The following is a 57,325-nucleotide window of genomic DNA, read 5'->3' as shown; positions in this document are numbered from 1 at the left end:
CGCGATCTCCGGATGGCGCCGGAAGTAATCCTCGACGACGAGCCGGTTCACGAGCTGGCCGACGAGCTTTTCGCGCATCATCGCCGCGCCGCGCGCGGACAGCGCCGCTTCGTCGATCAGCGACGCGCACATCACGTCGAGCGCGTCGCGATACGGCCCGTCGCCGAACGCGGTGAGCCCGCCCGTGCGCGACACGGCCTCGGCCATCAAGCCGTCGGGGGCGAGCAGCGTGCGAGCCTGGTCGAGCGGCGCGTTCATGCGGCCTCCTTCAGCGCGGCGAGCTTCACGACGCGCGTGCGCGGATGCACCGGTTGCGCGGCGCCCACCCAGCGCCAGCAGATCGTGCCGGTGCGATGCCCGGCGGTATCGAGCCAGTTCGCGCTGCCCGGCCGCGTGGCCGCGACGATCACCGTCACCCCGCCGTCCGCATTGGGCCGAGCGCTGTGCTTGTTCACGCAGATGTCGAAGTGCCGATAGTCGAGCGACTCCATCCAGTAGTTGTTGAGCTGCACGTTCCAGAAATCGCAGTCCGGCACGGTATCGACGTCGATCACGAGCGCCTCGTCGGCGGCGAGCGACCAGCACGAGTGGTAGTAGTAGATGTTCGGATCGCCGCCGACCGACTGGCACAGCGCCTGGTCGGCGGGCGGCAGCGCGTTCACGTGCGGCCGATAGCTCGCCGCCCAGTCCGCGAACAGCTTCGACGTCTGCTCGACGAACTGCGCGGCGCGCATCAGGCCGCCCTGCAGCGCGAGCGGATCGAGCGGCGCGGGGCGCGCCTGCGCATCGATGCGTTCGATCTTCAGTTGCGCGGGCGTCTCCGTGCGCCGGTCGAGGAAGGTCTGGCGCACCAGCAGCGCGTTGGTGTCCGGCTCCATCCGCACCCAGTTGCCCGCGCGCCGCGTCGCGCTCAACACGATCTCGACGCTGCCGTCCGGCGCGATCTCGAGCTGCTTCGCGTCGAGAAAGCCTGTCTGCAGCATCTTGCCGTCGGTCTCGTAGCCGCCCTTCTGCGTGCCGAAGCTCAGGTATGCGACCGTGCCGCGCCGTCCCGTCACGCGGTATTCGCAGCGGCCGTCGACGCGCGCGTACTGGTACAGGTTGTCGGGGTTGTCGGCGCCGATCTTCGCGGTCTCGTGGGACGGCGAGAAGAAGCCCGGCCACGCGCCGTCTGCGAACTCGACGTGCATTTCCAGCGCGATGCGCATCAGTCGGCTCAGGTAGCGGAAGCCTTCCGCACGCGTGAGCGGATCGTCCGGCGCGTCGGTGCGCAGGATCTGTTCTCCGCTGCGTTTCAGGGTGTCGCAGAAATCGGCCCAGGTCTGGCCCGAAAGCAATTGCGTGGCGCGTGTGTCATCCGTCATGTGTCGTCTCCGCCGATGGTCGAGCGCTCACCTTAAGCGGCGCCGCCGCGCGCCACTTCGTCCGGGTGGACTAAGGAAAGATCCGCTCCACGGCCGCGTGCCGGTTTAGTCCACCCGGACGAAGAGCGGCATGCCGCCCGCTCGATACCGTTGGCGTCATGCCCGCAACGCCGCACATGTCGCGCGGCGCCGGCATGAAACAAGGAGACGAACGATGTTGACCCACCTGGAGCGGCTGGAGGCCGAAAGCATCCACATCATGCGCGAGGTCGTGGCCGAGAGCGAGAACCCGGTGATGCTGTATTCGATCGGCAAGGACAGCTCGGTCATGCTGCATCTCGCGATGAAGGCGTTCTACCCGGCGAAGCCGCCCTTTCCGCTACTGCATGTCGATACGACGTGGAAATTCCGCGAGATGATCGCGTTTCGCGACGAGACGGCCGCGCGCCTCGGCCTCGACCTGCGCGTGCACGTCAACCCCGACGGCATCGCGAACGGCATCAATCCGTTCACGCACGGCTCGGCCGTGCACACCGACGTGTGGAAGACGCAAGGGCTCAAGCAGGCGCTCGATCACTACGGTTTCGACGCCGCGTTCGGCGGCGCACGCCGCGACGAGGAGAAATCGCGCGCGAAGGAGCGCATCGTGTCGCTGCGTTCGGACCAGCACCGCTGGGACCCGAAGCGCCAGCGCCCCGAGCTCTGGTCGCTGTACAACGCGCGCAAGCGCAAGGGCGAAAGCCTGCGCGTGTTCCCGATCTCGAACTGGACCGAGCTCGATATCTGGCAGTACATCCGGCTTCACGACATCCCGATCGTGCCGCTCTACTTCGCGAAGGAACGGCCCGTCGTCGAACGCGACGGCGCGCTGATCATGGTCGACGACGAACGCCTGCCGCTGCGTGACGGCGAAGTGCCGCGGATGCGCAACGTGCGCTTTCGCACGCTCGGCTGCTATCCGCTCACCGGCGCGATCGACAGCGACGCGACGACGCTCGACGACATCCTGCGGGAGATGCGCGACACGCGGACGTCCGAACGCCAGGGACGGCTGATCGACAGCGATTCGGCCGGTTCGATGGAAAAGAAGAAACAGGAGGGATATTTCTGATGGCACACGTACTCGCCGCGCCCGAGGCGCCCCCTATCCACGCCGACGAGACGCGAACGAAGGACCTGCTGCGTTTCATCACCTGCGGCAGCGTCGACGACGGCAAGAGCACGCTGATCGGCCGCCTGCTCTACGAATCGCACATGCTGTTCGACGACCAGCTCACGCAGCTCGAAGCCGATTCGAAGAAGGTCGGCACGCAGGGCGGCGAACTCGATTTCGCGCTGCTCGTCGACGGCCTGTCGGCCGAACGCGAGCAAGGCATCACGATCGACGTCGCGTACCGCTTCTTCGCGACCGCGCGGCGCAAGTTCATCGTCGCCGATACGCCCGGCCACGAACAGTACACGCGCAACATGATCACCGGCGCGTCGACCGCCGATCTCGCGGTGATCCTGATCGACGCGCGCAAGGGCGTGCTCACGCAGACGCGCCGTCACAGCCATCTCGTCGCGCTGATCGGCATCAAGCGCGTCGTGCTCGCGATCAACAAGATGGACCTGGTCGACTACGACCGGGCCGTGTTCGAGCGTATCGATGCGGACTACCGCGCGTTCGCGGCCGAGCTCGGGTTCGCCGAGATCGTCAGCATTCCGATGTCCGCGCTGCGCGGCGACAACGTGATCGCGCCGAGCGCACGGATGCCGTGGTACGCGGGCCCGCCGCTGATGCAGCATCTCGACCGCCTGCCGCTCGCCGCGCGCGTGACGCACGACGAACCGTTCCGGCTGCCGGTGCAATGGGTCAACCGTCCGCACCTGAATTTCCGCGGCTACGCGGGCAGCATCGCGTCGGGCGAGATTCGCGTCGGCGAACGCGTGCGCGTGCTGCCGTCCGGCAAGGAAAGCCGCGTCGCGTCGGTGATCACGCCGGCCGGCGAAGCCGGCATCGCCCGCGCCGGCGAAGCGGTGACGCTCACGCTCGCCGACGAAATCGACATCAGCCGCGGCGACCTGATCGCGCGTGCGGACGCGCCGCCGGAAGTCGCCGACCAGTTCGAGGCGACGCTCGTGTGGATGCACGACGAGCCGCTGCTGCCCGGCCGCCCGTATCTCGTGAAGCTCGGTACGCAGACGGTCGGCGCGACCTGCGCGACGCCGAAGTACAAGATCGACGTGAACACGCGCGAGCATCTCGCCGCGCGCACGCTCGCGCTGAACGAGATCGGCGTGTGCAACCTGAGCTTCGACCGGCCCGTCGCGTTCGATCCGTACGACCGGAACCGTCATACGGGCGGCTTCATCGTGATCGACCGCTTCAGCAACGACACGGTCGGCGCCGGGATGCTGCACTTCGCGCTGCGCCGCGCGCACAACGTGCACTGGCAGGCCGTCGACGTCGATCGCGACGCGCGCGCGCGGCAGAAGGCGCAGACGCCGCGCATCGTGTGGCTGACGGGGCTGTCGGGCGCCGGCAAGTCGACGATCGCGAACCTCGTCGAGCAACGGCTGCACGCGCTCGGCAAGCATACGTACCTGCTCGACGGCGACAACGTGCGGCACGGCCTCAACCGCGATCTCGGCTTCACCGAGGCCGACCGCGTGGAGAACATCCGGCGCGTCGCCGAAGTCGCGCGGCTGATGCTCGACGCGGGGCTCATCACGCTCGTGTCGTTCATCTCGCCGTTCCGCGCCGAGCGCGACATGGCGCGCGCGCTGGCGGGCCCGGACGAATTCGTCGAAGTGTTCGTCGACACGCCGCTCGCGGTCGCGGAGGAGCGCGATCCGAAGGGCTTGTACAAGAAGGCGCGGCGCGGCGAGCTGAAGCACTTCACCGGCATCGATTCGCCGTACGAGCCGCCCGTGCAGCCGGAGTTGCGTGTCGACACGGTGACCGAGTCGCCGGAGGTCGCGGCGGATCGCATCGTCACGTACCTGCTGCGCGAACGCGCGGCGTAAGCGGCGCCCGCCTGCCCGCGTCGCCTACTCCGTTCGGATGACGCGCGCGGCAGGCGGGCCGCTATGCTGGTTCGGAATCCTTCATCCGGACCAGGAGAACACGAGCATGCGGATCGCGCTGGCGCCCGGCGACACGGCCGCGCACGATGGTTTCGACGACGCGGCATGGAGCGCGCGCGAGCTCAGCGCATGGCTCGGGCTCGTCTATCAGGGTCCGTCTGAAACCACGCCGTGGGCCGGCTTTCTCGAAGCGGTTCGCGTGCGACTCGATGCGAGCTTCACGACGCTCGTGCTGCGCAATCCGGGCGGCGCGCGACACGGGCTGATCATCAACGCGTCCGCACACGGCCCGCTGCTGCCCGGCGAACCGTCGTACAGCGAGCAGTTCTATGCGCTGTGCCCGTTTCTCGACCACCCGCCCGGCCAGGTGTTCACGGCCGACCGCCTGTTCGGCGACGCCGCGTGGCGCGCGCACGATTTCTACCGGCAATACCTGCAGCCGCTCGACCTGCGCTACATCCTCGGCGCGAACCTGCGCGGCGAACGCGGCGTCGAGTGCGCGTTCTTCGTGAGCCGCCCGCACGGCGGCCGCGATTTCGACGCGACCGAGCGCGCGCAGGTCGCGACGCTGCTGCCGCACCTGCAACGCGCGGTCGAGCTGCACGCGGCGCTCGACGTCCTCGATGCCGAACGCGCGCTGTATGCGGGCACCGTCGACCGGCTCGACGTCGGCACCGCGATCGTCGACGAGGACGGCCGCGTGATCAAGCGCAACCGCATCGCCGAACGGCTGATCGACCAGCAGGACGGGCTGTGCGTGCGGCAGGAGCGGCTTCACGCGTCGTGCCCGCTCGACGAGCGCCGGCTGCAGAAGGCGCTGCAGGCCGCGCTCGAGCATTTCCGCGCCGGGGCGCTCACGCGCATCGAGGCCACCACGCTGTCGCGTCCCGGCGGCGCGATGCCGTTGAGCGTGCTGCTGCGCCCGCTCGCGCCCTATCGCGGCGCCGAGGACCGCCAGCATCGGCCGGCCGTCGCGGTGTTCGTCCGCGATCCGGCCGCGTCGCCGCAGACATCACGCGACATGCTGCACCGGCTGTTCCGGCTCACGCCGATGGAAACCGAAATCGCGCTGCTGCTGGTCGACGGGCTGACGCTCGACGAAGCGGCGGCCGCGACCGGCATCACGAAGAACACTGCCCGCGCGCACCTGCGCGGCATTTTCGCGAAAACGGGTGCGACGCGGCAGGCCGTGCTCGTGAAGACGCTGCTCAACAGCGTGGTGTCGATGGCGTAGCGCGCCGTGCCGGCACTCGGCACGATCTCATTTCACGTCATACGTCATCAGACGTTGTCGAATGACGCGTCGATCACCGGCATTCGCCAAATTTTAGGAAATTTCCGGGTAAACCCGCGACGTCATCGTCGATGCTCCGGCGTACCATGTCATACGACGACATACTACATCGACCGCCAACCAGACGCCGACGCGGGCTGCCGCCCCGTCCGCCGCCCGACCGGAGACACCCTTGAACCCGCCCTCGTCCGCCCTGCCCGGCCGCGACCCGCTCGCGTCGGCCGTCTCGAAAGTGAAGTGGCACGTGCTGCCGCTCGTGCTGATCATGTTCATCGCGAACTACATCGACCGCGTGAACGTCGGCTTCGTCGATCGCCATCTCGAAGCGTCGATCGGCATCGGCGCGGCCGCGTACGGGCTCGGCGCCGGGCTGTTCTTCGTCGGCTATGCGCTGTTCGAAGTGCCGTCGAACCTGCTGATGCAGCGCTACGGCGCGCGCGTCTGGCTGGCACGGATCATGGCGACGTGGGGCATCGTCGCGGCCGCGATGGCGTTCGTGTGGAACGACACGTCGTTCTACACGCTGCGCTTCCTGCTCGGCGCGGCCGAGGCCGGCTTCTTCCCCGGCGTCGTGCTGTACCTGTCGCAATGGCTGCCGCCGCAGGAACGCGGCAAGGCGATGGCGATCTTCCTCGGCGGCTCCGCGTTCGCGTCGGTGCTGTCCGGGCCCGTGACCGGCGCGCTGCTGTCGATCCGCGGCTTCGGCCTGCAGGGCTGGCAATGGATGTTCCTGATCGAAGGGCTGTTCTCGGTCGCGCTGTGCGGCGCGAGCTGGCTGCTGCTGAAATCGCATATCCGCGACGCGACGTGGCTCACGGCCGAGGAACGCACGGCGCTCCAGCACGCGCTCGACGCGGAACGTGCGACGCGCGACGTCCGCTCGAACGTGCCGGTGCGCGCCACGGCGCTGCTGCGCGATCCGCAGATCATGCTGTTCTGCTTCCTGTATTTCGCGATCCAGCTGACGATCTACGCGGCCACGTTCTGGCTGCCGACCATCATCCGCAGGATGGGCGGCCTCACCGATTTCCAGGTCGGCCTGTACAACACGATTCCGTGGATGATCGCGATCGGCGCGATGTACGGCTTCGCGGTGCTGTCGTCGAAGTGGAAGCATCCGCAGCGCTGGCTCGCGTTCTCGCTCGTGCTCGCCGCGTGCGGGCTGTTCGCGTCGACGTCGCCCAGTCCGGTGTGGTCGTTCGCGTCGATCTGCTTCGCCGCGCTCGGTTTCAAAGCCGCGGCGTCGCTGTTCTGGCCGATCCCGCAGGGCTATCTCGACACGCGCGTGGCCGCCGCCGTGATTGCGCTGATCAACTCGGTCGGCAACCTCGGCGGCTTCGTCGCGCCGACGGCCTTCGGCTATCTGAAGCAACATACGGGTTCGATCACGGGCGGGCTGTATGCGCTCGCGATCGCTTCGCTCGTCGCCGCGGTCGCCGCGCTGTTCGCGCGCACGCACCGGCGCAGCGAGCCGCCGCGCGGCCAGCCGGCCGACGAATCCTTCACGCACGCTCCGATGCTCCGCCATGCCGAACACTGACCGCCTGACCGTCGTCGTCTCGAATGCCGTCGACGGCGACCTCGCCACGTTCTCCCTCGCAGGCGACGGCACGCTCGCGCCGCTCGCCCGCTATCCCGCCGCCGACGTCGCGATGCCGATCGCCGTGCAGGCCGACCGCACGCGGCTCTACGTCGCGACCCGCGGCGAACAGCCGACGATCGTCGCGTTCCGCGTCGCGGCCACGGGCGCGCTCGCGCGCATCGGCACGACCGCGATCGACGCGAGTCATGCGTACCTGTCGCTCGACCGCGGCGGCCGCTGGCTGCTCGGTGCGTCGTACGGCGGCCATTCGCTGAGCCTTTACGACGCCGCGCGCGTGCGCGACGGCGACGGTACGCCGCTGCAGGTCGCGGGCGGCATCGCGAACGCGCACGCGGTGATCGTGTCGCCGGACAACCGCTTCGCGTACGTCAGCTCGCTCGGCTCGGACCGCGTGTTCGGCTTCGCGCTCGTCGAGGGCGCCGCCGGGTTGCGCGCGGTCGAACACGGCGAAACGCGCGTGCCGGCCGGCTTCGGTCCGCGTCACCTGCGATTCGCGGATGACGGCCGCACGCTCGTCGTCGTCAGCGAATTCCAGGCCACGCTCGCCACCTTCGCCCGCGACACCGCCACCGGCCGGCTCGGCAACGCACACGTGAGCGCGCGTCATCCGGCCGTCGCCGCGCTCGCGCAAGGCCATGCGCGCCCGCCCGCTCCTGTCGAGCCGTCCGTGTGGGCCGCGGACCTGCACCTGACGCCCGACGAGCGCTTCGCGTACGTCAGCGAACGCACGTCGAGCCGGTTGCTCGGCTATCGCCGCAACGACGACGGGTCGTTCGCCCCCGCGCACGCGACGGCCACCGAAGCGCAGCCGCGCGGGTTCGCGATCGATCCGTCGGGACACTGGCTGATCGCCTGCGGCGAGCAGTCCGAACACGTCGCGGTGTATGCGATCGCGCCGGACGACGGCACGCTGTCGCTGCACGCGCGCGTGCCGGGCGGCCGCGGCGCGAACTGGGTCGCGATCGTCTGAAGTCTGGCGGTCTGAAGAAGAAACGGCGCCCGTACGGGAACCTGCACGCCGATGCGGGTGCGGCGTTCAGCGCCGCTCGCTCGGCGCGACGCCCGTCCAGCGCTTGAATGCGCGCGTGAAATTGGCGCGATCGGTATAGCCGACGCGCGCCGCGATCTCGTCGACCGGCAGCCGCGTGCCTTCGAGCAGCCGCAGCGCGTCGCGCAGCCGGATCTCGTCGAGCAGCGCCGAATAGGTCGCGCCGTATTCGGCGAGCTTGCGCTTGAGCGTGCGCGCCGACACATGCAGCTCGCGCGCGACGTCGTCGACCGACGGATAGCCGCCTTCGCCGCAGATCAGCAGGTTGCGCACGCGCTCGACGATGCTCTCCGCATAGCCGAGCCGCGCGAGTTCAGCCTCGCACTGCTGGACGATCATCTGCGCGGTCTGCGCGTTCGCGGTGCCGATCGGCTCGTCGAGCAGCGCGGCGTCGCAGCGGATGCGGTTCGCGCTCGCATCGAAATGGCAGCGCGGCAGCCGCGCGCGATAACGCTCGAACCACGGCGGCTCGGGCCATTCGAAATGGAGTTCGGCACGCGACTGGAGCGTGCGGCCCGGCGTCGGATACAGCAGCGAATTGAACAGGATCGCGGTTTCGACCAGAAAGTTTTCCACCGCGAACTGGCGCAGCCGGCCGAGCGGAAACGCTTCGAGCACGTCGATGTCGACGATGCCGTCGAGCTGCGCGAGCCGCACCGAGAAAAACGGCACGCGCGTCGGCAGGTAGCGGATGCCGAGCGCGATCGCCTCGCCGAGCGTCGCGCAGCTCATCAGCCCGAAGCCGATCAGTCCCGCTTTCGTGAGGCTGCTGCGCAGGCCGATCTCGATCGCGATCGACGGATCGTCGGTCGCGTCGAGCAGGTTGAACACGATCGCCGCCTGCTGCAGCGGCGTGATGCGCGCATCGGGCTGCGCGAGCCGGTCGCGCTCGACGCCCGAGCCGGCGAGAATGCGACCGCCGTCGATGCCGCGCTCCTCGGCCAGCATCAGCATGAACAGCGCATACGCGGACGACACCGTCGCCTTGTTCAACTGGCGCGCGGCATCCGGAACGGACAGGGCCATGCGGCTAACTCCGGAGCGGTTTCGGCGGATTGTAGCGTCGCTGGCCCGCAATGACACCGCGGCCGCACTCTAGCCATGCGACGGCATCGGCCACCTGAGCGCCGGCCGACGTGGCCCGAAATGACACCACCATTGGCACCGACGGCCCTCGCATACGCGCCGGCACGCGCCTATGCTTGTCACATCGGCATTGCGCCCCACTCTTTCCGCACGGATTCCGGTCGATGAGCCAACCCGCACGAACCGCCTTTCGCCACGACGCCGACAAGGTCGCGTACGTCCGCCGCGAAGTGAACGCCGCGAGCGACGCGATCCGCGCACGCTTTCCGCTGCTCGACAACCAGAACCTCGTCGGTGCGACCGTGATGGCCGTGTCGGTGAGCGCGATGCTCGCGATCGCGTGGCTGTATGCGCGCGGCGCGATCGCGTGGTACGTCGCGCTGCCGCTCGCCGCGTTCGTCACGTCGCTGATCCACGAGCTCGAGCACGACCTGATCCACCTGATGTACTTCAAGAAGACGCCGTGGGCCTATCACCTGATGATGGCGCTGTGCTGGCTCACGCGGCCCGGCACGATCAACCCGTGGACGCGCCGGCGCATGCACCTGCATCACCACAAGGTGTCGGGCGGCGAATCGGATCTCGAGGAATTCGGCATCACCAACGGCGAGCGCTGGGGCGTGAAACGCCTGCTGATGATCGCGGACGGCATGCTCGCCGTCGTGCTGCGGCCGGCCGCGATGCGCCGCAAGGTGAAGCAGTACGTGGCCGCGCAGCCGGTGCAGGATCCGTCCGAGCGCCTGCAGTTGCGCATCGAGCAGGTGTCGTCGTACATGCCGGTCGGTCACCTGTACTACACGCTGTGGCACGCGTTCATCGTCTATCACGTCGGCCTGTTCGCGCTGCATGCGTTCGGTTACGCGGTGACGGTGCCGGCCGTCGTCGAACGCGCGATGAGCGTCGTCGATTTCCTGGCGGTGGTGTGGCTCGGGCCGAACTTCGTGCGCAGCTTCTGCATCAACTTCGTCAGCTCGAACATGCACTATTTCGGCGACATCGACTCGCGCAACGTGATCCAGCAGACGCAAGTGCTGAACCCGTGGTGGATGCTGCCGTTCCAGCTGTTCTGCTTCAATTTCGGCAGCACGCACGCGATCCATCACTTCGTGGTGCGCGATCCGTTCTACATCCGGCAACTGACCGCCCGCACCGCGCACGCGGCGCTGCGCGAAGTCGGCGTGCGCTTCAACGACGTCGGCACGTTCGCCCGTGCGAATCGCTGGGGCGGCTATCACCCGTCTCGCGGCACACACCACGCGCAGGCCGACGCGTAACGCCGGCGGCGCGCGGCATCAGCGCCTCGTCACTCGCCGATCGGCGGCATCGGCCCCTGCCCGCGGATCCACGACCAGTTCGCGAGTTCGGCCATTTCCTTGTCGCCACGGCTGTCGCCATACGCGAACAACTGCTTCGGCGGCCGGCTGCCCCACCATCCGCGCAGCCGCACGACCTTCTGCGGCCCCCAGCAGTTCTCGCCGTCGAGCCGGCCGGCGAAGACGCCGCGCTCGAACGCGAGCCGCGTCGCGAGCACGGCGTCGAAGCCGGCCGTCTTCGCCCACTTCTCCAGATACAGCGACGGCGACGCGCTGACCAGCACGACTTCATGCCCGCGCGCCCGATGCTCGCGGACACGCTCGAGCATTTCCGGACGCACGAGGTTCGGCAGATAGCTATCGACGAACCGGCGCGCCTGCGCGTCGAGCACGTCCTCGCGGATCGGCCCGAACGCGAACGACGCGAACTTCGCCTTCGCGTCGCCGCGCGACAGCAGCCCGGCCTTCATCGCGACGATCCACGGCAGCGCGCGCAGCCCGGCCCACGCGAAACGCGGCGTGCCGACCGCCTGGCGGACGAAATGGCGAAAGCTGTCGGTGGTCGTGATGGTGCCGTCGAAATCGAAGGCGGCGACGATGCGGTCGGTCATGGAGAATCGGCGGGAAAGCGATGAGATGCCCGGGAAGATAGCAGACTCGCGGCCGCCCGCGCGAAACCGTCGCGCCCGACACGCGACTGCGCGCGCCGCAGCGCGTGCGGTCGCATCGTTCGCTCAGCGCGACGGCCGCGCGGCCAGCGCCGCCGGCAGCACGACGTTCATCAGGTGATCGGCACGCGACAGCAGGTCGGTCACGCGCTCGTCGAGCCCGCGCAGTTGCGCCGGCTGCATCCGGATCTGCTGGACGGCCTGTCCGACGATGTTGCGGCGGTCGAACAGCGTGCGCTCGACGCCCGCATCGTCCGGCGCGCGCACGACGTCCGACACCGCGCTCAGCGCGGCGAGCACGACCACGAGGTTTTCCTCCGCATGGCGGACCTTGGCGGCGAGTTCCTCGGTACGGCGAGGGAAAAAGCCGAGCGACTGCTTGAGCGCACCGAGCGCCGCGCGATAGTTGACATGGCCGGACGCCGCCCCGAACCAGCGTTCGAACATGCCGGCCTTGCGCGTCGCTTGCGCGAGCATCCCGGCCATCATGTCGGCCGCGCCGAGTTCGTTGAATTCGCGCGTCGTCGCCGCGACGGCTTCGACGAGGTTGCCGGCCGTCTCCAGCGCGCCGTCGCCGATCGTCGCGACCGTCGCGAGCTTCAGCGGCACCAGTTGTCGGATATGCCGCTCGATGCGCGGCGCGTAGTCGGGATAGAGATTCGGAAAGCTGGCCTGCGCGGCGCGGAAGCACGCTTCGAGCTGCGGATGGTTCGATGCGCCGAACAGCGCACGGCCGATTGCGTCGGCGGGCGCCGCACGCACGGCGTGATCGGACGCGGGCGCCGGCCCGAACTCGAGCGCCTGCGGGGCGGGCCGCGCCGGCGCACGCGCGACCGGCGCAGCGGGCGCGGCCGGCGCGTCGAACGCAAGACGCCCGGGCGTGCGCTCGGGCGTCGTATCGAACTCGAGCCGCTTCGGCTCGTCGGACGGATTCGTCATCGCTGCTTCCTGCCCGGCGCCGCGGTGCTCCGCGCGCCGGGCTGCCGCCAGTCAGACCGCGCCGCCGTACGCGCGGACGAAATCGCCGAGGCCACGGTTGTAGCCCGCGCCGACCGCCTTGAACATGAAGTGGCCGTCGCGGCGATAGAAGCTGCCGACCTGCACCGACGTCTCCATCGAGAAGTCTTCCTCGAGCGCGTACTTCGCGATCACCGCGCCCGACACCTCGTCGGCGATCTGGATGTAGCTGTTGCGAACCTGCCCGAAATTCTGCCGGCGCGCTTCGGCCTGGTCGATCGTCACGACCACCGAGATTTCCTCGACGTCGGCCGCAAGCTTCGTCATGTCGATGAAGATCACTTCATCGTCGCCGTCGCCGCTGCCCGTGCGGTTGTCGCCGCTATGCACGACGCCCAGGCACTTCGACGAAGGCATCCCGCGCTTCGGGAAGTCGTCGCCGGGCTGGATGAAGGTTTCCTTGCGCTCCATCGTGCGCACTTCGCTGTTGTAGAACACGAAATGCTGATCCGAGATCAGCTTCGGATTGCTCTGCGCGTCGTACTTGCACAGGAACACCGACACGTCGAGATCGAAATCCGTGCCGGTGTCCGTCGCGTTCGCGTCCCAACCGAGACCGATGCGGAATTTCTGCGTGCCGGGCGCTTCCTTCGACAGGTTGACGCGACCGCCTTTCGACAAATTGATCATCTGAACCTCTTCTGCTGGAACCGCCGTAGCGCCGGCGGCGATGCCGGGCCGCACACGGCGGCCCCTTCGTTGATGGTGTTCGCGCCGCGTGACGCGCACTTACTTGCCCGCCACCGCCGCGCGGTCTTCCTTGCGCTGCACGACGATCGACGACCACACGGCCGCGGCGATCATCGCCGCGCCGATCAGGCCCGTGACGACCTCCGGCACCTCGAACTTCACGCCCAGGAACATGATCGTCGCGAGCGCGCCGATCGCCCAGAACGCGCCGTGCTCGAGAAAGCGGTACTGCGCGAGCGTGCCCTTCTTCAGCAGCACGAGCGTCATCTCCCGGATGTAGGCCGCGCCGACGCCGAGACCGAGCGCGATCAGGAAAATGTTGTTCGACAGCGCGAACGCGCCGATCACGCCGTCGAAGCTGAACGACGAATCGAGCACTTCCAGATACATGAACCCCGCGACGCCTTCGCGCACCACGCGCGTGCCCGTGTCCTCGCCGCCGACCAGGTCGCCCACGCCGTGCGCGATCACGAAGCCGATCACGCCGAACGCGCCCGCGAGCAGAAAGCTGACCTGCTCGGTCGCCGGCACGTAGAACGACGCGACGATCACGATCGCGAGCGTCAGCGCCACTTCCAGTGCGGTGATGCGGCCGAGATGGCGCATCGGGCCTTCGAGGAAGCCGATCCAGTGCTCGTCCTTCTCGGTGTCGAGCATGAACTTGAAGAACACCATCAGCAGGAACGCGCCGCCGAACGCCGATACCTCATGATGCGCGGACGTCAGCACCGCCGCGTACTTGTCCGGCGATTCGATCGCGAGCGTCAGCGCGTCCCACAGACCGATATGGCCGATCACCGCGACGATCAGCAGCGGAAACACGAGTCGCATGCCGAACACCGCGACCGGCAGGCCGAACACCATGAAGCGGTTGCGCCACTTCTCCGACCAGTTCTTCAGCACCGACGCGTTGACGACCGCGTTGTCGAGCGACAGCGAAATTTCGAGCACGCACAGGACCGCGACGATCAGCATGTCCTTCACGCCGCCGAGGAGATAGGCCGCGATCAGCGCGAGCGCCGTGAGCGACAACGGGATCTTGAAGTCTTTCAACATGATGGGGTAATCGAGTTCAGAAAAATGGGCAGGCGGGCAGCGCTTACTTCGCGCGCACCCAGTCGCAGAATTCCTGCGTGATCAGCTGTTCGTAGATCTGTTCGTCGCTGAGGTCGAGCGATTCGAGATGCAGGAAGCCGACGTTCGGCATTTCGTCCGCGACTTCCGCGAGGAAGTCGAATTCGCTCGGATCGCCGACGCCGACGAGCGACCAGTACAGCGGGAAATGTTGCGATTCGGTCAGCAACTGGCGCACGCGCTTGCGGTCGTTCTTCGGGTTCTGGCCGTCGGTGACGAACAGCACCCATGCGGGCAGATGGCCGTTCACGGGCGCGGAGGCGGCCGGCGCGGACGGGTCGTCCGCACCGCCGAACAGCCGGCTCAGGAAGCCGCGCTTTTCTTCGCGCTTCGGCTCCGGCACGCGGAAGAAGAAATCGACGATGTCGTTCATCACCGGCGCGTACTGCGTGCCGCCCCACTTGTCGATCCGCGCGTTGAGCACATGATCGGAAATGTACGAGCCGTAGTTGTCCGGCGTCGCGGTCGGCAGCCGGTCGTAGCCTTCGGTGAAGGTCCACGTGTCGACTTCGCCGTTGTCGTCGAACTTCAGTGCAATGCCGAGAATCCGGTCGTGCGTCTCCTGGATCACGCCCGACTGGTATAGCGGCTTCGCGGAGCCCGAGATGTCGAGCGCCGCGCCGACGCGCACGACCGGCGGCTTCAGGATCTGACGTTTTTCGAGGACGATCGCGACCTTCGCCGCGCGTTTCTCAAGCGTAATCATGCGGTGTTCTCTCAGTTCTCTTAGTTGTGCTTCGGAGCGAATCGGGTGATCAAGTCCTGTTCGAGCTGGCGCAGGCGCGGCGCGTCCTGCTCGCGCTGGCGGCGGCCGTCGGCAATGATCTGCGTGATGTCGTCGAACGCGCCGAACAGCTGCTGCTGCGCGTATTCGAACGTGTCGGTCGAGATCACCGGGCGCTGGCCGAGCTTCGCGACTTCCTGCGCGTTCTGGCGATTCAGGTCGGCCTGCGCGCGGATCGCCTCGTCGGCGGCGTCGTACGTCGCGTTCGCGAGCGCCGCCGCGCGCTTGGTGCTGAGCTGCTCGAGGTAGAGCGCGAACGCATTGGTCCACGCGGGAATCAGCACGGTCTTGATCGTCATGAACTTCGACGTCAGCGTGCGTTTCTGGTCCTGCTCCATCCGGATCTGCGGCGCGAGCTGCTTCGACATCAGCATCGCGCGGTCGAGGTCGTCGAGCTTGCTTTCGAGCGCGTCGACCTTGCGCTTCACGTCGAGCAGGCGCTGCGCGGCGAACGCATCGTCCGCCGGCTGCTGGCCGGCCGCGAGATGCGCGCGCAGCGCCGCGAGCGCCGTTTCGCCGTGCGCCTTCGACTGCGCGAGCTCCTGGTGCAGCGCGTAGTTGTCGTTGTACATCCGCTCGAGCTCGTCGATGCCGGCCTTCTGGCGCTGCGCATGGTTTTCGAGCTCGACGACGAGCGTATCCATCCGCTTGCTCACCGACTCGTATTGCGACAGCAGCTTCTCCTTGGTCGAGCGGAACAGCCGCGTGACCTGCGTGAGCAGCCCGCCCTTGTCGGCGCCGCGCGGGTCGAGCCCCTTCGCGGTCGCGATCAGCTCGTTGAGCTTGTCGCCGAACTGGTCGGCGTCCGACGCCCGGACGCTTGCGAGAATCTGCTGGGAGAAGGCGGCGATCCGCGTGCCCTGCGTCGCGCCGAGCTGGTCGATCTCGTCGACGGTGATCAGGCGCGCGTGTTCCGTCGGCTGCGCTGCCGGCACGACGACGTTGGCGACGGCGGCTGGCCCGGCGACGGGCGACAAGGACGGCATGGAAGGACGATCGCTGACCGCATCGGATTTGTTGTCGTCGAATAGCGGCTTCATGTGGCTACCACGTTCCTTTTCTGCTTTTTGCTACGTGTGTTGTCGTGCGCGCAACGCGCGCTTCCGCGATTGCCGCCGTGCTCTCTCACGGGCGGCAGACGGACAATAAATGGCGACGGTGCGGCGCGTCAAGCCAGGCAAGTCTTTCAATTTCCATACGCTTTGTAATATATACGACGGCCATCTCGATACTGCTTCCGGCAATGTAAGGACATATGCGTTGATGGAGCATGAATCCGGAATTCTCGGCACACGCCGACGGAGAGAAATGGAAAGTATTTTGAAAGAATTAGCCTGTCGCTATTCCGCTGATTGTTACAGATTGCTTAACGCGGGCGTCGCGCCCTAGTCCGAGTAGCCTTGCGACGCCGGGCGCGCGTCGTGGCGGCGGCCCCACCACGGCAAGTACGCGTTGTTCTCCCCGCGTGCGCGGAACCAGTCCTTGCCGGGATCGATCGGCGTCAGCTTCGACGGTGCGACCACCACCACGGCCGTCGGATGTTCGGTGTCCGTCGTGCCCGCCACAAGCACGTTGCCGCCGAGATGATTTGCGCGGCCGATCGCGAGCGCCACATCGGTCAGCGCCGCGCCGGCCCCCATGTCACCAAGCAGGGCCGACGTGTTGAAGGTTTCGCCGCGAAGATCGCTTTCCGGCACGGCTTCGGCGAGCCCTTGCGACAGGGACGCGGCCCTTGACGACGCGGCCGCGCTGCCCTTGCCCGCATCGTGGATAACGTAGTTCAGCGACGAGACCGCGACGCCCGCATTGGCTGCCGCCGCGTCGATCGTCGACTTCCATGCCGGCACCGCGCGGCCCTCGCCTTGCTTCGCGTCGAAATCCTGAACGCTGCCTTGCGCCGCCTTGCCGATCCAGGCCAGCGGTTCGCGCTCGGTCTTCAGATCCGGGCCGGCGAGGAACACCACCACCATGTTCTCGTTGATCTGTTCGTCCTGCGGCGGGAAGCTTGGCGCGTCCCAGTTCATCACCCACACGCTTTTGTCGGGATGCGCGGCCAGGTAGTCCAGCGCGGCGTTCAGTGACGTGAAGCCGGCATTGCCGTGGCCCGACGTCACGTGCACGTCGGGCGGTGTGTCGCGGATCCATAGATTTTTTGCGGAGGGGTTGCCGATTTCATACATATTTACCATCTCGTCGCGCAAGAACGCTCCGGCGCCTTCCGGGTCGAGACGGCCGGCAGGAAGTGCGAGTTCGACATGCACCCCCGCCAGTTCACGCCACTCCCGCTTGTACTTCGAGCCGATGGTGTAAAAATAATCGGGGTTCATCACGTAGCGCGTCCGAAACAACACGAGAAGTTCGCGCACATATTTCTTGTAAAAACCCGCGAACGACTCACGCCCCCGCCGCCCGTCCGCGACGATGGAAACCGCCTGCAAGGTCGAGTATTTTTTGGGGTTTGTGCGCACCATGTCGTCGTTGGCGTTCGGCTTCACCAACCCGAGCGTCCACAGCAATTGCCACTCGGTCGGATAGTCACGACGCTGCAGCGGATTGAGCCATTCAAGTCCGACAACTTGGGCAACAAACGGCGCGGCAGACGCACCTTCGACGGATTGCGTCGATGCGGCGCGCGTCTCAGCCCGCAATGGTGGGCTCGACAAGAATGTCGCCATCACGATCGAGACGCACCCGATACGTCTGGCAAGAGTGAAGCAGTGCATGAATACCCCGATCGAACCGGCCACCCCCGCGCGCCGGTCCGGCAATTCATTCCCGCCCGGACGACGCCAGGCTCGAAATCAGCGTCGCACCACACGACGTCTTGTGTCCATCGAATGCAGCCGGTTTCCCGTCGACAATGACCTGCGGATCGCCTTCGGCGATAAAGCAGGCCTGATGGCCCGCGATCGGACAGATACACGTATCACCGAGCCGGGCGACCGGCCGCCCCATCACTTCGCTGACCGCGCTGCCGGTCACGACCTGACCGCCGTGGCTCGTTGCGTCGCCGACTCGAATGATTCCGCGCATGCGTGCTCCTTACTCCGAATAGCCTTGCGACGCAGGGCGCGCGTCGTGACGGCGCCCCCACCACGGCAAGTACGCGTTGTTCTCACCGCGTGCGCGGAACCAGTCCTTGCCGGCGTCGATCGGCGTCAGCTTCGACGGCGCGACGACGAAGACTGCCGTCGGATGCTCGGGGTCCGTCGTTCCGGCTACGAGCACATTTCCACCGAGGTGATTCGCTCGGCCGATCGCCAGCGCCACATCGGTCAGCGCCGCGCCGGCGCCCATGTCACCGAGCAGTGCCGACGTATTGAAGGTCTGCGTACGGAAATCGTATTCCGGCAGTACTTCCGTCAGCGTCTGCGACAGCGATGCAATTCTTGTCGATGCAGCATCGCTGCCCTTGCCCGCGTCGTGCACGATGTAATTCACCGACGACACCGGCACGCCTGCATTAGTCGCCGCCGTATCGATCGTCGACTTCCATGCCTGCACCGCGCGACTCGCGCCTTGCTTTGCGTCGAAATCCTTGACGTTGCTTCGAGCGGCTTTACCGATCCACGCCAGCGGCTCGCGCTCGGTCTTCAGATCCGGGCCGGCAAGGAACAGCACCACCATGTTCTCGTTGATCTGTTCGTCGTTCGGCGGGAAACTCGGCGCATCCCAGTTCATCACCCACGCGCTTTTGTCGGGGTGGGCGGCCAGATAGTCCAGCGCCGCATTCAACGACGTGAAGCCGGCATTCCCCTGCCCCGATGTCACGTGCACATCCGGCGGTGTGTCGTGGCTCCACAGATCTTTTGCCGATGAATTTCCGATCTCGAACGTGCTGATTATTTGATCACGCAAATATGCCTTTGCCTTGATGGGATCAAGACGACCAGAAATTGCCAGTTCAACATGCACGCCAGCCAGCTCACGCCATCTACTTCTGTCACCAGGTTTCACGGTATAGAAATAGTTGGAATCGGTAAAATATCTAGTACGGAACAATACGAGCAACTCGTCGATATATTTCTCGTAAAATCCACCAAATGATTCACGTCCAGAGCTGCCATCCGCAATGATTGAGATCGCTTGAACGGCAGAGTACTTTTTAGGGTTGGCGCGCACCATATCGTCATTCTTGTTCGCAGAAGCCAAGCCCAACGTCCACAGCAATTGCCACTCCGTCGGATAGTCACGACGCTGCAGCGGATTGAGCCATTCAAGTCCGACAACTTGGGCAACAAACGGCGCGGCAGACGCACCTTCGACGGATTGCGTCGATGCGGCGCGCGTCTCAGCCCGCAATGGTGGGCTCGACAAGAATGTCGCCATCACGATCGAGACGCACCCGATACGTCTGGCAAGAGTGAAGCAGTGCATGAATACCCCGATCGAACCGGCCACCCCCGCGCGCCGGTCCGGCAATTCATTCCCGCCCGGACGACGCCAGGCTCGAAATCAGCGTCGCACCGCACGACGTCTTGTGTCCATCGAATGCAGCCGGTTTCCCGTCGACAATGACCTGCGGATCGCCTTCGGCGATAAAGCAGGCCTGATGGCCCGCGATCGGACAGATACACGTATCACCGCGCCGGGCGACCGGCCGCCCCATCACTTCGCTGACCGCGCTGCCGGTCACGACCTGACCGCCGTGGCTCGTTGCGTCGCCGACTCGAATGATTCCGCGCATGCGTGTTCCTTATTTTGAATAGCCTTGAGTCGTAGGGCTCGCATCGTGACGACGTCCCCACCAAGGTAGATAGGCGTTGTTTCCGCCGCGTGCGCGAAACCAGTTCTTAGTTGCATCGATCGGCGTCAGTTTCGAAGGCGCGACCACCACCACCGCTGTCGGGTGCTCGGCGTCGGTCGTTCCGGCTACGAGTACATTTCCCCCGAGGTGATTCGCTCGCCCGATCGCCAGCACCACATCGGTCAGCGCTGCGCCGGCCCCCATGTCACCGAGCAACGCCGATGTATTGAAGGTCTGCGTACGGAAATCGTATTCCGGCAGTACTTCCGTCAACGTCTGCGACAGGGACGCAATGCGTGTCGACGCAGCATCACTGCCCTTGCCCGCATCGTGCACGATGTAATTCACCGACGACACCGGCACGCCAGCATTACTCGCCGCCGTATCGATTGTCGACTTCCATGCCTGCACCGCGCGACTCGCGCCTTGCTTTGCGTCGAAATCCTTGACGTTGCTTCGAGCGGCTTTACCGATCCACGCCAGCGGCTCGCGCTCGGTCTTCAGATCCGGGCCTGCAAGGAACAGCACCACCATGTTCTCGTTGATCTGTTCGTCGTTCGGCGGGAAGCTCGGTGCATCCCAGTTCATCACCCACGCGCTTTTGTCAGGATGCGTAGCCAGATAGTCCAGCGCGGCGTTCAGCGATGTGAAGCCGGCATTGCCGTGGCCCGTCGTCACGTGCACATCCGGCGGTGTGTCGCGACTCCATAGATTCTTTGCGGACGGGTTGCCGATTTCGAATATATTGACAATGCGATTACGCAGATATGACGCAGCCGATGCAGGCTCAATTCGTTCGGAAGGAATAGCCAACTCCACATGCACGCCAGCCAGCTCACGCCACTTTCTTTTGTCATCCGAGCTCACGGTGTAAAAATAATCTTCACCCGTAAAATATGGAGCTCGGAAGAGCAACAATAGTTTATCGACATATTTCTCATAAAATCCAGCAAAAGATTCACCTCCTCCATTACCATCCGCGACAATGGAAATTGCCTGCAACGTCGAATATTTCTTCGGATTCGTTCTAACCATATCATCGTTGACATTTGGCTTGACCAGACCAAGCGTCCACAATATTTGCCACTCGGTAGGGTAGTCCCTGCGCTGGAGGGGATTCATCCATCCAAGGCCTACAACCTGCGCAACGAAAGGCTTGGATGAACTGGCCCCAGCGATCGGGACTGCCTTATCGGCCGATGAGGCGGCCATCGCGCGAGGAGCAGCAATCACTGTTGCGAACGCAAACACCATGATTGCCACGAGCCCCGGGACCAACACCAATCGTTTCAACAGATTACCCATACCCAATAACTCCCCTGCCGGCTTGCCAGACGAAATCAATATCAAAAACGACGCCCCTAAAGCAAAAAACAACGCAAGGCTCGCAACTCCGACTCGACGCGGCCAGGTGGCAATGACCGCCTTCATAAAATACCTCCCAACTTCATGAAAAAGCCACCATCTCGCTCGTCATGTATTTTCCCCGGCATTGCGGCACTTTCGTCTTTTTTAACCCAGTCAGGCAAAAATAGGTCGCCGTGCTTGCCGGTATTTATATAATCCATCAAATGAAAATTAGGATCACCCTTCTTGGAATCACTGGCAAATCTCCAATCAGCCTGGATTCTGAGATATTTGAAATCATCTTCAGTTAAATAACAAAGCCCAATTGCCACATCATAAGCCAACGCCCTTTCAGCATGATCCTTGTTGGTCATGATGGTCGAATGGTTAGTGGGGTTATTCTTGTCCCCGCCGTTCAGAATCTGGAATATCTCGTTGTTCCGCCATTCGGTATAGTCAGCACTCGCTGCCTCCGGATTGTCCTCCCCGATCACATTCCCTTCCTTGTCGACCCAGCGGCGATTTCCGGACCTTCTCGCTTCCATCCGAAGAATGGAATGATCCTCATACCGCTGCGCAGCCTCGGACGCCGCGTCCCCCTGCGCCTTCAGCGCATCACCCTCGGTCTTGAATGTTTCCGACTTCGCGTCGAAGTTGTCGTATGGATCGTCATCACGCTTGTTCTCCTTGTTGGCGTCACGCCCAGCCGACGGCGGATCGTAACCCTCGTTGAAGCGCCCTTCCTCAATCGGTTTCCCTTGCGCATCGCAAGCGCCCGACGGCTTACCGTAGCGCAACGCCTGCGGGAGGAAGCGCGTTTCCTTGTCGAGCATCGGCGCCGTAATCGGGATTTCCCAATTTTTCGGTGGCTCGGCATTGACTGCCATGTCCGTCAAATTGAACAGGTAGAAGACCGGACTCGTTGCAAGCGTGAAAATCTTCGCGATCCACCCTTCATTGGAATGCATCCCTCGTCCAAGACCATACCGCGCCGGTGGTGATGGCGGATACCAGAAACCTTCCTTCTGGTTCTTGTCCTTGCGCCAGTCATCCTGCCAGTACCGATAGAGCTTGCTCTCTCCGCCCACCTCGAAATTCGACGCGAACACGCGTTGCGAAAAAACGCCCCACGCGTTCGTCGCACTGATTTCATCGATACTCATCCCGCGCCAGCCGATTCCCTGAACGGTCAGGGCGGAAATGACCTGATCGTGCGGGCAGCAGTACAGCGTCACTCTTCCGTAGGTGTTTTTCTGGTACAGCCCATGCGCCTCCCGGTCCTTGGCTGCGCTATACGGTTTGCCTCCATCCTTCGACGGTCTCGCGCTTTCCATCGCGCGATCGAGATCCTCCGCAGGCATCTCGAGCTCGGCCCGGGCACGCAGGATATCGAAGTACGCCCTCAACGTCTCCTTGCGCGCCACATAGGTCTCGCGCCCCACGTGCCCGTTCTTGTCGCGCACCCCGCGCTGGGCCCATGAGTCGGTCATGTTGGCCTCGACGAGACTGTACGGAGGATTGGCGAGCACATAAGTGTCGGCGACGCAGCGCCCTTTCTTGCCCCACTGATCCGTCACCTCGGGCAACCGGTCGCCGAGGAATGCGGCGGCAAGGCCGATCATGTTTCCCTGGCTGTGGCACACGATCGTGATCGGCGCGTCGGCCTGTCGTTTGCGGATCGACTCGACCAGGCGTGCCAGCCGCAGCGCGCCAAGCACGCCGTAAGTGCGCGGCGGCGTGGAGTAGATTTTTCGATTGCCGATGCTGTTCATGTGCTGAACGGTCAGCCACAGAAAGAGCCGATCGTTCAATCCGTCGTTCCACAGATCCGGCAGGCTCGAACACCCGCCCGCGAACGGACCACCGCCCCAGTAATTCTTCTCGTTGAGCATGATCTTGTCGCCATACTCCTTCAGCTCCTGCGCATTCGCGGCATAGCCCCACCGAAAGTGGATGACGGGCGAAAAGGACGGATCGGGCTTGATGTACGTCTTCGACGACATTTCCGGATTCAGGAAGCCGTCCGGCGTCAGGCTTTCGATATAGCTGACCGGCGTCATCTGCCCGGCCACCGGCCCCCAATGGAACAGCTGATCGTCATAACGCCCCATGCGCCGGTTCAACCCGGCACACAGCCCCTTCTCGGCCTCCTGGAACCATTCCCCTTCCGAATTCACCCCGTGCACGAAAATGACGACGCCCGGCAGCGGCATCTGCATCACGCACTCGAGGTCGTTGCGGTTGAACAGCGTCGTCCCCAGTCCACCACCCACCGGAGTCTGCGACGGGTCGTCCGTCGACGGTTGCCCGCCCGGGTTCTGCGCAAAGTTGTAGTTGAACATGTTGTTTTTCTTGAAGACTCGGCTCAGGTTCTCGACTTGAAGAAGCGAACCGCCAATTGTTCGAACTGGTCGCTGCTGACCGGCGCCAGCTTGCCTTGCGCGTCGGTCTTCCCCTTGATCAATTCGCCCGACGCCTTTCGCACCTCGGCTTCCATGCCCTCGACCGGCTGTCCGTCGGTGGCCCGGACCAGCTTCGGCACCCGCCCCAGCGAGCCCTGGTCGAACTTCGGAAAGTCGGCGCTCATGCTCGCCGGCCCGGCCCACGTATGCGACGCCGACTTGACGGTGAAACTCCCCGGACACCCGAGCTCGATATCGCCGCCCTGCAGCTTCAGGTACGCGCCGCCCGACGTCACGAACACGACCTGCTCGCTGGCCATGCCCGCGAGCTTGCCGCCGCCCGCCGTCATCTGGATGTTCTTCGCCGAATCGATCTGCGTGTCGTCGTTCTGGCTCTGCAGCGCCACTTTCCCCTGGTTGGCGATCGCCGACACGCCCTCGCTGTGCGCGAACATCGCCACGCCACGCCCGGCCTGCAGGTTGATCCGCTGCCCGCTCGTGTACTGCAGGTGGTTCTGCGCGACGACATCGACGTTGCCGCCCGCATGGGTCGTCACGGTCTTCGGCGTCGCCATGCTGATGCCGGCCGGCGCGGTGATGCCGATCGCGGCCATCGACGCGCCTGACGACTCACCGCCGTCGGACGCCTTGCCATTCGGCCAGCCTTTCACCGTGGTCATGAGCGCATCGTGCGGCTGCGTATCCGGCGCGACGCCTTGATGCTGGCCCGCATAGTCGCCGAGACTCTTGAACAGTTCGACGCATTCCTGCATCAGTTGCAGATACTCGTCGCGCGCGAGGTGGCCGTCGCTCGCGCGCAGCCGCTCCCAGGCCGAAATCAGCATCGCCTTGCCGCTGCGAATCGCCACGTGCGCATCGCTGCGCAACTCCGCGCCTTCGCCGCGCGCCGTACCCTGCCCGTTGTCGCGCGGCTGCGTCAGATAGCCGAGGTTCAGCTGACTGTACGCATGCTCGCTCGCCAGCTGGCTGCTGATCTGCCCGGGCGTATCGTCGAAGCGGATCTGGTTGTAGCGCTGCCCCTTGATTTCCTTCGTCTTCGTGCCGGAAAGATAGCGGTTGCCCGGCAGTGCGCCGGTATGGCTGAAGGTCGCCGGCATGTTCGGCCCGTTGGCCAGCACACCCATCACGACCAGCCGGTCCGGATCGCCGCCGATATGGCCGATCAGCACTTCCATGCCGACGCGCGGCAACGTATTCGCGCCGAAGCTGGGCCCGGCGAGCGCGCAGGCGACGCGCACCGGCGCGCTGTCGGACGGCGTGCCGCTCGTGCCGGCGCCCTGCGCGTGCGCATGATCGTCCGCGCTGAGCCCCTGGATCCGCACCCGGATGCGGCCCATTTCATCGCAGAACACCTCCTCGCCCTCCGGCCCGACGACGACCGCCGTCATCGGATGAACCGGCGGCAAGTCGACGTGGGGATCGTAGGCCGGCGTCAGCGGCACGCCGCGCCGCACGCACGAGAACGTATTCTCGTAGCGCCTGTCGCTTTCGTCGCCCGGCTTGCCGCTCAGGTCGGCCGGCACCGCGTTGAACAGCACGCGGCTTGCCGCGAACAGCGATTGCGCGCGCTCGTTCAGTTCCTTCGGCAGGTTATTGCGCACGCAATGATGAAGCGACGTGACGACGAACTGCCGCTGTTCGGCCGGCAACGTATCGAGTTGCGGATGCTCGGCGAGCGCAAACCAGTGACCGACGGCAAGATCACGCACATTGCTCACGCCGTCGACGGATTCGGCACGCAGTTCATGCGCCAGCATCCGGTCCTTGCCAATCCGGTCGAGATCGGACGACGAATCCCCGGCATGCGGGATATCGATGACGACGTCGGCCAGCAAATGCCCGAGGTCGTTGCCGCCGTCGCCCTGATCGACGATCGTCGCCTGCTCGGTTTGCGACATCCGGCCGCTCTTGTAGTCCCACGTCGGCCGGACGACCTTGCCCGGGATCAATCGGCGGCTCGTCGCCCACAGCGTGATCGAGTCGCGCGCCTCGGTGGCGGCGTCGCGATGGTATCGGATCGTGCCGGCGACCGTCTCCGGCAACTTCATCGAGTCATCGGCAAAGACGAGCGTATGCACCGGCGTGTCGTGCGCTTGGCCGCTCGCCCGCTCGCCTGCCTTCCCCGCCTTGACGAATACGGTCGCCCCGTCCCGTCGCAACAGCCGCCGGATGAAGTGCGCGTCCGACTCGTTGACCTGCCGCGTGAGTTCACGAGCGGGGTAACGCGCGGCTTGCAGACCGGACAGGTCGAACTCGAATGCGCCCGCGAGCGCCGAACTGCGCTGGCGCCATTCCTGAAGCAGCACACCCAGGATGTCGGGCAGGCTCTTGGACCGAAACAACCGCGAATTGGTCCGCCGCTCCATCACGGACAGCACGTCGCGAATCGTCAGCTGGTAGCAGGTCAGCGAACCGTCCGACTGCCCGGTGCGGACGTCGGTGACGATGCCGTTGATGGGATGAAGACGCCCGCGATCGGTCGTCATCTCGACGGAAACCGGCAGTCCGATGAAGCTGCGGATCGGCAGATCGGCCCGTGCCGACACGCAGGTCAGATGCCCCTCGATACCCGTCATCAGCCCTTCCCGGATATCGGCATACTGGAGCGCAAGCACTTGCTCGAGCGTTTTCTGGGCAGGCCCCCAGTTCATGCGAACCGGTCGATTGTTCTGATCGACCACCCCCGACGCAAACGTGCGTAGTAATTCGGCTGTATTCACAGCGTGACTCTCAGGATTTTGTTTGACTTCGTTGTTCGGCGAGCAATCACGCCCGCTGGTCCGTCCTGGGAGTGCCGCCCGTCTGGTTTTCGGCGAGCATAGCAAATTTGTCAGGTTGGTGACGGCTTTTTGACAGGATTTAGAATCCTTTTTGCACGGCGCGCAACGGGCTCAACCGTTCACTTTCTTTCGAAGTCGGCCGATCCCGTCCCGCGCCCCTCGAGCGTCGTCGCGGTGTCGGTCCCGTCCGTGCCGCACTCCCGATACGGGCCGGACGAACTGCACCGCCAAGTCACGAATCGTGAATCCCATCGTCCGTCGATACCGGCGAACGTCGCGGCCGAAATGCCGATCCTCGGCCGACGTCATCTCGTCCGGATGGCACGAGGCTACGATGCTTCCCCGCCGCGCCGCCGCGTCAATGCACGGCCTTGCGATACAGCGCAACGTACCCCGCGAGCATCAGCAGCAACGATCCGCTGACCCGGTTCAGCCACTTCTCCCCCGCGGCCTTCCATACGCGGACCGAATGCACGCCCAGCAGCGCGTAACCGGTCATCCCGATCACGTCGATCGCGACGATCGTCGCCGCGAGAATCGCGTACTGCGGCGCGATCGCATGCGACCGGTCGACGAACTGCGGCAGCAGCGCCGACATGAACAGGTAGTACTTCGGGTTGCTCATCGCGACGAAGAAGCTCTTCAGAAAGGCGCTCCGGCGATCGGGCGTCGCAGGCACGCAGGGCTGCGCAGCCGCGGCCCCGCTGCTCGACATCAGCATCCGGATGCCGACATACGCGAGCCACGCCGCACCGAGCAGCTTCAGCGTCACGAACGCCGTTTCCGACGCGTCGAGCAGCACGCCGAGGCCGAACCCGACCAGCGCGACGAGCACGACGTCGGCGGTGACGGCGCCGAGCATGCCGACCATCGCGTGACGCAATCCGTAGCGCGAACCGTTGCTCATTGCGAGCAACACCGTCGGGCCCGGCGTCGCGACACCGACGGACAGGATCAGCGCAAAGGCGAGCAAGGCGGAGAGCGACATGGCGTGGCGTTCCTTTTGAAGAGTGCGGTACGGACGGCATCGTCGTCGTGATCGGGCCACCATGCCGCAACCGGTGCGCACGGTTTGTTACGACGAATGCGGTCTTCGCATGATCGCATGCTCGCCCCGACGCCCGCTCGGCGGTTGTGCACGGTCGCCGGTGAACCGCACCCAGCTATCTCAAATAGTGGGCCGATCCCTCCGTAAACGACAATGATTCTCGTTTACGTTAAGCTCCGCCGCTCGATAAAAATACGTCCGCGACAGCACGGACGCGTCACGCCGCCCGGATTCCGACTTGCCGCCCTGGGATGGATCACCGACCACACCCGATTTGCGTCCCATGTCGACACTTTCGTTACCCGTCCTGCGTCTCACGCCGATTGCCTTCGGCATTGCACTCGCCTGCACCTTCCCGGCCGCCGCCGGGGCCCAGCAGGCCACTTCCGCCGCCAACGCCGCGCCCGACGCCACCGTGCTGCCGTCGATCAACGTGACCGGCGCGGCCGAGCCGCTGCCCGGCGACCTCGCGCCGACCTACGCCGGCGGCCAGGTCGCGCGCGGCGCGGATTTCGGCGTGCTCGGCCGGCAAAAGGCGAGCGACGTGCCGTTCAGCATGACCACCTATACGTCGAAACTGATCGAGGACCAGCAGGCGCGCACGCTCGCCGACGTGCTCGACAACGATCCGGCCGTGCGCAGCGCATCGGGCTACGGCAACTTCTCGCAGGTGTTCGTCATCCGCGGTTTCGCGCTCGCCGGCGACGACGTGTCGCTGAACGGCCTGTACGGCGTCACGCCGCGGCAGCTCGTCCAGACCGATGCGGTCGAGCGTGTCGACGTGTTCAAGGGCGCGAATGCATTCCTGAACGGTGCATCGCCAAACGGCTCGGCGGTCGGCGGCGGCGTGAACCTGCAACTGAAGCGCGCGGACGACAAGCCGCTCACGCGCGTCACCGTCGACGGCGCGACATCCGGCTCGCTCGGCACGCATGTCGACCTCGGCCGCCGCTTCGGCAGCGAAGGCCAGTTCGGCGTGCGCGTGAACCAGTCGATCAGCGGCGGCGACACCGCCGTCGACGACGAGCGCCGCCGCAGCAACGTGACCGCCGTGTCGCTGGACTGGCGCGGCGACACATTACGTCTGTCCGGCGACTTCCTGTATCAGCGGCAGCGGATCGACAACGGCCGCCCGATCGTGCTGGTCAGCGGCAGCCCGTTGCCCGCCGTGCCGTCCGCGACGCACAACTATGCGCAGCCGTGGAGCTTCAGCGAACTCGAGGACACGGTCGGCATCGTGCGCGCCGAGTACGACTTCCTGCCCGCGTGGACGGCCTACGTATCGGCCGGCGCACGCCATACGAACGAGCACGGCGACTACTACACGCCGACCTACTCGTCGTCCGGCACGACCGGCTCGCGCCTGAGCGTGCCGCACAAGGAAGATGCGCAGTCGGCCGAGGCCGGCGTGCGCGGCCGCTTCACGACCGGCCCCGTGTCGCACTTCGTGACCGCCGGCGCGTCGTTCATCCGCATCGACAGCCAGTCCGCTTACACGATGTCGAACGCGTTCCCGACGACGCTCTACGATCCGGCGCCGGTCGCGTCGCCGCCCACCGCCTACGCGGGCGGCGACATGAACGATCCGGGCACGGTCACGAAGACCTGGCTGCGCAGCCTCGCGGTGTCCGATACGCTCGGCTTCCTCGACGACCGCGTGCTGTTCACGCTCGGCGCGCGGCGCCAGTCGATCTCGGTCGACAACTTCGACTACACGGGCGCGGTCACCAGCACCTACAGCAACGCGATCACGACGCCGGTATTCGGTCTCGTCGTGAAGCCGTGGCGCAACGTGTCGATCTTCGCGAACCGCAGCGAAGCGCTCGCGCAGGGCGAGATCGCGCCCAACACCGCGCGCAACGCGGGCCAGGCGCTGTCGCCGTACCGGTCGAAGCAATATGAAGCCGGCGTCCGCTACGACACCGACCAGTACGGCGCGTCGCTCGCACTGTTCCAGATCGAGAAGCCGATGGCGTACACCGATCCGGCGACGAACCTGTTCGGCGCCGACGGCACGCAGCGGCACCGCGGCATCGAGACGGCCGTGTACGGCGAGCCGTGGAAAGGCGTGCGGCTGATCGCCGGCGCCACGTACCTCGACGCGACACTGCAGAACACGGCCGGCGGCACGTACGACGGCCACCGGCCGATCGGCGTGCCGTCGTTCCTGCTCAACGCGGGCGCCGAATACGACGTGCCGATGCTGCGCGGGCTCACGCTGACCGCGCGCTGGATCCACACCGGGCCGCAGTACCTGGACGTCGCGAATACGATGTCGATCCAGGCGTGGGACCGCTTCGACCTCGGTGCGCGTTACGCGACGGACGTGTTCGGCAAGAAGACGACGTTCCGCGCGACCGTGCGCAACGTCGCGAACAAGTCGTACTGGTCGTCGACGATCGGCGGATACCTGACGCAGGGCGACCCGCGCTCGGTGTGGCTGTCGATGACGACGGATTTCTGACGGGCGCCGAAGGGAGTGGCGGGCTGCCGCCAGAGTTTGCTATACTCTCGGTCTTCCGGAGAGATGGATGAGTGGTTTAAGTCGCACGCCTGGAAAGCGTGTATAGGTTAATCGCCTATCGGGGGTTCGAATCCCCCTCTCTCCGCCAGGATTCAAATGCCCGCGCCAGCGGGCATTTTCGTTTCCGGACGCACGTCGATACGCGCTCCCCCCGCCCCGCTGATCACGGGTGCCGAATGTAATCCACCAGCGCCCGCGTGTATTCATCCGGCCGCTTGTCGCACAGACTCACCGCGATCGCCACCGCAAACCCCGCCGGCACGCCGAACACGCCTGAGCTGATCGGTTCGATCCCGAACCACGGGCGCCCGGCGAACCCGGTCAGTTGCGTGAAGAACGGATAAGTCGACACGATGTAGTACACGCACACCGCCAACCCGGTCACCATCCCGGCAATCGCGCCGCGCGTCGTGGTGCGCTTCCAGAACACCCCCAGCACCAGCACCGGAAAGAAGCTCGACGCCGCCAGCGAAAACGCGGCGCCGACGAGAAACAGGATCTTCCCGGTATTGAGCGACGCGACATACGACGCGAACAGCGCCACCCCCAGCAGCAGCACCTTCGAAATCGTCACGCGCCGCTGGCTCGACGCATCGGGCGCGACCATGCAGTAATAGACGTCGTGCGACAGCGCGTTCGCGATCGTCAGCAGCAGCCCGTCCGCGGTCGACAGCGCCGCCGCCAGCGCACCGGCCGCGATCAGCCCCGACACCACGTACGGCAGCCCCGCGATCTCCGGCGCGGCCAGGACCACCATGTCCGGCTGCATCTGGATTTCCGACCAGTGCACGATGCCGTCCCGGATCACCTCGACGACACTGATCAGGTCGGGTTCGAAGTGATGCCACTGCGTAACCCACGCCGGCAATTCGGCGAACGGCCGCCCGACGAGATTCGCGAGGATCTCGTACTTGATCAGCACCGCGAGCACCGGCACGCTCAGGTAGAACAGCGCGATGAAGAACAGCGTCCAGCCGACCGAGCGCCGTGCCGACGCGACCGACGTGGTCGTGTTGTAGCGCGTCAGGATGTGCGGCAGGCTCGCGGTGCCGAGCGACAGGCACAGCAGCAGCGCGAGGAAGTTCCGCTCGCGCGGCTTGCGTTCATCCTCGCTCGCGGCCGGAAACGGCTCGTGCATCGGCACGGGCGGCTCGGCCCGCGCGAGCAGGTCGTCACGCACCTGCGTCCACGCCACGCGCGCCGCCGCGGGATCGCGCGGGAAATCGGCCAACTCGCGCTCGCGCAGGCTGATCTCGCGCAGCGGCCCGTTGTGGCGCCGCAGGTCCGCGAGCTGGTCGACGAGATGCCGGCGCGCATCCGCGTACGACGCCGGCAACCGGTCGAGCCGCGTCTGGATATCCGCGGCCTGCCGGCGGTATGCATCACGCACCTGCTGCTCGTCGCGCGCGTCGCGCACCTGCGCCTCGCGCGCCGCGACGCGCTCCATCAGCGTGCCGTAATTGAACTGCGGCACGGGGCCGAGCCCGTTCTTCATCGCGATCAGCGAGACCGGAATCAGGATCGCACTGATCAGGATGATGTACTGCGCGACCTGGGTCCACGTGACCGCGCGCATTCCGCCGAGAAACGAGCACACGAGAATGCCCGCGAGCCCGCAGAAGATCCCGATCGCGAAATCGACGCCGATGAAACGCGTCGCGATCAGGCCGATCCCCTGGATCTGCGCGACGAGGTACACGAACGAACACAGGATCGCCGCGCCGGCCGCGAGCGCGCGCACGGCCGTGCTCGAAAAACGCGTGCCGAGAAAATCCGGAATCGTGTAGCGCGCGAGCTTGCGCACATACGGCGCGAGCAGGAACGCGACGAGGCAGAATCCGCCCGTCCAGCCCATCACGTACGCGAGCGCGTCGTAACCGGTGGCGTAGAGCGAGCCGGCCAGGCCGATGAAGGACGCGGCCGACAGCCAGTCGGCCGCCGTCGCCATCCCGTTGAACGCGGACGGCACGCGCCGCCCGGCCACGTAGTACTCGACGAGATCGGACGTGCGCGACAACAACCCGATCACCGCGTACACGGCGATCGGCACGAACAGGAACACGTAGCCGATCCAGACGCCCGAGCCGGTCGCGCGCTCGATCCGCCACATCAGCAGCACGAAGCCGAGAAACCCGAGCGTATAAAGCGCGTATGCGCGTATCAGTCGACGCGTCAGCATGAATCAGCGCCCGCCGTTCGGATGGCCGGCGCGTGCCGCATGCTCGTCGTACGCGCGGCGCAGCGTGCGGTCCGCGCGCTGCATCAGCCCGATGTAGACGACGATCAGCACGAGGTAGACGAGAATCGCGCCCTGCGCGCCGACATAGAACGGCAGGCTGAAGCCGGCGAAGCGAATCCCGGCGAGCGCGGGCCCGAAGAACGGCACGATGAACGACACCGCGAAGCCGATCACCATCAGCACCGCGATCAACGCGACGTTGAAGCGCCAGTAGCGCGCATGCGCACGCGCGAGCGGCTCGGGAACGGGAGGTGGCGCGGCGGGCGCCGAACGGGTCGGAACGGTCATGCCGTTATGTAGCAAAAAGCCCCTGCGCGGGCAATCGGGATTGCCGCGCAGGGGCTCGCGCGTGACGCGCGACCGGCAGGCGCTCAGCGCACTTCGGTGAGCTGCTCGAGGATGGCCGGGTTCTCGAGCGTGGACGTGTCCTGCGTGATCGCCTCGCCCTTCGCGAGCGAGCGCAGCAGGCGCCGCATGATCTTGCCCGAGCGCGTCTTCGGCAGGTTGTCGCCGAAGCGGATGTCCTTCGGCTTCGCGATCGGCCCGATCTGCTTGCCGACCCAGTCGCGTAGCGTCTTCGCGAGCGCCGCCGCTTCGTCGCCTTCCGGGCGCGAACGCTTCAGCACCACGAACGCCACGACCGCCTCGCCCGTCGTATCGTCCGGACGGCCGACCACCGCTGCCTCGGCCACGAGTTCATGCGACACCAGCGCCGACTCGATCTCCATCGTGCCGAGCCGGTGGCCCGACACGTTCAGCACATCGTCGATCCGGCCCATGATCGTGAAGTAGCCGGTCTCCTTGTCGCGCACGGTGCCGTCGCCGGCCAGATAGAGCGTGCCGCCGAGCTCTTCCGGGTAGTAGCTTTTCTTGAAACGCTCCGGGTCGCCCCAGATCGTGCGGATCATCGCGGGCCACGGGCGCTTGACGACCAGAATGCCGCCTTGCCCGTTCGGCACGTCCTGCCCCGTCTCGTCGACCACCGCGGCCGTGATGCCCGGCAGCGGCAGCGTGCACGAACCCGGCACGGTCGGCGTGGCGCCCGGCAGCGGCGTGATCATGTGGCCGCCGGTCTCGGTCTGCCACCACGTATCGACGATCGGGCAGCGCTCGTGGCCGACGTGCTTGTGGTACCACATCCACGCTTCCGGATTGATCGGCTCGCCGACCGTGCCGATGATGCGCAGGCTCGACAGGTCATAGCTCTTTGGATGCACCTTGTCGTCGGCTTCGGCCGCCTTGATCAGCGAACGGATCGCGGTCGGCGCGGTGTAGAACACGGTGACCTTGTGATCGCCGATCATCTTCCAGAAGCGGCCGGCGTCCGGATACGTCGGCACGCCTTCGAACACGACCTGCGTGCCGCCGCATGCGAGCGGGCCGTAGGTGATGTACGTGTGGCCCGTGACCCAGCCGATGTCGGCCGTGCACCAGAACACGTCGTCGGGTTTCCAGTCGAAGGTCCACTTCATCGTCTGCGCGGCCCACAGCAGGTAGCCGCCCGTGCTGTGCTGCACGCCCTTCGGCTTGCCGGTCGAGCCCGACGTGTACAGGATGAACAGTGGATGCTCGGCGCCGACCCAGGTCGGCTCGCAGCGGTCGGATTCGCCGTCCACCAACTCGTGCATCCACAGGTCGCGGCCTGCATGCCAGTCGATCTTGCCGCCGGTGCGGCGATAGACGATCACGCTCTTGACCGCTTCGCAGCCGCCCAGCGCGATCGCTTCGTCGGCGATGCTCTTGAGCGGCAGCGTCTTGCCGCCGCGCGCCTGCTCGTCGGCGGTGATCAGCGCGACCGCGCCGACGTCGACGAGCCGCTCGTTCAGCGATTTCGCGGAGAAGCCGCCGAACACGACCGAGTGGGTCACGCCGATGCGCGCGCAGGCCTGCATCGCGACGATGCCTTCGATCGACATCGGAATGTAGATGACGACGCGATCGCCCTTGCCGATCCCGCGTTTCTTCAGCGCATTGGCGAAACGCGATACGCGCGCGAGGAGGTCGGCATAGGTGACGCGGGTGACGGTGCCGTCGTCGGCCTCGAAGATCACCGCGACGCGCTCACCGTGGCCGGCTTCGACGTGACGGTCGAGACAGTTGTACGACGCGTTCAGCTCGCCGTCGTCGAACCAGGTGTAGAACGGCGCGTTGCGCTCGTCGAGCACCTTCGTGAACGGCTTGTGCCACGTGAGGCCTTCGCGCGCGAGACGCGCCCAGAAGCCTTCGTAATCCTGCTCGGCCTCGGCGACGAGCGCGCGGTAGGCCGGCATGCCGGAAATGGCCGCCGTCTTCTCGAGCGCCGCGGGCGGCGCGAACTGACGGGTTTCGTGAAGAACCGATTCAATCGCAGACATCGACTACCCCTTGGTGAACATGAATCCTCTGCATGGCGGCGCGATCGTGCGCGCCGCGCGTCGTCTTGGCCGGCGCCTGCGCGCCGCTGTCTCCCACCACCCGCACGCGACCGCGAAGGCCTGCGCACGATGCTGCACCGCACCAGATCACGCGAACGTGACCCGCGGCCCGGCGGTTTCCACGATAAGCGCTCCAACTTACCCGTCACTTACGCGGCATGGCCGTTTCGTGCACCGGGCGGCGCGCATCGAGGTCAGCTTTACGCTGTTACAACCGCGACCCTACAATCCTAACTGAACTCGCCTTCCGGATTCCAGCTTGAATCGCTACGCCCTCTTCCTCATCCTGTCGATGCTCTTCGTCGGCAGCAACGTCGGTATCGGTAAATCCATCGTTGCATTCGTTCCCGTCGCCATCCTCGCCACGCTGCGCTTCGTGATCGCGATCGCCGTGCTGTGGCCGCTGTTCAGCCCCGTGAAGATGCGTGCGGTCAAGCGCGGCGAATGGCTGAACCTGTTCCTGCAGGCCTTCTTCGGCACCTTCATGTTCACGCTGCTGATGCTCAACGGCGTGCAGCGCACGAGCGCGGTGGCCGCGGGCGTCATCACGAGCACGATCCCGGCGATCGTCGCGCTGTTCGCGTGGCTGATCCTGCGTGAAAAACCGAACGGCCGTGCGCTCGTGTCGATCGCGCTCGCGATCGTCGGCGTCGTGACGATCAATCTCGCCAACGGCAGCGCATCCGGTCACGGCACGCCGGGCGACGCGTCCGGCTCGCTCACCGGCAACCTGCTGATCCTCGGCGCGGTGTGCTGCGAATCGATCTACGTGATCCTGTCGCGCCGCCTCACGCAGACGCTCGCACCGATCGACATCTGCGCGTACACGCACCTGTTCGGCCTGTTCCTGATGCTGCCGCTCGGCGCGACCGCGCTGTGGCACTTCGATTACGCGAGCGTGCCGGCCGGCACCTGGGCGCTCGTCGTCTGGTACGGACTATCGGCCAGCATCTTCTCGTTCTGGCTGTGGATGAAGGGCATCCGGCACGTGCCGGGCAGCCTCGCCGGCGTGTTCAGCGCGGTGCTGCCGATCGCCGCGGCCGCGTACGGCATCGCGTTCCTCGGGGAGCGCCCGACGCTCGCGCACGGCGTCGCGCTCGCGTGCGTCGTCGCCGGCATCGTGCTCGCGAGCCTGCGCGTGAAACGCGTGCCGGCCGCGGCCTCCTGATCCGTCCCCGGGCGTGCCGGCGCGTCGCTGCAGTCGCGCCGGCCGACGCGTTACAATAGCGCGCCTTTTCAAGATTACCCCCGATACCTGCGCACCGCGCCCGTACCCCGACATGTCCGCCCCGCACTCGCCCGGCCATCCCGGCCGTCGCCCGCTTCGCCCCCTCCCCGCGCTGATTTTCATGAGCCGCTGGCTCCAGGTTCCGCTCTATCTGGGCCTGATCGTCGCGCAGGCCGTCTACGTGTTCCTGTTCCTGAAAGAAGTGTGGCACCTGCTGTCGCATGCGACGGGCCTCGACGAAATCAGCGTGATGCTCGCCGTGCTCGGCCTGATCGACGTGGTGATGATCTCGAACCTGCTGATCATGGTGATCGTCGGCGGGTATGAAACGTTCGTGTCGCGGCTCGGCATCGAGGGCCATCCCGACGAGCCCGAATGGCTCGACCACGTGAACGCGGGCGTGCTGAAGGTCAAGCTGTCGATGGCGCTGATCAGCATTTCGTCGATCCATCTGCTGAAGACCTTCATCAACCCCGACCAGCACACGACGCACGCGATCATGTGGCAGGTGATCATCCACGTGTCGTTCCTCGTGTCGGCGCTCGTGATGGCGTGGGTCGATCGCCTGACGACGCACACGCACCCGGCCCATTTCCACGAGGCGCACGCACCCGCGGCGTCCCGACCGGCGGCCTGAACCGTCGGCAACATATTCCCCACTGTCCCCACAGAGTCTCAGCCATGACCGTCATCAAACAGGAAGACCTGATCCAGAGCATCGCGGATTCGCTGCAGTACATCAGCTACTACCACCCGCTCGACTACATCCAGGCCCTCGGCCGCGCGTACGAGCTGGAAGAGAGTCCGGCGGCGAAGGACGCAATCGCGCAGATCCTCACGAACAGCCGCATGTGCGCGGAAGGCCGCCGCCCGATCTGCCAGGACACCGGCATCGTCACGATCTTCGTGAAGGTCGGCATGGACGTGCGCTGGGACGGCGCGACGATGGGCCTCACCGACATGATCAACGAAGGTGTGCGCCGCGGCTACACGCACCCGGACAACGTGCTGCGCGCGTCGATCGTCAATCCGCCGGAAGGCGCCCGCAAGAACACCAAGGACAACACGCCGGCCGTGATCCACTACGAGATCGTGCCGGGCGACAAGGTCGACGTGCAGGTCGCCGCGAAGGGCGGCGGCTCGGAGAACAAGTCGAAGTTCGTGATGCTGAACCCGTCCGATTCGATCGTCGACTGGGTGCTGAAGACGGTCCCGACGATGGGCGCCGGCTGGTGCCCGCCGGGCATGCTCGGGATCGGCATCGGCGGCACCGCCGAGAAGGCGATGCTGATGGCGAAGGAATCGCTGATGGAGCCGATCGACATCCAGGAAATCATCGCGCGCGGCCCGAAGGACTGGATCGAGGAACTGCGTGTCGAACTGCACGAGAAGGTCAACGCGCTCGGCATCGGCGCGCAGGGCCTCGGCGGCCTCGCGACCGTGCTCGACGTGAAGATCATGGCGGCGCCGACGCACGCGGCCTCGAAGCCGGTCGCACTGATCCCGAATTGCGCGGCCACGCGCCACGCGCACTTCGTGCTCGACGGCTCGGGCCCGGCCAAGCTGGAAGCGCCGTCGCTCGACGCTTGGCCGAAGGTGCAGTGGGAACCGAACACGGAAACCAGCAAGCGCGTCGACCTGAACACGCTGACGCCGGAAGAAGTCGCGAGCTGGACGCCGGGCCAGACGCTGCTGCTGTCGGGCAAGATGCTCACCGGCCGCGACGCCGCGCACAAGCGCATCGCCGACATGCTCGCGAAGGGCGAGAAGCTGCCGGTCGACTTCACGAACCGCGTGATCTACTACGTCGGCCCGGTCGATCCGGTGCGTGACGAAGTGGTCGGCCCGGCCGGCCCGACGACGGCCACGCGCATGGACAAGTTCACCGAGACGATGCTCGCTCAGACGGGTCTGATCTCGATGGTCGGCAAGGCCGAACGCGGCCCGGTCGCGATCGACGCGATCAAGAAGCACAAGGCGGCCTACCTGATGGCGGTCGGCGGCGCGGCCTACCTCGTGTCGAAGGCGATCCGCGGCGCGAAGGTGCTCGCGTTCGAAGACCTCGGCATGGAAGCGATCTACGAGTTCGACGTGCAGGACATGCCGGTGACGGTCGCCGTCGATTCGTCGGGCACGTCGGTGCACCAGACGGGTCCGAAGGAATGGCAGGCGAAGATCGGCAAGATCCCGGTCGCCACCGCTTAAGCGCGATCGAACGAAAGGCCGGACGGGAGTCCGGCCTTTTTACTTCTCATTCTCATTATTGTGTTCGGCCGGTTATTCGAGGCTGATTCTCATTACACGCAAAAGGCAGGCCCGACAAGGCTTCGAGGCTTGGCTTTTCTCGTTCGAGCGATTATCGTTCGGTTTCTGAAGCCCCACTGAACAAGGAAACAGCCATGCAAGGCGACAAGAAAGTCATCGAATATCTGAACGCCCAACTGAAGAATGAACTCACGGCGATCAACCAGTACTTCCTGCATGCGCGCATGTACAAGCACTGGGGCCTCGACAAGCTCGGCAAGCACGAATACGACGAGTCGATCGGCGAAATGAAGCACGCCGACTGGCTGATCGAGCGCGTGTTCATGCTCGACGGCCTGCCGAACCTGCAGGACCTGCACAAGCTGCTCGTCGGCGAGGAAACCGAAGAGATCCTGAAGTGCGACCTGAAGCTCGAGCAGATCTCGCAGTCCACCTGCAAGGAAGCGATCGCCTACTGCGAATCGGTGCGCGACTACGTGTCGCGCGAGATCTTCGAAAAGATCCTCGACGACACCGAAGAGCACATCGACTGGCTCGAAACGCAGATCGACCTGATCGGCAAGGTCGGCCTGCAGAACTATCAGCAAACGATGATGGGTTCGCCCGAGTAATCGCGCCGCCTGCCAGCCTGCCGCCCGCCTGACGATGACGAACCCGTCCAACGCTACCGCGCTGCGCGCCGCCGCCCCTGTCGGCATCTTCGACTCGGGGCTCGGCGGCCTGTCGGTGCTGCGCGCCGCGCGCGCGCACCTGCCCGACGAATCGTTCGTCTACGTCGCCGACTCGCACCACGCGCCGTACGGCCCGCGCGACGAAGCCTTCATTACGGAACGCACGCTGGCCATCGGCGAGTGGCTCGCCCGCGAAGGCGCGAAAGCGCTCGTCATCGCGTGCAACACGGCAACGGCCCGGGCGATCGCGGCCATCCGCGAACGCCTGTCGATCCCGCTCGTCGGTGTCGAGCCGGGCATCAAGCCGGCCGCCGCGCTGTCCGCGACCGGCGTCGCGGGCGTCCTCGCCACGCAATCGACGTTGAACAGCCCGCGCTTCCAGGCGCTGCTCGACCGCTACGGCGCCGGCCGCCGCTTCATCTGCCAACCCGGCCACGGGCTCGTCGAAGCGATCGAACGCGGCGACACGAACTCGCCCGCGTTGCGCGCGCTGCTCGAGCGTTACATCCAGCCGATGCTCGACGACGGCGCCGATACGCTGGTACTCGGCTGCACGCACTACCCGTTCTTCACAGAAACGATTCGTGACCTTGTTGGCGAGCGCCTGACGATCGTCGACACGAGCGACGCCATCGCCCGCCAGCTTGCGCGGGTCCTCGACGAACGCGGGCTGCGCGCCCCGGCCGGCACGCACGCCGCGTCGCCGCGTTTCTGCTCGACCAGCGACGGTCTGCAGCTGCGCGCGCTCGCCTCGACGCTGCTCGGCCTCGACGCGCCGGTCGAATCCGTCACCATTTCCTCGCCGAACGCGCGCGCCTGCGCGACCGCCTGACGCGGGGGCCGGCACGCCGGACGCTCTCGGCGGCCTGACCGCCCCGCCGTTTCAAGGGTCCGATGACCTTAAAAAAAGCCCAACCCAGGCTTGTCAACGCCCGCAAAATTAATGATAATAATTCGCATTAACGTTAGCTATCGCAACTCATCATGATCGTCTGCGTGTGCAAGTCTGTTTCCGATCGCAAGATTCGCGCGTCCCTCGCCGAGGGCGTGAACTCTTTCGATGAACTCCAGTTCGAGCTCGGCGTGGCCACGTGCTGCGGCAAGTGCGAGGAGTCCGTACGCGACCTCATGGCCGAGCAAGGCGTCTGCGCGAGCCGGTGCGGTGTCGAGCATCATGCGCATCCGATCCCGGTCACGTTCTACGACCGCAAGGCGGCCTGAGCGGCGCCGAGCGTGCGCATGCGGCCCAGGCCGCATTTTTTGTTTTGACCGTCAGCAAGCCACCGTCCGCGCGAGCCAACGGCTTACCTGTCAAGGAGCCTGTGATGGAATTGCTGATCGGATTCGTAACCACCGTTTGCATCTCGCTGCTGATCTTTCGCAAGTGATGCCGATTCACCCGCCGCGCCCCGGGTGCGACGTCGTTCTTTCAAGCTAACATGCAGGCTTCGCATCTCGCTCCTGCCGGCGCCATGCCGGCTGCACCACGTATGAATCCCCGAGTGATCGTCGTCGCGGTCGGTGTGCTTGCCGCACACGCGATCATGCTGACGGCCGCGTGGCTCCATCGCAACGCGCCGCCGCCGAAATCGGTCGAGGTCCAGACGATCACCGCGCAGCTCATCACGCCCGCGCCGATCGCGCAGCAGGTCGCGGCCGAGTCGATCCCGCAGCCCGCGCCGCCGAAGCCGGTGCCGCGCGTGAAGCCGAAGGTCGAACCGAAGCCGGTGCAGAAGACGGCGAAGCCGACCCCGCAGCCGGTTGCGCCCTCGCCCGCCCCGTCGCCTACACCCGCTCCCGCCGCCGATCCGACACCGGCGCCCGCCGCGCCCGCTCCCGCCGCACCGGCCGCCACGCCGGGCCCGGCGCGCGAAACGATGCAGGTCAGCGCGCCGAAGAACGTGCCGACGCTCCAATGCAACTTCGTGAAGCCCGACTATCCGTCGATGTCGCGCCGCCGCGGCGAATCGGGCACCGCCTATGTTCACTTCGTCGTCGGCGTGACCGGCAAGATCGAAAGCATCGATCTGCAGAAGAGCAGCGGCTATCCGCGCCTCGACGATGCCGCACTCGACGCGATGCGCTCGACCACCTGCCGTCCGTACATCGAGAACGGCCAGGCGATCCGCGCCGCCCGCACACAGCCCTACAGCTTCGGGCTCACCGACTAACCTGCCTCATCCGGAAGATTCAAAGGAAACAAAAAATGCAAAGCTACGGTATCGCGCACGTCTGGGCGCAAGGTGATTTCGTCACGCGCGCCATTGCGATCACGCTGCTCGTGATGTCGGTCCTGTCGTGGATCGTGATCGTCATCAAGGGCTGGAACGTGATCCGCCTGAACCGCCTCACGAAGAACGCCGAACAGGCTTTCTGGCATTCCGACAATTTCGACGACGGCATCAAGAAGCTCGGCCTCGCCGCATCGACGCCGAACGACAACCCGTTCCTCGCGCTCGCGCTGTCGGGCAAGGAAGCCGCCGACCATCACCACCAGACGCAACCGCACCTGCACGATCGCATGGACGTGTCGGACTGGGTCACGCGCTGCCTGAAGGACACGATGGACGAAGGCATCTCGCGCATGCAGAGCGGCCTCGCGATCCTCGCATCGGTCGGCAGCACCGCGCCGTTCGTCGGCCTGTTCGGCACGGTGTGGGGCATCTATCACGCGCTGCTCGCGATCGGCGCCACCGGCCAGACGTCGATCGACCAGGTCGCGGGCCCGGTCGGCGAATCGCTGATCATGACGGCCTTCGGCCTGTTCGTCGCGATTCCGGCGGTGCTCGGCTACAACGCGCTGACCCGTGCGAACAAGGGTGTCGTCAGCAAGCTGCGCCGCTTCGCGCACGGTCTGCACGCGTACTTCGTGACGGGCGCGAGCCTCGCGTCGTCGTCGACGCGCGACGGCCTGCGTCTCGCCTCGCGCGCCGCCAGCTGAGACGAGGTGAACCATGGCCATGAACACCGGTTTCAGCGACGATGACGACGATGCCGTGATGAGCGAGATCAACATGACGCCGCTCGTCGACGTCATGCTCGTACTCCTGATCATTTTCCTCGTGACGATCCCGGCGATGCAGCATGCGGTGAAGATCGACCTGCCGCACGCCAGCAGCCAGCCCGTCGACGAAAAGCCGCAGACCGTCGACGTCGCGATCCAGGGCGACGGCACGATCCTGTGGGATGACCACACGGTCACGCGCGAACAACTGCAGGCACGGATCGCGGAAGCCGCGAAACGCACGCCGCAGCCCGAGTTGCACCTGCGCGCCGACCGCAAGGTCGCGTACGAGCACGTCGCGGAAGTGATGTCGGATGCGCAGGCAGGCGGCTTGACGAAGCTCGGCTTCGTGACGGAGCCGGGCGCAAAAGCGAAGTAACGCGCGCACGCCCCGCCGTTGCCGGCAGCAACGGCGCACTTGGCCGGCCACACCGGCCGGCCGCGCCTGGCCGGCCGCGCCTGGCCGGCCGCACCTAGCCGGCCGCACCTAACCGGCCGTACACAAAGTAAAAGGCCTTCATCGCCAGATGAAGGCCTTTTTTCATGCGCACGCGGGCGCCTTCGGGCGGCGGGCTCTTTGGCGGTATCGGTTGCGCCTCGAGCAACGCAAATGCGACTCTGCCGTGGTCTGCACGGACTGCGCGTTCTGCCCTATCTGGCTCGCAATATATGCGGCCACCTGATTTCGCTCAGAACTTCCTTCACGAAATGGGATTTCAATATAGGCCCGCCCGCGCACGCATTCAAGGTTCCGGCGATTGAAACTTGCGATTGCAGGCGACGCTTCAATGACAAAACAAATTTGCGTCGTCGTACACGCCGTGTTCAGGTCGCCGAAACATCGACCGCCGCTTCCTTCTTCGCGCGCTCAGGGCAGCCGGGCTCCTTGTACGCGCCGTGGTCGAGCTTCTCGACCAGGTAATCGACGAACGCACGTACTGCGGGCGGCATCCCTTGGCGCGACACGAACACCGCATACAACTGCGGCACCGGCAGCGTCCAGCCCGGCATCACGGGCGACAGTTGCCCCGCGCGCAGCGCGTTGCCGTACATCATCTCCGGCAGCGCGGCGATGCCGAGGCCGTCGAGCACGGCCTCGCGGATCGTCATCAGGTCGGCCGTCACGAGCCGCGGATCATGCTCGTGCACGTGGCGCGTCCCGTCCGGCGCGATCAGGTTGAATACGTGCCGGCCGTCGACGCTCGGCGTATCGAGCGTCTCGAAGCCGGTCAGGTCGTCCGGCGCCAGCGGCGGCGCATTCTGGCTCAGCAGGCTCGGCGCACCGACCAGCATCTGCTCGGTGCGCCACAGCGGCCGCACGACGATGTTGGCGTTCTGCGGCGGCTCCGAGCGCACGCGCAACGCGACGTCGATCGAATCCTCGAACAGGTCGATCACGCGATTCGTCACGCGGACATGCACCTTGACCTCCGGATAGCGGCGCAGGAATTCGGGCAGGATGCGCGACAGCATCGTCTGCGACAGCGTCACCGGCACGCTGACGCGCACCGAGCCGCGCGGCGACGCGCGCAGCTGCTGCACCGCGTTCATCGCGGCCTGCGCTTCGGCGAGCATCGCCTGGCAGTGCTGGTAGAACAGCTCCCCCGCCTCGGTCAGCGCGAGCTTGCGCGTCGAACGCTGCAGCAGGCGCACGCCGAGCGCGGCCTCCAGCTCGGTCAGGCGCCGCGACAGACGCGATTTCGAGATGCCCAGCACGCGCTCGGCGGCCGAGAAGCCGCCATGTTCGACGACCTGCGAGAAGTACATCAGGTCGTTCAGGTTATGTGCATCGATATTCATCTCATCGTTCCAATTTCAGAACAATCCATTGCGAACGGCCGCAAATCGGACGGTAAAACGCCCAATATAATAGCGCTATGTTTCAAAAATAACGCTATTCCGATGATTTCGAGGGCTTCCCATGACCACCGCTCGCTCGCTTGATCGTACCTACCCCGCGCTTCGCACCACCGAAGGCGGCGGTTTCGTGGTTCACCGTCCGTTCCCGACACGGCTGCTGATGGACTTCGATCCGTTCCTGCTGCTCGATGAAATGGGCCCGGTCGACTACGCGCCCGGCGAAGCCGTGGGCGCGCCCGACCATCCGCATCGCGGCTTCGAGACCGTGACCTACGCGCTGGACGGACGCTTCCGCCATCGCGACTCGTCCGGCCATGCCGGCACGCTCGGCCCCGGCGACGTGCAATGGATGACGGCCGGCGCCGGCGTCGTGCACAGCGAGATGCCGGACCCGGCGTTCGCGCAGGCAGGCGGACGTTCCCACGGCTTCCAGCTGTGGGTCAACCTGCCGCGGCGCGACAAGATGATCGCACCGCGCTACCAGGAGATCCCGGCCGCCCGCATTCCGACCGCGACGTCGCCGGACGGGCGCGCACGCGTGCGCGTCATCGCCGGCGAAGCATTCGGCGTCCAGGCCGCGATCGAGACGCGCACACCGATCCTCTACCAGCATTTCACACTGGAGCCCGGCGCAACGGTCACGCAGCCCGTGCCGGCCGGTTATCGCGTGTTCGCCTATCCGATCGACGGAACGGGCCGCTACGGGCCCGACAGGCAGGCTGTGGACGCACGGCACATGGTCGTCTACGGCGACGACGGCGACACCGTCACGTTCGCTGCCGGCGACACGTCGCTCGACCTGTTGCTGATCGGCGGCGTGCCGCTCAACGAACCGATCGTCCGTTACGGCCCCTTCGTGATGAATACCGAGGAGGAGATCCGGCAGGCCGTCGTCGATTACCAGACCGGTCGCATGGGTCGCATCGAAGCGTGAACCGGATCGGGGTCGCAGGTGCCGCGAAGCCGGTGGTTTTGCGTCACAATAAGTTCTTGAACCATGTGGCCACCCGCCACCAGAAGGAACCCCTCCCCTTGAACTTCGAACATCTGATCCAGATCAACTCCGACGATCCGGGCGTGCCGACCCTCACCCGCGACCAGCTCTGGGAAGGCCTCGTGCTGCGTGCGGAGCAGCCGCAACTGTTCGTGATCGGCCTCGACAGCTGCGTCATTCACGAACGCACCGACACGACGCTCGAACGCGAACTGCATTACGGTCACGCGACCGTGCGTGACCACGTGACGTTCACGCCGAATCAGCAGGTCCGCTACGACATCCGCGCGGCCGACGGCGAGATCGGCGGCTCGCTGACGATGACGATCGAAGAGCGCGACGACCGCGAACTGTTCCTGCGTTTCGAGTACCGCACGACGCTGACGGTCACGGACGACAGCGAAGAAGCACGGCAGACGCACGGGATCGTCAAGGAGGCATACCGCACGTCGGACATCGACACCGTTCGCCTGATCCGCGAATACGCGCAGGGGCGCAAGGACCCTGATCCGCTGCACTGAACCCGGCGGCGGCCTGCGGGCCGCCGCTTTTGATTCAAGCTATCAGTCTCGGCATTTCGATCGATAAAGAGTTTTTGTAAATGGGAATAGTTATCATTTAGAATTCATTCCATCGTATCGACAGTCACCGATCAAACCGAATGACCGACACCATGCGCCCGACCACGCTGACCCTGCGCCGCACGACCGGCACCGCAGCCAGCAGCCGTCAGAAGACGGCAGCGGTCACCACGCCGGCGAAACCCGCCGGCAACCGCGATGCAGGCACGCGGGTCGTCAACAGCGATACGCTGCTGCAAGGCCAGAGCCACATCAGCATCGCGCATAACGGAGAGACTTATCAGTTGCGCGCCACGCGGCTCGGCAAACTGATCCTGACGAAGTAACGACCGAGTATTGTGGGGACCACCTCCCTGAGAGGTGTTGGGCAGTAGCCAGCGTAACGGCTTGCACGCGAGATCTAGACCCCTTCGTGCAAACACACTCAAGCAGCCGTTGCAGCAAGCCAAGCCACTTTTTTGGTTCTCGCACAAGGAAGAAAAAAAGCGACACGTCCAACGACGTGTCGCTTTTTTGTTCGAGCCGCGAATGGGCCCGGCATGCGGCCCGCGTGTATGTGGCCGCACAACGCACGACGGCCGAAGAAAGCGGCATGCAAGCCGCTTCAGAATCCCCAGAACATCAACCACCATGCGCTGTCGACGACGGCCAGCCCGACGGCGAACCACGCGAATGCCGCGAGCCGGCGCGGCCATGCCGCATAGCGCCCCGTCACCTTCCACGCGAGCCACGCGCTCCACACGTTGGCACCGACCAGAATCGCGATGCGCACATCGGTTGCCCAGCCGAGCGGCACATGCTCGGCGCGCAGCAACGACAGCGTCGTGGCCGACAGTCCGAGGAACACGCCCGCACCCGCGATCGGGATCAGCGCCTGGGCGAGGTGATGCAAACGCACGCGATCGAAGCGGCCGAGCATCAGCGTTGCGCCGGCCAGCAACACCAGCAACGCCGTGCCGTACACGAGCCCGGTACCGACGATATAGCTGACGACCAGCCCGCCATCGAGCCAGGAGAAGACGTCGTTGCGATCCGGGTAGTGCGTGAGCAGGAACCACGGCGCATTGGTCTCGAGCGGCCACGTGATGTCGTGGTCGATCAGCCAGCCCGCGAGCCATTGCTTGATCTGCACGAACCACGGGCTGACGGTCCAGTGGAACGCGCCGATCGCCACGCCGAGCAGGCCGTAGAGAATCAGTGCGGTGTCCCACGGGTTGGCCTGCTCCGCACCGAGGTTCACGACCTCGTCGGACGGCGAGCGCAGCGACAGCGAAATCGCGTCGCGATGCCCGCTGCAACGACCGCACATATGGCAGGCCGCCGCACCCTTCATGTTGCGCAACGGCACGAGCGGTGCGCAGTTGATCGGAATCACGCGATGGCCGTGCTCGCCGTTCTTGTACGAACGGCGCCACGCATCCTCGTCGACCTTGTAGCGCATCGGCGCGAGCCGCGCGAGCAGCCCGAACACGCCGTTGACCGGGCACAGGTACTTGCACCACACGCGTTTTTCGCGACCGTACAGCACGCCGATCACGATCGCGCCGACGGTCGAGCCGCCGAGCACGAACAGCACCGCGAGCGGGTACTGGTACACGCTCACCATCTGTCCGTAGATCGTCGTGATGCCGAACGCGACGAACGGCCAGCCGCCCCACCGGATCCAGCGCGGAATCGGGCCGCCGCGGCCGAACTTGCTCGCGTATTCGGTGAGCGCGCCCTCCGGACACAGCACGCCGCACCAGACGCGTCCGAGCATCACCATCGACAGCAGCACGAACGGCCACCAGATGCCCCAGAACGCGAATTGCGCGATGAGCGTGAGGTTGTTCCACAGATGCGCGGAATCGTCCGGCAGCGGCAACACGGCCGGCACGATGATCAGGAACGCGTAGACGGCGACGACGATCCACTGGATACCGCGGATCAGCGCACCGTGGCGCTGCATCCACTGGCCGGCCTGCGCGAGCCAGCCTGGCTTGACGGCGGCGACAACGCTCATGCCGCGCGACCCGCAGCAACGGCCGGACGGCGGCTCGCGCGCTTCATCAGCAGCCAGACGACCGCCCAGTAGACCGCATAGGCCACCAGGTTGGTCAGCGCCGGGTGTGCGCGATAGCCGGTCAGCGTCGCGACGAGCGAGCCGAACGTGCCCGAATCATCGAGGATCGCGGACGTATCCCACACCTGCGAAATGCCGAGCGGCAGGATTTCCTTGTCGATCAGCTTGTCGACGCCGGTCTGGAACAGGCCCGCACCGAGGAACAGCAGCATCACTTCGGTGACGCGGAAGAAATGCCGCCACGAGAAGTACTTGCCGCCGAGCTGCAGCAGATAGAACGTGAGGAACGCGAGACCGAGACCGATCACGACCGCGAGCATCTGGCTGCCGTCGACGTGGCCCGACTGGCCGAAACCGAGGCCGTACAGGAAGATCACCGTCTCGCTGCCTTCACGCGCGATCGCGAGCGCGACCAGCACGGCGACGCCCCACCAGTTCGAATCGCGCGTGCTTTGCTGCAGCGATTGCTCCATGTCGCGCTTCAGCGTGCGCCCGTGCCGGCGCATCCACAGCACCATCTGCACGATCAGCACGCACGCGATCAGCACCATCGCCGTCTGGAAATAATCCTGCGCGTCGCCGGACAACACTTCGGTGAACCCGACCAGCGCGGCGCCGAGGCCGACGGCCATCAGCAGGCCGACAGCGACACCGGCCCAGAGGAAAGGCAGGCCGCGGCGCGCGTCGTCGTCGCCGTTTTTCAGCCATGCATAGAGAATGCCGACGACGAGCAGCGCTTCGACGCTCTCCCGCCAGACGATGAACAAGATCTGACCCATCGATACCTCCTGACGCGCGGGGCAAGGGACTGGCGCGCCCGCGCGCAGATAAAACGCGTTACTTCGCGACGATCACGCCCTGAGCCTGCTGGTGGAAATCGTCGAAAAACTTGTATTCGCCCGGCGACAGCGGGGCGACGACCACGAATGAATCGGCGCCCGGCGCGAGCACCTTCTCCTTGCGCAACTGCACGCTCTCGAATTCGGCGGCGCCCTTGCCGGTGTTCCTGATCTCGATCTTGAAACGCTGGCCGGCCGGCACTTCGATGCGGGCGGGCGTCAGTTTGCCATCCGTCATCTCGAGCTTGAACGTCGGCAGATCGGCCGCATGCGCCGCGCCGGCAAGCCACAGCGCAGCGGCTGCGGTAACGATTTTCTGGGGAATTTTCATTCTGGGTTCTCTACGCCGACGGCGCGCCGAAGCGCGCCGTTCGTGATGCCACCGATCAGTAACCGCCCTTCTTGCCGATACCGGCGAACGGGAAGTCGTACTCGAGCGTGATGGGCTTGAACCACGGGCCCACGCCCGTTTCCTTGTCGACGTGGCGACCGAACGCCATGTGGCCCGACTGCATCGGCGGCTTGACGACCATCGTCAGGTGATACTTGCCGGGGCCGGCGAGCTTCACGTTGTCGCCGTAGTGCGGGCCGTCGCTCGCGACCATGCCCATCAGGTCGCCTTCGGCCTTCCACTTCGTGTCGCCCTGCTTCGTCAGCTTGTACGTGACCTGCAGGTACGGCATCCAGTCGCCTTCCGCGAAACCGGTCGGGTTGTTCTTGACCGCATGGATGTCGGCCTCGAGGTGAATGTCGGAATCCGACGCCTTGCGCATCATGCCTTCCGGGTCCATCGTGATCGGCTGCAGGTACACCGCGCCGATTTCCATGCCGCCCTGGATCTGCTGCTTGCCGATCGGATACTCGGCCGCCGAGGCCGACATCGCGGCAAGCGCCGCCGCTACCGCAACCGTCGTGCGGATGAACGAAGAACCCAACATGGACACTCCTTGTTATTTGTCTGACTATCTTGACGACATGCGAGCGACCCGCCTGGGCCACCCGCTGGAAACACTAACGCGACGAAGAACGTTAATGCGAACTATTCTCAATACATGCGGAGTTTAGCACCGAACCCGTTTCGGAACAAACGGAGAGCGCCGTAAACCCCTGATCCGACAAGGCTTACAGGCGCTTTACCAAAAGGATTCAGTGACGCTTGGAAAGATTTACCGACCGCCGCTGATGTGGTCGCCGACGTTCGCGCCGAACACGCGTTCGCGCAGCACGGCAAGCTGGTCGCGGGTGGCGGCGGCTTTCTCGAATTCGAGGTTCTTCGCGTAGTCGGCCATCTGCTTCTCGAGACGCTTGATTTCCTTCGCGAGTTGCTTTTCCGACATGTCCTCGAATTTCGCGCGCTGCTGCGCCTCCTTCAACTCCGCACGCGCGTCGTCGGCGTTGTAGACGCCGTCGATGATGTCCTTGATGCGCTTCACGACGCCGCGCGGCGTAATGCCCATCTTTTCGTTGTAGGCGATCTGCTTCGCGCGGCGCCGCTCGGTTTCGCCGATCGCGCGCTTCATCGACTCGGTCATGTTGTCCGCGTAGAGGATCGCCTTGCCGTTCACGTTCCGCGCGGCGCGGCCGATCGTCTGGATCAGCGAGCGCTCGGCGCGCAGGAAGCCTTCCTTGTCCGCGTCGAGGATCGCGACGAGCGACACTTCGGGAATGTCCAGCCCCTCTCGCAGCAGGTTGATCCCGACCAGCACGTCGAACGTGCCGAGCCGGAGGTCGCGGATGATCTCGACGCGCTCGACCGTGTCGATGTCGCTGTGCAGGTAACGCACCTTGACGCCATGGTCGGCCAGGAACTCGGTCAACTGTTCGGCCATGCGCTTCGTCAGCACGGTGATCAGCACGCGCTCGCCGGCCTTCACGCGGGCGTTGATCTCGGTCAGCACGTCGTCGACCTGCGAGCTCGCCGGGCGCACTTCGATTTCCGGATCGACGAGGCCCGTGGGTCGCACGACCTGCTCGGCGATCTGCCCCGTCACGCGCTTCTCGTAATCGGCCGGCGTGGCCGACACGAACACGACCTGGCGCATCTTGCGTTCGAACTCGTGGAACTTCAGCGGCCGGTTGTCGAGCGCCGACGGCAGGCGGAAGCCGTAATTGACGAGGTTTTCCTTGCGCGCGCGGTCGCCGTTGTACATCCCGTTGAGCTGGCCGATCAGCACGTGCGATTCGTCGAGCAGCATCAGCGCATCGGGCGGCAGGTAGTCGACGAGCGTCGGCGGCGGATCGCCGGGCGCCGCGCCCGAGAAATGCCGCGAATAGTTCTCGATGCCCTTGCAGAAGCCGAGCTCCTGCAGCATCTCGAGATCGAAGCGCGTGCGCTGCTCGAGGCGCTGCGCCTCGACGAGCTTGCCCTCGCGATGGAAGAACTCGAGCCGTTCGCGCAGTTCGTCCTTGATCGTCTCGACCGCGCGCATCACGGTGTCGCGCGGCGTCACGTAGTGCGACGACGGATACACGGTGAAGCGCGGAATCTTCTGCCGCACGCGCCCGGTCAGCGGATCGAACAGCTGCAGCGTCTCGACTTCGTCGTCGAACAGTTCGACGCGCACGGCCATTTCCGCATGTTCGGCCGGGAAGATGTCGATCGTGTCGCCGCGCACGCGGAACGTGCCGCGCTGGAAATCCTGCTCGTTGCGCGTGTATTGCATCGCGATCAGCCGCGCGATCACGTCGCGCTGGCCGAGCTTGTCGCCCGTACGCAGCGTCAGGATCATCTGGTGGTATTCGGACGGGTTGCCGATACCGTAGATCGCCGACACGGTCGCGACGATCACCACGTCGCGACGCTCCATCAGGCTCTTCGTCGCCGACAGCCGCATCTGTTCGATGTGCTCGTTGATCGACGAATCCTTCTCGATGAACAGGTCGCGCTGCGGCACGTAGGCCTCAGGCTGGTAGTAGTCGTAGTACGACACGAAGTACTCGACCGCGTTGCGCGGGAAGAACTCGCGGAACTCCGCGTAAAGCTGGGCCGCGAGCGTCTTGTTCGGCGCGAACACGATCGCCGGGCGGCCGAGCCGCGCGATCGTGTTGGCCATCGTGAAGGTCTTGCCCGAACCCGTCACGCCGAGCAGCGTCTGGAAGGCAAGGCCGTCGCCGACGCCTTCGACGAGCGTGTCGATCGCGGTCGGCTGGTCGCCCGCGGGCGGATACGGCTGGTAAAGCTGGAACGGCGACCCTTCGAAAGTGACGAATTTGGATTCGTCGAGCGCGTCGCCGACTTCGGCATGATGTTCGGACATGGAATGCGGCCGGAGCAAGGGCAAAGAAAGCATTCTAGCGCTTCGCGGCCGCGCGAACTGCTGTCGGCTCCTGCCGCGCGACGGCCGCCCGAAATCGCGATTCGCCGCCGAAACGCGACGGAATCACCGCCCCCGCCAGCGCGAATTCGCTACAATATCAGGCTGCTGCGCTTTCCGGCGTCGCGCCGTGGGCGCGCGGTCCGCTGCGCCCGTCCCGCCGGCTGAAAGCCTGACCCTCTTTTCACTACTGCCGAATCATCATGTCGCTCTTCTCCGCTGTCCAGCTTGCTCCCCGCGACCCGATCCTGGGCCTGAACGAAGCCTTCAACGCCGATGCGCGTCCGACCAAGGTCAACCTCGGCGTTGGCGTGTACACGAACGAAGACGGCAAGATTCCGCTGCTGCGCGCGGTGCGCGAAGCGGAGAAGGCACGTGTCGAGGCCGGCCTGCCGCGCGGCTACCTGCCGATCGACGGGATCGCCGCCTACGATGCGGCCGTGCAGAAGCTGCTGCTCGGCAACGATTCGCCGCTGATCGCGGCGGGCCGCGTGGTCACGGCCCAGGCACTGGGCGGCACGGGCGCGCTGAAGATCGGCGCCGATTTCCTGCGCACCGTGAATCCGAACGTGAAGGTCGCGATCAGCGATCCGAGCTGGGAAAACCACCGCGCGCTGTTCGAAGCGGCCGGCTTCGAAGTCGTCGCCTACCCGTATTACGACGCGGCCACCAACGGCGTGAACTTCGAAGGCATGCTGTCGGCGCTGAACGGCTACGCGGCAGGCACGGTCGTCGTGCTGCACGCGTGCTGCCACAACCCGACCGGCGTGGACCTGACCGAAGCGCAATGGCAACAGATCGTCGACGTCGTGAAGGCGCGCAACCTCGTGCCGTTCCTCGACATGGCCTACCAGGGCTTCGGCGAGAACATCGACGCCGATGCCGCTGCCGTGCGCCTGTTTGCCGCGGCCGACCTGAACGCATTCGTGTCGTCGTCGTTCTCGAAGTCGTTCTCGCTGTACGGCGAGCGCGTCGGCGCGCTGTCGATCATCACGTCGAGCAAGGAAGAAGCCACGCGCGTGCTGTCGCAACTGAAGCGCGTGATCCGCACGAACTACTCGAACCCGCCGACCCACGGCGGCGCGGTGGTCGCAGCGGTGCTCGCGTCGCCGGAACTGCACGCTTCGTGGGTGCAGGAACTCGGCGAAATGCGCGATCGCATCCGCGCGATGCGCAATGGTCTCGTCGAGCGCCTGAAGGCAAGCGGCGTCGATCGCGATTTCAGCTTCATCAACGCACAGCGCGGGATGTTCTCGTATTCGGGCCTGACCTCGGCGCAAGTCGATCGCCTGCGCGACGAGTTCGGCATCTATGCGGTCGGCACGGGCCGGATCTGCGTCGCCGCGCTGAACACGCGCAACCTCGACGCGGTCGCCAATGCGGTCGCAGCAGTCCTGAAGTAAAGCCGCGTCGGGCGGCAGCCGTCACCAGGCCCGCCCTGCCGACATGAAAAACGCGCTCCACGGAGCGCGTTTTTTTGTACCGTTCGGCGCGGTGGGCGGCTATGCCGCCCGCCCCGCGTTACTGCATGAACCAGCCGTGGCTGACGACCACCGACTGGCCCGTGAGCGCGGCGCTCGGGAACGCCGACAGGAACAGCACCGTCTGCGCGACGTCCTGCACCGTCGTGAACACGCCGTCGACCGTGTTGCCGAGCATCACCTTCTTGATCACTTCCTCTTCGCTGATGCCGAGCTCCTTCGCCTGTTCCGGAATCTGCTTGTCGACCAGCGGCGTGCGCACGAAGCCCGGACACACGACGTGCGAGCGCACGTTGTGCTTCGCGCCTTCCTTCGCCAGCACGCGCGCCAGGCCGAGCAGACCGTGCTTGGCCGTCACGTACGCCGACTTCAGCGGCGACGCTTCGTGCGAGTGCACCGAACCCATGTAGATCACGACGCCGCCGCGATCGTCCTTGTACATGTGCTTGAGCGCGGCCTTCGTCGTCAGGAACGCGCCGTCCACGTGGATCGCCTGCATCTTCTTCCAGTCGGCGAACGAGTAGTTCTCGATCGGGTTGACGATCTGGATGCCCGCGTTCGACACGAGGATGTCGACCGAGCCGAACGCTTCGGCCACCTTGTCGATGCCGGTGTTTACGGCTTCCTCGTTGGTCACGTCCATCGCGACGCCGATCGCCTTGCCGCCTGCCTTGTTGATCTCGTCGGCGACCGCGTTCGCGCCGTCCTGGTTCAGGTCGGCGATCGCGACGGCCGCGCCTGCCTTGGCGAGCTCCAGTGCGATTTCTTTGCCGATGCCGCTCGCGGCGCCCGTGACGACTGCGGTCTTGCCGCTCAGATCTGCTGCCATATCCGTCTCCTCCCGTTATCGGATCGAATAAAACACGCGCCCGCCGCATCCGCGCTCATCGCGAAATCGTGGCGGCGTGCCAAGCGTCATTGTGCACGATCGGCCCCGCCGTTCGCGTGCAAAACGTCTAAGCTTAAGGTCGGTTCCGTTCAGCAGGAGATTCTCATGCACTATCGACGGCTAGGCCGCTCCGGCCTGCAAATCAGCGAGCTTTCCCTCGGGTCGTGGGTGACATACGGCAACCAGGTCGATCAGCGGGTCGCGCGCGAATGCCTCGCCGCGGCACGCGATGCGGGCGTCAATTTCTTCGATAACGCCGAGGTCTACGCCGGCGGCAAATCCGAGGAAATCATGGGCCACGCGCTCAAGTCGCTCGACTGGCCGCGCGTCAGCTATATCGTGTCCACGAAGTTCTTCTGGGGGCTCGCGGAAGCCCCGAATCAGTATCACACGCTGAACCGAAAATACCTGCTGAATGCGATCGACGGCTCGCTGCGCCGGCTGCAGCTCGACTATGTGGACCTCGTCTATTGCCATCGTCCCGATCCCCATACGCCGATCGAGGAAACCGTCTGGGCGATGAGCGACATGATCGTGCGCGGCAAGGCGCTGTACTGGGGCACGTCGGAATGGAGCGCCGACGAGATCCGCGCGGCATGCGAGATCGCCGAGCGGCATCATCTGCACAAGCCGGTCGTCGAACAGCCGCAGTACAACCTGTTCCACCGCACCCGGGTCGAGCAGGAATATGCGCGGCTCTACGACGATTACGGCCTCGGCCTCACGACCTGGAGCCCGCTGGCGTCGGGGCTGCTCACCGGCAAGTACCGCAACGGCGTGCCAGCCGGCAGCCGCGCGCAGTTGCAGGGCTACGACTGGATGCGCGAACGGCTGACCGATCGGGCCGCCAACGACATCGTCGAGCGGCTCGGCGAGATCGCCGCCGAACTCGGCTGCAGCACCGGCCAGTTGGCGATCGCGTGGGTACTGTCGAATCCGCGCGTGAGTTCGGTCATCACGGGTGCATCGCGGATCGACCAGATCGGCGACAACATGCGCGCGCTCGAGGTTGCCGCGAAGCTGACGCCGGATGTGAAGCAACGCATCGAGGCGGTGGTCGGCGACGCATACGAGTGAGGCGACTCGCGTACAATACGCGGCCGCATCGGCGCGCGGCCTCACGGCCGCGCACGATCGCCCGCTTTCATCGATTCACCCTTCGTTTCAGGCAGCCAGCCATGCTCAGTTATCGTCACGGTTTTCACGCAGGCAACCACGCGGACGTGCTCAAGCACGCCGTCGTCGTCCAACTGCTGCGCTACCTGAACAAGAAAGACAAATCGTACTGGTACATCGATACGCACGCGGGCGCCGGCGTGTACTCGCTGCGCGACGGTTATGCAGCGAAGACGTCGGAATTCGATACCGGCATCGGCCGACTGTGGAACGAAAAGAACCTGCCGGAGGCGCTCGGCGACTATGTGGATGAAGTCCGCGCGCTGAACGACGACGGCGAACTGCACTTCTACCCGGGTTCACCGTACATCGCATGGCGATCGATGCGCGAGCAGGATCGTATGCGCCTGTTCGAAATGCACACGACGGAAATCGATGTGCTGCGCCACAATTTCCGCGATGCGGGGCGACGCGCGATGATCTTCGCCGGTGACGGCTTCGAAGGTATCAAGGCGCTGCTGCCGCCGCCGCCGCGACGTGCACTCGTGCTGATCGATCCGTCCTACGAGGACAAGAAGGACTACGCGCGCACGGTGAGCTGCGTGACGGAATGCCTGAAGCGTTTCGCGACCGGCTGCTATGCCATCTGGTATCCGCAGGTCACGCGGACGGAATCGCAGCGCTTTCCCGAGCAGTTGAAGCGCCTGCAGCCGAACAACTGGCTGCACCTGACGCTGACGGTGTCGAATCCGCCGACCGACGGGCTGGGCCTCTACGGCAGCGGGATGTTCATCCTCAATCCGCCGTATACGCTCGCCCAGAGCATGAACGAGGTTCTGCCCTACCTGGTCGAGATGCTGGGACAGGATAGCGGCGCTCGCTGCCAGATCGAGCACCGCGGCAACTGATCCGGCGACCGGCCGTTACGGCTGCGGTCGCGGCGCGAGCCTCGGCTGATAGGCGGGTTGCCCGTCCCACGCGGGAACATTGATATACGGGGCGACGAACAATGGAACCGACGTGTTCGGCGCCTGCCCGGCCGGAGCGCGCATGCCTGCCGGCTCGACGATCGGCTGCGACGACAGCGGTGCCGTCTGCAGCACCCATCCGCCCTTGCCGTCCTGGATACCGCGCTGCGTATCGAGCACCAGCGGTTTGGACGATGTCGCGGCACCAGCCGCGAGGCCATGGACGAGCACAGCCGCGCCCACAACGAGACGCGCGCGGGCACTGCGACGCACATCGACACCCAAACGCATGATCGTGTCCTTCAGGATGAAAAGCAGGTCCATACCATAGCGCTGCACCGACGATTTCGCCAGATCCGACGCACAAAAAAACAAAGCCCCGTCAATACGGGGCTTGCTTATCGTTCGGCGCCGCTCGGCACCTGACGGGGACTGCGATTACAGCGAGTAGCCGTTGGTTTCGAGCGAGCGGATGCGGCTCTCGAGCTGGACGATGTCCGACGACGTGGCGAGGTAAGCCTCACGGCGCTCACGTTCTGCGGATTCGAACCAGTTGCTCAGCTTTTCGACGATGTAGGCGATCATGACGTTCTCCAAGGAAGAGGGACCCCTGGTGAATCGAGATTCAGGGATTTCCCGTATAGGGTTATCCCGAATTATAGCGACGCCGCACCAAGATGCTAGTGAAATACTTGCATGGCAACCATTCCCATTTGGAATGGACTGAGGCGAACATCACATAACCCGTTGATTTTAATGGATATTGCTCCAGGGCTTGTTTTTAGGCTCGAGAACACGCACTAATTTGGTTCATCGACCGGGTCGGCGAGGCGCGCCAAAATCGGGCATTCAGGTCGTCCGTCACCATGGCAGTGCGCGGCGAGGTCGGCCAGCGTGTCGCGCATGTCGCTCAGCTCCGCGATGCGTTTGTCGAGTTCGGCCACATGCTCGAGAGCAATCGATTTCACTTCGGCGCTTGCGCGTGAGCGATCCTGCCAGAGCATCAGCAGCTTGCGAATGTCCTCGACGAGAAAGCCGAGCCGTCGCGCCTGACGGATGAACCGCAGAGTATGGACTTCGTCCGCGCCGTAGATCCGGTAGCCGGCATCGGTGCGCTTGCTCGGCGCAAGAAGGCCGACTTGTTCGTAGTACCGGATCATTTTTGCGCTGACCCCGGATTCGCGCGACGCGTCGCCGATATTCATTCCTCGCCCTCTGCCCTCAAAACCTGGTTTCGAACACGAACGTCGGCGGATGCCATTGTCGACGACAGTTCGATCGTATCAAATCGCGGGACTTTGTTCGGGGGACGGCCTGGTGGCGGGAGCCGGAGGATCTGATCTGGCGCGCATACCGTTTCGCGCTTCGCCGCACGCTTTTCTGGCGCACCAATGCAAAAACCCCCGCCTTTCGAGCGGGGGTTTCTGGCTTAGGGAGCCTGACGATTACCTACTTTCACAC

The 57,325-nt window shown here is 65.3% G+C and carries 52 protein-coding genes and 1 tRNA gene (1 of these 53 cut by a window edge); 23 read left to right on the top strand and 30 right to left on the bottom strand.

Annotated features, from left to right (window positions below; genetic code table 11):
* Window positions 1-258, bottom strand: the 5' portion of a protein-coding gene (locus DFS13_RS23515; protein ID WP_006486067.1) for a sulfotransferase. Its footprint begins 936 nt before the window's first position; the window shows 258 of its 1,194 coding nt (coding positions 1-258); its start codon is at window positions 256-258; its stop codon lies off the left edge, out of view.
* Window positions 255-1,364, bottom strand: coding sequence for a DUF1214 domain-containing protein (locus DFS13_RS23510; RefSeq protein ID WP_034201528.1), 1,110 nt, complete (start codon window positions 1,362-1,364; stop codon window positions 255-257). Before DFS13_RS23510 ends, DFS13_RS23515 begins: the two co-directional genes overlap by 4 nt.
* A gap of 214 nt (window positions 1,365-1,578) precedes the next feature.
* Between DFS13_RS23510 and cysD the strand changes: the two genes are divergently transcribed.
* From cysD to DFS13_RS23480, 5 genes are all read left to right on the top strand, one after another.
* Window positions 1,579-2,475, top strand: coding sequence for a sulfate adenylyltransferase subunit CysD (cysD, locus tag DFS13_RS23505; RefSeq protein WP_006497783.1), 897 nt, complete (start codon window positions 1,579-1,581; stop codon window positions 2,473-2,475).
* A complete protein-coding gene (cysN, locus tag DFS13_RS23500; protein WP_111442199.1) occupies window positions 2,475-4,373 on the top strand; it encodes a sulfate adenylyltransferase subunit CysN in 1,899 nt (632 codons plus the stop codon). Before cysD ends, cysN begins: the two co-directional genes overlap by 1 nt.
* A 106-nt stretch (window positions 4,374-4,479) precedes the next feature.
* Window positions 4,480-5,667, top strand: a complete 1,188-nt coding sequence (locus DFS13_RS23495) for a helix-turn-helix transcriptional regulator (RefSeq protein WP_006486068.1) — start codon at window positions 4,480-4,482, stop codon at window positions 5,665-5,667.
* Window positions 5,668-5,899: 232 nt separating this feature from the next.
* Entirely contained in the window at window positions 5,900-7,267 is a 1,368-nt protein-coding gene (locus DFS13_RS23485; protein WP_006486057.1) for an MFS transporter, read from the top strand.
* Window positions 7,254-8,300 (top strand): beta-propeller fold lactonase family protein, encoded by a 1,047-nt coding sequence (locus DFS13_RS23480; RefSeq protein WP_006497781.1) that lies wholly within the window; start codon window positions 7,254-7,256, stop codon window positions 8,298-8,300. The genes DFS13_RS23485 and DFS13_RS23480 overlap by 14 nt, the downstream gene beginning before the upstream one ends.
* Window positions 8,301-8,366: 66 nt before the next feature.
* On the opposite strand, the gene DFS13_RS23475 is transcribed toward DFS13_RS23480, so the two are convergent.
* Window positions 8,367-9,404 carry an AraC family transcriptional regulator gene (locus tag DFS13_RS23475; protein WP_006486061.1) on the bottom strand — a complete coding sequence of 346 codons (1,038 nt, stop codon included), beginning with the start codon at window positions 9,402-9,404 and terminating at the stop codon, window positions 8,367-8,369.
* A gap of 224 nt (window positions 9,405-9,628) precedes the next feature.
* Here DFS13_RS23475 and DFS13_RS23470 point away from each other — a divergent pair, with 224 nt between their 5' ends.
* Window positions 9,629-10,738: a fatty acid desaturase gene (locus DFS13_RS23470; RefSeq protein ID WP_060264881.1), complete on the top strand. Its 1,110-nt coding sequence runs from the start codon at window positions 9,629-9,631 to the stop codon at window positions 10,736-10,738.
* Window positions 10,739-10,767: 29 nt separating this feature from the next.
* Here DFS13_RS23470 and DFS13_RS23465 read toward each other — a convergent pair whose 3' ends face one another.
* The 14 genes from DFS13_RS23465 to DFS13_RS23400 form a co-directional block, all read right to left on the bottom strand.
* On the bottom strand, window positions 10,768-11,388 hold the full coding sequence (locus DFS13_RS23465) for an HAD family hydrolase (protein ID WP_069353723.1): 621 nt from the start codon (window positions 11,386-11,388) through the stop codon (window positions 10,768-10,770).
* Between the two features lie 123 nt (window positions 11,389-11,511).
* Window positions 11,512-12,384, bottom strand: a complete 873-nt coding sequence (locus DFS13_RS23460; protein WP_111442198.1) for a hypothetical protein — start codon at window positions 12,382-12,384, stop codon at window positions 11,512-11,514.
* Window positions 12,385-12,435: 51 nt separating this feature from the next.
* Window positions 12,436-13,092: a TerD family protein gene (locus tag DFS13_RS23455; protein WP_006482759.1), complete on the bottom strand. Its 657-nt coding sequence runs from the start codon at window positions 13,090-13,092 to the stop codon at window positions 12,436-12,438.
* Window positions 13,093-13,191: 99 nt separating this feature from the next.
* Complete coding sequence (locus DFS13_RS23450; protein ID WP_006482747.1) at window positions 13,192-14,208, bottom strand: DUF475 domain-containing protein; 1,017 nt, start codon at window positions 14,206-14,208, stop codon at window positions 13,192-13,194.
* A gap of 43 nt (window positions 14,209-14,251) precedes the next feature.
* Complete coding sequence (locus DFS13_RS23445) at window positions 14,252-14,992, bottom strand: VWA domain-containing protein (protein WP_006497777.1); 741 nt, start codon at window positions 14,990-14,992, stop codon at window positions 14,252-14,254.
* A 20-nt stretch (window positions 14,993-15,012) separates the two neighbouring features.
* Entirely contained in the window at window positions 15,013-16,110 is a 1,098-nt protein-coding gene (locus tag DFS13_RS23440) for a toxic anion resistance protein (protein WP_006482744.1), read from the bottom strand.
* Between the two features lie 345 nt (window positions 16,111-16,455).
* Complete coding sequence (locus DFS13_RS23435) at window positions 16,456-17,817, bottom strand: virulence factor (protein WP_309251517.1); 1,362 nt, start codon at window positions 17,815-17,817, stop codon at window positions 16,456-16,458.
* Between the two features lie 22 nt (window positions 17,818-17,839).
* Complete coding sequence (locus tag DFS13_RS23430; protein ID WP_006482760.1) at window positions 17,840-18,103, bottom strand: PAAR domain-containing protein; 264 nt, start codon at window positions 18,101-18,103, stop codon at window positions 17,840-17,842.
* Window positions 18,104-18,112: 9 nt separating this feature from the next.
* A complete protein-coding gene (locus tag DFS13_RS23425) occupies window positions 18,113-19,447 on the bottom strand; it encodes a virulence factor (protein ID WP_111442216.1) in 1,335 nt (444 codons plus the stop codon).
* 46 nt (window positions 19,448-19,493) lie between these two features.
* On the bottom strand, window positions 19,494-19,757 hold the full coding sequence (locus tag DFS13_RS23420) for a PAAR domain-containing protein (protein WP_111442197.1): 264 nt from the start codon (window positions 19,755-19,757) through the stop codon (window positions 19,494-19,496).
* A gap of 9 nt (window positions 19,758-19,766) precedes the next feature.
* Window positions 19,767-21,248: a hypothetical protein gene (locus DFS13_RS23415; protein ID WP_012492725.1), complete on the bottom strand. Its 1,482-nt coding sequence runs from the start codon at window positions 21,246-21,248 to the stop codon at window positions 19,767-19,769.
* On the bottom strand, window positions 21,245-23,506 hold the full coding sequence (locus DFS13_RS23410; RefSeq protein ID WP_111442196.1) for a DUF3274 domain-containing protein: 2,262 nt from the start codon (window positions 23,504-23,506) through the stop codon (window positions 21,245-21,247). The genes DFS13_RS23415 and DFS13_RS23410 overlap by 4 nt, the downstream gene beginning before the upstream one ends.
* Before the next feature lie 23 nt (window positions 23,507-23,529).
* A complete protein-coding gene (locus tag DFS13_RS23405) occupies window positions 23,530-26,307 on the bottom strand; it encodes a type VI secretion system Vgr family protein (RefSeq protein WP_058901636.1) in 2,778 nt (925 codons plus the stop codon).
* Window positions 26,308-26,725: 418 nt separating this feature from the next.
* Entirely contained in the window at window positions 26,726-27,355 is a 630-nt protein-coding gene (locus DFS13_RS23400; protein WP_111442195.1) for a LysE family translocator, read from the bottom strand.
* Window positions 27,356-27,698: 343 nt separating this feature from the next.
* Here DFS13_RS23400 and DFS13_RS23395 point away from each other — a divergent pair, with 343 nt between their 5' ends.
* Together DFS13_RS23395 and DFS13_RS23390 are read left to right on the top strand one after the other, a co-directional pair.
* On the top strand, window positions 27,699-29,879 hold the full coding sequence (locus DFS13_RS23395) for a TonB-dependent siderophore receptor (RefSeq protein WP_111442194.1): 2,181 nt from the start codon (window positions 27,699-27,701) through the stop codon (window positions 29,877-29,879).
* Window positions 29,880-29,936: 57 nt separating this feature from the next.
* Window positions 29,937-30,027 (top strand) — tRNA-Ser (locus DFS13_RS23390).
* 75 nt (window positions 30,028-30,102) lie between these two features.
* Here DFS13_RS23390 and DFS13_RS23385 read toward each other — a convergent pair.
* The 3 genes from DFS13_RS23385 to acs form a co-directional block, all read right to left on the bottom strand.
* Entirely contained in the window at window positions 30,103-32,118 is a 2,016-nt protein-coding gene (locus DFS13_RS23385; protein ID WP_006482756.1) for a sodium:solute symporter family protein, read from the bottom strand.
* Between the two features lie 3 nt (window positions 32,119-32,121).
* The gene (locus tag DFS13_RS23380; RefSeq protein ID WP_006482758.1) at window positions 32,122-32,466 is read right to left on the bottom strand and encodes a DUF4212 domain-containing protein; all 345 of its coding nucleotides are present in this window, start codon (window positions 32,464-32,466) and stop codon (window positions 32,122-32,124) included.
* Window positions 32,467-32,549: 83 nt separating this feature from the next.
* Window positions 32,550-34,532: an acetate--CoA ligase gene (gene acs / locus DFS13_RS23375; protein ID WP_111442193.1), complete on the bottom strand. Its 1,983-nt coding sequence runs from the start codon at window positions 34,530-34,532 to the stop codon at window positions 32,550-32,552.
* A gap of 319 nt (window positions 34,533-34,851) precedes the next feature.
* Here acs and DFS13_RS23365 point away from each other — a divergent pair, with 319 nt between their 5' ends.
* From DFS13_RS23365 to DFS13_RS23325, 9 genes are all read left to right on the top strand, one after another.
* Window positions 34,852-35,760, top strand: coding sequence for a DMT family transporter (locus tag DFS13_RS23365; RefSeq protein ID WP_006482741.1), 909 nt, complete (start codon window positions 34,852-34,854; stop codon window positions 35,758-35,760).
* A 112-nt stretch (window positions 35,761-35,872) separates the two neighbouring features.
* Window positions 35,873-36,457, top strand: coding sequence for a TIGR00645 family protein (locus tag DFS13_RS23360; protein ID WP_012492727.1), 585 nt, complete (start codon window positions 35,873-35,875; stop codon window positions 36,455-36,457).
* Between the two features lie 44 nt (window positions 36,458-36,501).
* Window positions 36,502-38,025, top strand: a complete 1,524-nt coding sequence (locus DFS13_RS23355) for a fumarate hydratase (RefSeq protein ID WP_006482750.1) — start codon at window positions 36,502-36,504, stop codon at window positions 38,023-38,025.
* Between the two features lie 194 nt (window positions 38,026-38,219).
* Window positions 38,220-38,696, top strand: a complete 477-nt coding sequence (gene bfr, locus DFS13_RS23350; protein ID WP_006482753.1) for a bacterioferritin — start codon at window positions 38,220-38,222, stop codon at window positions 38,694-38,696.
* Window positions 38,697-38,730: 34 nt separating this feature from the next.
* Window positions 38,731-39,588 (top strand): glutamate racemase, encoded by an 858-nt coding sequence (gene murI, locus DFS13_RS23345; protein WP_034201521.1) that lies wholly within the window; start codon window positions 38,731-38,733, stop codon window positions 39,586-39,588.
* A 152-nt stretch (window positions 39,589-39,740) separates the two neighbouring features.
* Window positions 39,741-39,977, top strand: a complete 237-nt coding sequence (locus DFS13_RS23340) for a bacterioferritin-associated ferredoxin (RefSeq protein ID WP_006482749.1) — start codon at window positions 39,741-39,743, stop codon at window positions 39,975-39,977.
* Window positions 39,978-40,195: 218 nt separating this feature from the next.
* Window positions 40,196-40,927: an energy transducer TonB gene (locus DFS13_RS23335; protein ID WP_034201519.1), complete on the top strand. Its 732-nt coding sequence runs from the start codon at window positions 40,196-40,198 to the stop codon at window positions 40,925-40,927.
* Between the two features lie 35 nt (window positions 40,928-40,962).
* Entirely contained in the window at window positions 40,963-41,697 is a 735-nt protein-coding gene (locus DFS13_RS23330; RefSeq protein ID WP_006483875.1) for a MotA/TolQ/ExbB proton channel family protein, read from the top strand.
* 13 nt (window positions 41,698-41,710) lie between these two features.
* A complete protein-coding gene (locus DFS13_RS23325) occupies window positions 41,711-42,139 on the top strand; it encodes a biopolymer transporter ExbD (protein WP_006478310.1) in 429 nt (142 codons plus the stop codon).
* 446 nt (window positions 42,140-42,585) lie between these two features.
* Here DFS13_RS23325 and DFS13_RS23320 read toward each other — a convergent pair whose 3' ends face one another.
* Entirely contained in the window at window positions 42,586-43,560 is a 975-nt protein-coding gene (locus DFS13_RS23320) for a LysR family transcriptional regulator (RefSeq protein ID WP_006483884.1), read from the bottom strand.
* A 121-nt stretch (window positions 43,561-43,681) separates the two neighbouring features.
* On the opposite strand from DFS13_RS23320, the gene DFS13_RS23315 reads away from it, so the two are divergent.
* The 3 genes from DFS13_RS23315 (at window position 43,682) to hemP (ending at window position 45,521) form a co-directional block, all read left to right on the top strand.
* On the top strand, window positions 43,682-44,554 hold the full coding sequence (locus tag DFS13_RS23315) for a pirin family protein (protein WP_034201518.1): 873 nt from the start codon (window positions 43,682-43,684) through the stop codon (window positions 44,552-44,554).
* Between the two features lie 98 nt (window positions 44,555-44,652).
* Window positions 44,653-45,135 carry an SRPBCC family protein gene (locus DFS13_RS23310; RefSeq protein WP_006483882.1) on the top strand — a complete coding sequence of 161 codons (483 nt, stop codon included), beginning with the start codon at window positions 44,653-44,655 and terminating at the stop codon, window positions 45,133-45,135.
* Between the two features lie 140 nt (window positions 45,136-45,275).
* Window positions 45,276-45,521 (top strand): hemin uptake protein HemP, encoded by a 246-nt coding sequence (gene hemP / locus DFS13_RS23305; RefSeq protein ID WP_006483877.1) that lies wholly within the window; start codon window positions 45,276-45,278, stop codon window positions 45,519-45,521.
* A gap of 278 nt (window positions 45,522-45,799) precedes the next feature.
* Here the strand turns inward: hemP and DFS13_RS23295 are convergent, their stop codons facing one another.
* The 5 genes from DFS13_RS23295 to uvrB form a co-directional block, all read right to left on the bottom strand.
* Window positions 45,800-47,197 (bottom strand): 4Fe-4S binding protein, encoded by a 1,398-nt coding sequence (locus DFS13_RS23295; protein WP_006483874.1) that lies wholly within the window; start codon window positions 47,195-47,197, stop codon window positions 45,800-45,802.
* Complete coding sequence (locus tag DFS13_RS23290; RefSeq protein ID WP_006483868.1) at window positions 47,194-48,036, bottom strand: FTR1 family protein; 843 nt, start codon at window positions 48,034-48,036, stop codon at window positions 47,194-47,196. Before DFS13_RS23290 ends, DFS13_RS23295 begins: the two co-directional genes overlap by 4 nt.
* Window positions 48,037-48,094: 58 nt before the next feature.
* Window positions 48,095-48,427, bottom strand: a complete 333-nt coding sequence (locus tag DFS13_RS23285; RefSeq protein WP_006483872.1) for a cupredoxin domain-containing protein — start codon at window positions 48,425-48,427, stop codon at window positions 48,095-48,097.
* 55 nt (window positions 48,428-48,482) lie between these two features.
* Window positions 48,483-49,034, bottom strand: a complete 552-nt coding sequence (locus DFS13_RS23280; RefSeq protein WP_006483880.1) for an iron transporter — start codon at window positions 49,032-49,034, stop codon at window positions 48,483-48,485.
* A 228-nt stretch (window positions 49,035-49,262) separates the two neighbouring features.
* Window positions 49,263-51,353 carry an excinuclease ABC subunit UvrB gene (uvrB, locus tag DFS13_RS23275; RefSeq protein ID WP_006483873.1) on the bottom strand — a complete coding sequence of 697 codons (2,091 nt, stop codon included), beginning with the start codon at window positions 51,351-51,353 and terminating at the stop codon, window positions 49,263-49,265.
* Between the two features lie 260 nt (window positions 51,354-51,613).
* Between uvrB and DFS13_RS23265 the strand changes: the two genes are divergently transcribed.
* Entirely contained in the window at window positions 51,614-52,813 is a 1,200-nt protein-coding gene (locus DFS13_RS23265; RefSeq protein ID WP_006483879.1) for an amino acid aminotransferase, read from the top strand.
* A gap of 118 nt (window positions 52,814-52,931) precedes the next feature.
* Here DFS13_RS23265 and DFS13_RS23260 read toward each other — a convergent pair whose 3' ends face one another.
* Window positions 52,932-53,720: a 3-hydroxybutyrate dehydrogenase gene (locus DFS13_RS23260; protein WP_006483876.1), complete on the bottom strand. Its 789-nt coding sequence runs from the start codon at window positions 53,718-53,720 to the stop codon at window positions 52,932-52,934.
* A gap of 165 nt (window positions 53,721-53,885) precedes the next feature.
* On the opposite strand from DFS13_RS23260, the gene DFS13_RS23255 reads away from it, so the two are divergent.
* Window positions 53,886-54,857 (top strand): aldo/keto reductase, encoded by a 972-nt coding sequence (locus DFS13_RS23255; protein WP_006483886.1) that lies wholly within the window; start codon window positions 53,886-53,888, stop codon window positions 54,855-54,857.
* A gap of 101 nt (window positions 54,858-54,958) precedes the next feature.
* The gene (locus tag DFS13_RS23250; RefSeq protein WP_034201517.1) at window positions 54,959-55,804 is read left to right on the top strand and encodes a 23S rRNA (adenine(2030)-N(6))-methyltransferase RlmJ; all 846 of its coding nucleotides are present in this window, start codon (window positions 54,959-54,961) and stop codon (window positions 55,802-55,804) included.
* Between the two features lie 15 nt (window positions 55,805-55,819).
* On the opposite strand, the gene DFS13_RS23245 is transcribed toward DFS13_RS23250, so the two are convergent.
* From DFS13_RS23245 to cueR, 3 genes are all read right to left on the bottom strand, one after another.
* On the bottom strand, window positions 55,820-56,188 hold the full coding sequence (locus DFS13_RS23245) for a hypothetical protein (protein ID WP_080431225.1): 369 nt from the start codon (window positions 56,186-56,188) through the stop codon (window positions 55,820-55,822).
* Window positions 56,189-56,302: 114 nt separating this feature from the next.
* Window positions 56,303-56,449 carry a DUF3563 family protein gene (locus tag DFS13_RS23240; protein ID WP_006478295.1) on the bottom strand — a complete coding sequence of 49 codons (147 nt, stop codon included), beginning with the start codon at window positions 56,447-56,449 and terminating at the stop codon, window positions 56,303-56,305.
* Between the two features lie 215 nt (window positions 56,450-56,664).
* A complete protein-coding gene (gene cueR, locus DFS13_RS23235; RefSeq protein WP_006483878.1) occupies window positions 56,665-57,069 on the bottom strand; it encodes a Cu(I)-responsive transcriptional regulator in 405 nt (134 codons plus the stop codon).
* Window positions 57,070-57,325: the final 256 nt, after the last annotated feature.

Origin of the sequence: Burkholderia sp. 28_3 (assembly GCF_003253915.1) — a bacterium.
GTDB classification, from domain to species: domain Bacteria; phylum Pseudomonadota; class Gammaproteobacteria; order Burkholderiales; family Burkholderiaceae; genus Burkholderia; species Burkholderia cenocepacia.
Note: the sequence above shows the minus strand (reverse complement) of the source record. Positions and strands in the feature narration are given on the sequence as shown.

Excerpts from the sequence above, each read along its gene's own strand:
- DFS13_RS23410 (WP_111442196.1), bottom strand. The coding sequence starts at position 23,506 with ATGTTCAACTACAACTTTGCGCAGAACCCGGGCGGGCAACCGTCGACG.
- DFS13_RS23480 (WP_006497781.1), top strand. The coding sequence starts at position 7,254 with ATGCCGAACACTGACCGCCTGACCGTCGTCGTCTCGAATGCCGTCGAC.
- DFS13_RS23395 (WP_111442194.1), top strand. The coding sequence starts at position 27,699 with ATGTCGACACTTTCGTTACCCGTCCTGCGTCTCACGCCGATTGCCTTC.
- DFS13_RS23440 (WP_006482744.1), bottom strand. The coding sequence starts at position 16,110 with ATGAAGCCGCTATTCGACGACAACAAATCCGATGCGGTCAGCGATCGT.
- DFS13_RS23325 (WP_006478310.1), top strand. The coding sequence starts at position 41,711 with ATGGCCATGAACACCGGTTTCAGCGACGATGACGACGATGCCGTGATG.
- hemP (WP_006483877.1), top strand. The coding sequence starts at position 45,276 with ATGACCGACACCATGCGCCCGACCACGCTGACCCTGCGCCGCACGACC.
- DFS13_RS23250 (WP_034201517.1), top strand. The coding sequence starts at position 54,959 with ATGCTCAGTTATCGTCACGGTTTTCACGCAGGCAACCACGCGGACGTG.
- DFS13_RS23260 (WP_006483876.1), bottom strand. The coding sequence starts at position 53,720 with ATGGCAGCAGATCTGAGCGGCAAGACCGCAGTCGTCACGGGCGCCGCG.
- DFS13_RS23465 (WP_069353723.1), bottom strand. The coding sequence starts at position 11,388 with ATGACCGACCGCATCGTCGCCGCCTTCGATTTCGACGGCACCATCACG.
- DFS13_RS23450 (WP_006482747.1), bottom strand. The coding sequence starts at position 14,208 with ATGTTGAAAGACTTCAAGATCCCGTTGTCGCTCACGGCGCTCGCGCTG.
- DFS13_RS23340 (WP_006482749.1), top strand. The coding sequence starts at position 39,741 with ATGATCGTCTGCGTGTGCAAGTCTGTTTCCGATCGCAAGATTCGCGCG.
- DFS13_RS23460 (WP_111442198.1), bottom strand. The coding sequence starts at position 12,384 with ATGACGAATCCGTCCGACGAGCCGAAGCGGCTCGAGTTCGATACGACG.
- DFS13_RS23255 (WP_006483886.1), top strand. The coding sequence starts at position 53,886 with ATGCACTATCGACGGCTAGGCCGCTCCGGCCTGCAAATCAGCGAGCTT.
- DFS13_RS23470 (WP_060264881.1), top strand. The coding sequence starts at position 9,629 with ATGAGCCAACCCGCACGAACCGCCTTTCGCCACGACGCCGACAAGGTC.
- acs (WP_111442193.1), bottom strand. The coding sequence starts at position 34,532 with ATGTCTGCGATTGAATCGGTTCTTCACGAAACCCGTCAGTTCGCGCCG.
- DFS13_RS23510 (WP_034201528.1), bottom strand. The coding sequence starts at position 1,364 with ATGACGGATGACACACGCGCCACGCAATTGCTTTCGGGCCAGACCTGG.
- DFS13_RS23335 (WP_034201519.1), top strand. The coding sequence starts at position 40,196 with ATGCAGGCTTCGCATCTCGCTCCTGCCGGCGCCATGCCGGCTGCACCA.
- DFS13_RS23245 (WP_080431225.1), bottom strand. The coding sequence starts at position 56,188 with ATGGACCTGCTTTTCATCCTGAAGGACACGATCATGCGTTTGGGTGTC.
- DFS13_RS23295 (WP_006483874.1), bottom strand. The coding sequence starts at position 47,197 with ATGAGCGTTGTCGCCGCCGTCAAGCCAGGCTGGCTCGCGCAGGCCGGC.
- DFS13_RS23455 (WP_006482759.1), bottom strand. The coding sequence starts at position 13,092 with ATGATCAATTTGTCGAAAGGCGGTCGCGTCAACCTGTCGAAGGAAGCG.
- DFS13_RS23475 (WP_006486061.1), bottom strand. The coding sequence starts at position 9,404 with ATGGCCCTGTCCGTTCCGGATGCCGCGCGCCAGTTGAACAAGGCGACG.
- murI (WP_034201521.1), top strand. The coding sequence starts at position 38,731 with ATGACGAACCCGTCCAACGCTACCGCGCTGCGCGCCGCCGCCCCTGTC.
- uvrB (WP_006483873.1), bottom strand. The coding sequence starts at position 51,353 with ATGTCCGAACATCATGCCGAAGTCGGCGACGCGCTCGACGAATCCAAA.
- DFS13_RS23240 (WP_006478295.1), bottom strand. The coding sequence starts at position 56,449 with ATGATCGCCTACATCGTCGAAAAGCTGAGCAACTGGTTCGAATCCGCA.
- DFS13_RS23380 (WP_006482758.1), bottom strand. The coding sequence starts at position 32,466 with ATGACCGTTCCGACCCGTTCGGCGCCCGCCGCGCCACCTCCCGTTCCC.
- DFS13_RS23430 (WP_006482760.1), bottom strand. The coding sequence starts at position 18,103 with ATGCGCGGAATCATTCGAGTCGGCGACGCAACGAGCCACGGCGGTCAG.
- bfr (WP_006482753.1), top strand. The coding sequence starts at position 38,220 with ATGCAAGGCGACAAGAAAGTCATCGAATATCTGAACGCCCAACTGAAG.
- DFS13_RS23280 (WP_006483880.1), bottom strand. The coding sequence starts at position 49,034 with ATGTTGGGTTCTTCGTTCATCCGCACGACGGTTGCGGTAGCGGCGGCG.
- DFS13_RS23285 (WP_006483872.1), bottom strand. The coding sequence starts at position 48,427 with ATGAAAATTCCCCAGAAAATCGTTACCGCAGCCGCTGCGCTGTGGCTT.
- DFS13_RS23415 (WP_012492725.1), bottom strand. The coding sequence starts at position 21,248 with ATGAAGGCGGTCATTGCCACCTGGCCGCGTCGAGTCGGAGTTGCGAGC.
- DFS13_RS23265 (WP_006483879.1), top strand. The coding sequence starts at position 51,614 with ATGTCGCTCTTCTCCGCTGTCCAGCTTGCTCCCCGCGACCCGATCCTG.
- DFS13_RS23385 (WP_006482756.1), bottom strand. The coding sequence starts at position 32,118 with ATGCTGACGCGTCGACTGATACGCGCATACGCGCTTTATACGCTCGGG.
- cueR (WP_006483878.1), bottom strand. The coding sequence starts at position 57,069 with ATGAATATCGGCGACGCGTCGCGCGAATCCGGGGTCAGCGCAAAAATG.
- DFS13_RS23400 (WP_111442195.1), bottom strand. The coding sequence starts at position 27,355 with ATGTCGCTCTCCGCCTTGCTCGCCTTTGCGCTGATCCTGTCCGTCGGT.
- DFS13_RS23355 (WP_006482750.1), top strand. The coding sequence starts at position 36,502 with ATGACCGTCATCAAACAGGAAGACCTGATCCAGAGCATCGCGGATTCG.
- DFS13_RS23330 (WP_006483875.1), top strand. The coding sequence starts at position 40,963 with ATGCAAAGCTACGGTATCGCGCACGTCTGGGCGCAAGGTGATTTCGTC.
- DFS13_RS23445 (WP_006497777.1), bottom strand. The coding sequence starts at position 14,992 with ATGATTACGCTTGAGAAACGCGCGGCGAAGGTCGCGATCGTCCTCGAA.
- DFS13_RS23315 (WP_034201518.1), top strand. The coding sequence starts at position 43,682 with ATGACCACCGCTCGCTCGCTTGATCGTACCTACCCCGCGCTTCGCACC.
- DFS13_RS23425 (WP_111442216.1), bottom strand. The coding sequence starts at position 19,447 with ATGCACTGCTTCACTCTTGCCAGACGTATCGGGTGCGTCTCGATCGTG.
- DFS13_RS23360 (WP_012492727.1), top strand. The coding sequence starts at position 35,873 with ATGTCCGCCCCGCACTCGCCCGGCCATCCCGGCCGTCGCCCGCTTCGC.
- DFS13_RS23420 (WP_111442197.1), bottom strand. The coding sequence starts at position 19,757 with ATGCGCGGAATCATTCGAGTCGGCGACGCAACGAGCCACGGCGGTCAG.
- cysN (WP_111442199.1), top strand. The coding sequence starts at position 2,475 with ATGGCACACGTACTCGCCGCGCCCGAGGCGCCCCCTATCCACGCCGAC.
- DFS13_RS23495 (WP_006486068.1), top strand. The coding sequence starts at position 4,480 with ATGCGGATCGCGCTGGCGCCCGGCGACACGGCCGCGCACGATGGTTTC.
- DFS13_RS23290 (WP_006483868.1), bottom strand. The coding sequence starts at position 48,036 with ATGGGTCAGATCTTGTTCATCGTCTGGCGGGAGAGCGTCGAAGCGCTG.
- cysD (WP_006497783.1), top strand. The coding sequence starts at position 1,579 with ATGTTGACCCACCTGGAGCGGCTGGAGGCCGAAAGCATCCACATCATG.
- DFS13_RS23320 (WP_006483884.1), bottom strand. The coding sequence starts at position 43,560 with ATGAATATCGATGCACATAACCTGAACGACCTGATGTACTTCTCGCAG.